This is a genomic window from Kluyvera fluvialis (genome assembly GCF_059725275.1).
In genome coordinates, this window is sequence record NZ_AP046142.1 from 4,074,338 (window position 1) to 4,132,008 (window position 57,671).

The 57,671-nt window shown below is 53.3% G+C and carries 47 protein-coding genes, 2 pseudogenes and 1 riboswitch; of the genes and pseudogenes, 28 read left to right on the forward strand and 21 right to left on the reverse strand.

The window, feature by feature from the left end; all coding sequences use genetic code 11:
• Positions 1 to 464 precede the first annotated feature (464 nt).
• From cra to leuO, 4 genes are all read right to left on the reverse strand, one after another.
• A complete protein-coding gene (gene cra, locus AC6I4B_RS19310) occupies positions 465 to 1,469 on the reverse strand; it encodes a catabolite repressor/activator (protein WP_497767473.1) in 1,005 nt (334 codons plus the stop codon).
• Between the two features lie 146 nt (positions 1,470 to 1,615).
• Positions 1,616 to 2,107, reverse strand: a complete 492-nt coding sequence (gene ilvN / locus AC6I4B_RS19315; RefSeq protein ID WP_395596471.1) for an acetolactate synthase small subunit — start codon at positions 2,105 to 2,107, stop codon at positions 1,616 to 1,618.
• A 2-nt stretch (positions 2,108 to 2,109) separates the two neighbouring features.
• The gene (gene ilvI / locus AC6I4B_RS19320) at positions 2,110 to 3,834 is read right to left on the reverse strand and encodes an acetolactate synthase 3 large subunit (RefSeq protein ID WP_497767475.1); all 1,725 of its coding nucleotides are present in this window, start codon (positions 3,832 to 3,834) and stop codon (positions 2,110 to 2,112) included.
• A gap of 386 nt (positions 3,835 to 4,220) precedes the next feature.
• On the reverse strand, positions 4,221 to 5,192 hold the full coding sequence (leuO, locus tag AC6I4B_RS19325; protein WP_497767476.1) for a transcriptional regulator LeuO: 972 nt from the start codon (positions 5,190 to 5,192) through the stop codon (positions 4,221 to 4,223).
• A gap of 601 nt (positions 5,193 to 5,793) precedes the next feature.
• Between leuO and leuL the strand changes: the two genes are divergently transcribed.
• The 9 genes from leuL to AC6I4B_RS19370 all read left to right on the forward strand — a co-directional run bounded on the left by leuL (position 5,794) and on the right by AC6I4B_RS19370 (position 16,512).
• Positions 5,794 to 5,880, forward strand: a complete 87-nt coding sequence (gene leuL, locus AC6I4B_RS19330; protein WP_497772253.1) for a leu operon leader peptide — start codon at positions 5,794 to 5,796, stop codon at positions 5,878 to 5,880.
• A gap of 89 nt (positions 5,881 to 5,969) precedes the next feature.
• Positions 5,970 to 7,541: a 2-isopropylmalate synthase gene (leuA, locus tag AC6I4B_RS19335; protein ID WP_497767478.1), complete on the forward strand. Its 1,572-nt coding sequence runs from the start codon at positions 5,970 to 5,972 to the stop codon at positions 7,539 to 7,541.
• Positions 7,541 to 8,632 carry a 3-isopropylmalate dehydrogenase gene (gene leuB, locus AC6I4B_RS19340; RefSeq protein ID WP_497767479.1) on the forward strand — a complete coding sequence of 364 codons (1,092 nt, stop codon included), beginning with the start codon at positions 7,541 to 7,543 and terminating at the stop codon, positions 8,630 to 8,632. The genes leuA and leuB overlap by 1 nt, the downstream gene beginning before the upstream one ends.
• A 2-nt stretch (positions 8,633 to 8,634) precedes the next feature.
• Positions 8,635 to 10,035: a 3-isopropylmalate dehydratase large subunit gene (gene leuC / locus AC6I4B_RS19345; RefSeq protein WP_497767480.1), complete on the forward strand. Its 1,401-nt coding sequence runs from the start codon at positions 8,635 to 8,637 to the stop codon at positions 10,033 to 10,035.
• 10 nt (positions 10,036 to 10,045) lie between these two features.
• Complete coding sequence (gene leuD, locus AC6I4B_RS19350) at positions 10,046 to 10,651, forward strand: 3-isopropylmalate dehydratase small subunit (RefSeq protein WP_497767482.1); 606 nt, start codon at positions 10,046 to 10,048, stop codon at positions 10,649 to 10,651.
• Between the two features lie 216 nt (positions 10,652 to 10,867).
• Positions 10,868 to 11,878: a LacI family DNA-binding transcriptional regulator gene (locus tag AC6I4B_RS19355; RefSeq protein WP_497767483.1), complete on the forward strand. Its 1,011-nt coding sequence runs from the start codon at positions 10,868 to 10,870 to the stop codon at positions 11,876 to 11,878.
• A 141-nt stretch (positions 11,879 to 12,019) separates the two neighbouring features.
• Entirely contained in the window at positions 12,020 to 13,441 is a 1,422-nt protein-coding gene (locus tag AC6I4B_RS19360; RefSeq protein ID WP_497767485.1) for a glycoside-pentoside-hexuronide (GPH):cation symporter, read from the forward strand.
• Positions 13,422 to 15,113: a glycoside hydrolase family 32 protein gene (locus AC6I4B_RS19365; RefSeq protein WP_497767486.1), complete on the forward strand. Its 1,692-nt coding sequence runs from the start codon at positions 13,422 to 13,424 to the stop codon at positions 15,111 to 15,113. Before AC6I4B_RS19360 ends, AC6I4B_RS19365 begins: the two co-directional genes overlap by 20 nt.
• Positions 15,114 to 15,138: 25 nt before the next feature.
• Positions 15,139 to 16,512 carry a NosD domain-containing protein gene (locus AC6I4B_RS19370; protein WP_497767488.1) on the forward strand — a complete coding sequence of 458 codons (1,374 nt, stop codon included), beginning with the start codon at positions 15,139 to 15,141 and terminating at the stop codon, positions 16,510 to 16,512.
• Positions 16,513 to 16,611: 99 nt separating this feature from the next.
• On the opposite strand, the pseudogene AC6I4B_RS19375 reads toward AC6I4B_RS19370, so the two are convergent.
• Together AC6I4B_RS19375 and sgrT are read right to left on the reverse strand one after the other, a co-directional pair.
• Positions 16,612 to 17,702, reverse strand: a pseudogene (locus AC6I4B_RS19375) (MFS transporter).
• 86 nt (positions 17,703 to 17,788) lie between these two features.
• Complete coding sequence (gene sgrT / locus AC6I4B_RS19380; protein ID WP_497772254.1) at positions 17,789 to 17,926, reverse strand: glucose uptake inhibitor SgrT; 138 nt, start codon at positions 17,924 to 17,926, stop codon at positions 17,789 to 17,791.
• Positions 17,927 to 18,113: 187 nt separating this feature from the next.
• Here sgrT and sgrR point away from each other — a divergent pair, with 187 nt between their 5' ends.
• From sgrR to thiQ, 4 genes are all read left to right on the forward strand, one after another.
• Positions 18,114 to 19,769 (forward strand): HTH-type transcriptional regulator SgrR, encoded by a 1,656-nt coding sequence (gene sgrR, locus AC6I4B_RS19385; RefSeq protein ID WP_497767490.1) that lies wholly within the window; start codon positions 18,114 to 18,116, stop codon positions 19,767 to 19,769.
• 36 nt (positions 19,770 to 19,805) lie between these two features.
• Positions 19,806 to 19,939: riboswitch (TPP riboswitch) on the forward strand.
• Positions 19,940 to 19,969: 30 nt separating this feature from the next.
• Positions 19,970 to 20,953, forward strand: a complete 984-nt coding sequence (gene thiB / locus AC6I4B_RS19390) for a thiamine ABC transporter substrate binding subunit (protein ID WP_497767491.1) — start codon at positions 19,970 to 19,972, stop codon at positions 20,951 to 20,953.
• Complete coding sequence (gene thiP, locus AC6I4B_RS19395; protein ID WP_497767493.1) at positions 20,929 to 22,539, forward strand: thiamine/thiamine pyrophosphate ABC transporter permease ThiP; 1,611 nt, start codon at positions 20,929 to 20,931, stop codon at positions 22,537 to 22,539. The genes thiB and thiP overlap by 25 nt, the downstream gene beginning before the upstream one ends.
• Entirely contained in the window at positions 22,523 to 23,221 is a 699-nt protein-coding gene (gene thiQ, locus AC6I4B_RS19400; protein WP_497767494.1) for a thiamine ABC transporter ATP-binding protein ThiQ, read from the forward strand. Before thiP ends, thiQ begins: the two co-directional genes overlap by 17 nt.
• A 153-nt stretch (positions 23,222 to 23,374) precedes the next feature.
• Here the strand turns inward: thiQ and AC6I4B_RS19405 are convergent, their stop codons facing one another.
• From AC6I4B_RS19405 to araC, 3 genes are all read right to left on the reverse strand, one after another.
• Positions 23,375 to 23,866 (reverse strand): REP-associated tyrosine transposase, encoded by a 492-nt coding sequence (locus tag AC6I4B_RS19405; protein WP_497767496.1) that lies wholly within the window; start codon positions 23,864 to 23,866, stop codon positions 23,375 to 23,377.
• 235 nt (positions 23,867 to 24,101) lie between these two features.
• A complete protein-coding gene (locus tag AC6I4B_RS19410) occupies positions 24,102 to 24,869 on the reverse strand; it encodes a DedA family protein (RefSeq protein ID WP_497767497.1) in 768 nt (255 codons plus the stop codon).
• A gap of 129 nt (positions 24,870 to 24,998) precedes the next feature.
• Positions 24,999 to 25,844, reverse strand: coding sequence for an arabinose operon transcriptional regulator AraC (gene araC, locus AC6I4B_RS19415; protein ID WP_497767499.1), 846 nt, complete (start codon positions 25,842 to 25,844; stop codon positions 24,999 to 25,001).
• Positions 25,845 to 26,182: 338 nt separating this feature from the next.
• Here araC and araB point away from each other — a divergent pair, with 338 nt between their 5' ends.
• The 3 genes from araB (at position 26,183) to araD (ending at position 30,175) form a co-directional block, all read left to right on the forward strand.
• Complete coding sequence (gene araB / locus AC6I4B_RS19420; RefSeq protein ID WP_497767500.1) at positions 26,183 to 27,868, forward strand: ribulokinase; 1,686 nt, start codon at positions 26,183 to 26,185, stop codon at positions 27,866 to 27,868.
• A gap of 11 nt (positions 27,869 to 27,879) precedes the next feature.
• Entirely contained in the window at positions 27,880 to 29,382 is a 1,503-nt protein-coding gene (gene araA / locus AC6I4B_RS19425; RefSeq protein ID WP_497767502.1) for an L-arabinose isomerase, read from the forward strand.
• Between the two features lie 97 nt (positions 29,383 to 29,479).
• On the forward strand, positions 29,480 to 30,175 hold the full coding sequence (gene araD / locus AC6I4B_RS19430; RefSeq protein ID WP_497767503.1) for an L-ribulose-5-phosphate 4-epimerase: 696 nt from the start codon (positions 29,480 to 29,482) through the stop codon (positions 30,173 to 30,175).
• A gap of 45 nt (positions 30,176 to 30,220) precedes the next feature.
• On the opposite strand, the gene chbG is transcribed toward araD, so the two are convergent.
• From chbG to chbC, 4 genes are all read right to left on the reverse strand, one after another.
• Positions 30,221 to 30,985, reverse strand: coding sequence for a chitin disaccharide deacetylase (gene chbG, locus AC6I4B_RS19435; RefSeq protein ID WP_497767504.1), 765 nt, complete (start codon positions 30,983 to 30,985; stop codon positions 30,221 to 30,223).
• Between the two features lie 16 nt (positions 30,986 to 31,001).
• Positions 31,002 to 32,351 carry a 6-phospho-beta-glucosidase gene (locus AC6I4B_RS19440; RefSeq protein ID WP_497767506.1) on the reverse strand — a complete coding sequence of 450 codons (1,350 nt, stop codon included), beginning with the start codon at positions 32,349 to 32,351 and terminating at the stop codon, positions 31,002 to 31,004.
• A 76-nt stretch (positions 32,352 to 32,427) separates the two neighbouring features.
• On the reverse strand, positions 32,428 to 33,243 hold the full coding sequence (gene chbR, locus AC6I4B_RS19445; protein ID WP_497767507.1) for a transcriptional regulator ChbR: 816 nt from the start codon (positions 33,241 to 33,243) through the stop codon (positions 32,428 to 32,430).
• A gap of 70 nt (positions 33,244 to 33,313) precedes the next feature.
• On the reverse strand, positions 33,314 to 34,672 hold the full coding sequence (gene chbC / locus AC6I4B_RS19450; RefSeq protein ID WP_497767509.1) for a PTS N,N'-diacetylchitobiose transporter subunit IIC: 1,359 nt from the start codon (positions 34,670 to 34,672) through the stop codon (positions 33,314 to 33,316).
• Positions 34,673 to 35,127: 455 nt separating this feature from the next.
• Between chbC and polB the strand changes: the two genes are divergently transcribed.
• From polB to rluA, 3 genes are all read left to right on the forward strand, one after another.
• On the forward strand, positions 35,128 to 37,485 hold the full coding sequence (polB, locus tag AC6I4B_RS19455) for a DNA polymerase II (RefSeq protein WP_497767511.1): 2,358 nt from the start codon (positions 35,128 to 35,130) through the stop codon (positions 37,483 to 37,485).
• Between the two features lie 130 nt (positions 37,486 to 37,615).
• Positions 37,616 to 40,522 carry an RNA polymerase-associated protein RapA gene (rapA, locus tag AC6I4B_RS19460; RefSeq protein WP_497767512.1) on the forward strand — a complete coding sequence of 969 codons (2,907 nt, stop codon included), beginning with the start codon at positions 37,616 to 37,618 and terminating at the stop codon, positions 40,520 to 40,522.
• 11 nt (positions 40,523 to 40,533) lie between these two features.
• Entirely contained in the window at positions 40,534 to 41,193 is a 660-nt protein-coding gene (gene rluA, locus AC6I4B_RS19465; protein ID WP_497767514.1) for a bifunctional tRNA pseudouridine(32) synthase/23S rRNA pseudouridine(746) synthase RluA, read from the forward strand.
• Positions 41,194 to 41,330: 137 nt separating this feature from the next.
• Here rluA and djlA read toward each other — a convergent pair whose 3' ends face one another.
• Complete coding sequence (djlA, locus tag AC6I4B_RS19470) at positions 41,331 to 42,146, reverse strand: co-chaperone DjlA (protein ID WP_497767516.1); 816 nt, start codon at positions 42,144 to 42,146, stop codon at positions 41,331 to 41,333.
• 183 nt (positions 42,147 to 42,329) lie between these two features.
• Here djlA and lptD point away from each other — a divergent pair, with 183 nt between their 5' ends.
• From lptD to apaH, 6 genes are read left to right on the forward strand one after another with little or no spacing between them, the layout of a single operon-like run.
• A complete protein-coding gene (gene lptD, locus AC6I4B_RS19475; protein ID WP_497767518.1) occupies positions 42,330 to 44,687 on the forward strand; it encodes an LPS assembly protein LptD in 2,358 nt (785 codons plus the stop codon).
• Positions 44,688 to 44,740: 53 nt separating this feature from the next.
• Positions 44,741 to 46,027: a peptidylprolyl isomerase SurA gene (gene surA, locus AC6I4B_RS19480; protein WP_497767519.1), complete on the forward strand. Its 1,287-nt coding sequence runs from the start codon at positions 44,741 to 44,743 to the stop codon at positions 46,025 to 46,027.
• Positions 46,027 to 47,019 (forward strand): 4-hydroxythreonine-4-phosphate dehydrogenase PdxA, encoded by a 993-nt coding sequence (gene pdxA, locus AC6I4B_RS19485; RefSeq protein ID WP_497767521.1) that lies wholly within the window; start codon positions 46,027 to 46,029, stop codon positions 47,017 to 47,019. The genes surA and pdxA overlap by 1 nt, the downstream gene beginning before the upstream one ends.
• On the forward strand, positions 47,012 to 47,833 hold the full coding sequence (gene rsmA, locus AC6I4B_RS19490; RefSeq protein WP_497767523.1) for a 16S rRNA (adenine(1518)-N(6)/adenine(1519)-N(6))-dimethyltransferase RsmA: 822 nt from the start codon (positions 47,012 to 47,014) through the stop codon (positions 47,831 to 47,833). Before pdxA ends, rsmA begins: the two co-directional genes overlap by 8 nt.
• Positions 47,834 to 47,836: 3 nt before the next feature.
• The gene (gene apaG / locus AC6I4B_RS19495; RefSeq protein ID WP_497767524.1) at positions 47,837 to 48,214 is read left to right on the forward strand and encodes a Co2+/Mg2+ efflux facilitator ApaG/CorD; all 378 of its coding nucleotides are present in this window, start codon (positions 47,837 to 47,839) and stop codon (positions 48,212 to 48,214) included.
• A gap of 2 nt (positions 48,215 to 48,216) precedes the next feature.
• Positions 48,217 to 49,065: a bis(5'-nucleosyl)-tetraphosphatase (symmetrical) ApaH gene (gene apaH, locus AC6I4B_RS19500; RefSeq protein ID WP_497767526.1), complete on the forward strand. Its 849-nt coding sequence runs from the start codon at positions 48,217 to 48,219 to the stop codon at positions 49,063 to 49,065.
• 84 nt (positions 49,066 to 49,149) lie between these two features.
• Here apaH and folA read toward each other — a convergent pair whose 3' ends face one another.
• The 6 genes and pseudogenes from folA to AC6I4B_RS19530 form a co-directional block, all read right to left on the reverse strand.
• Complete coding sequence (folA, locus tag AC6I4B_RS19505) at positions 49,150 to 49,629, reverse strand: type 3 dihydrofolate reductase (RefSeq protein ID WP_497767527.1); 480 nt, start codon at positions 49,627 to 49,629, stop codon at positions 49,150 to 49,152.
• Positions 49,630 to 49,785: 156 nt separating this feature from the next.
• Positions 49,786 to 51,175, reverse strand: a pseudogene (locus tag AC6I4B_RS19510) (cation:proton antiporter domain-containing protein).
• Complete coding sequence (gene kefF / locus AC6I4B_RS19515) at positions 51,168 to 51,701, reverse strand: glutathione-regulated potassium-efflux system oxidoreductase KefF (protein ID WP_497767529.1); 534 nt, start codon at positions 51,699 to 51,701, stop codon at positions 51,168 to 51,170. Before kefF ends, AC6I4B_RS19510 begins: the two are co-directional and overlap by 8 nt.
• A 119-nt stretch (positions 51,702 to 51,820) precedes the next feature.
• Complete coding sequence (locus tag AC6I4B_RS19520; RefSeq protein ID WP_497767531.1) at positions 51,821 to 53,131, reverse strand: MFS transporter; 1,311 nt, start codon at positions 53,129 to 53,131, stop codon at positions 51,821 to 51,823.
• Between the two features lie 58 nt (positions 53,132 to 53,189).
• A complete protein-coding gene (locus tag AC6I4B_RS19525) occupies positions 53,190 to 54,140 on the reverse strand; it encodes a 2-hydroxyacid dehydrogenase (RefSeq protein ID WP_497767532.1) in 951 nt (316 codons plus the stop codon).
• 176 nt (positions 54,141 to 54,316) lie between these two features.
• The gene (locus tag AC6I4B_RS19530) at positions 54,317 to 55,309 is read right to left on the reverse strand and encodes a LacI family DNA-binding transcriptional regulator (protein WP_497767534.1); all 993 of its coding nucleotides are present in this window, start codon (positions 55,307 to 55,309) and stop codon (positions 54,317 to 54,319) included.
• Positions 55,310 to 55,565: 256 nt separating this feature from the next.
• Between AC6I4B_RS19530 and idnO the strand changes: the two genes are divergently transcribed.
• The 3 genes from idnO to AC6I4B_RS19545 are packed head-to-tail and all read left to right on the forward strand — an operon-like array spanning position 55,566 to position 57,340.
• Positions 55,566 to 56,330 carry a gluconate 5-dehydrogenase gene (idnO, locus tag AC6I4B_RS19535; RefSeq protein WP_497767535.1) on the forward strand — a complete coding sequence of 255 codons (765 nt, stop codon included), beginning with the start codon at positions 55,566 to 55,568 and terminating at the stop codon, positions 56,328 to 56,330.
• A 15-nt stretch (positions 56,331 to 56,345) separates the two neighbouring features.
• Positions 56,346 to 56,876, forward strand: a complete 531-nt coding sequence (locus AC6I4B_RS19540) for a gluconokinase (RefSeq protein WP_497767537.1) — start codon at positions 56,346 to 56,348, stop codon at positions 56,874 to 56,876.
• Positions 56,873 to 57,340 (forward strand): NanQ anomerase/TabA/YiaL family protein, encoded by a 468-nt coding sequence (locus AC6I4B_RS19545; RefSeq protein WP_497767539.1) that lies wholly within the window; start codon positions 56,873 to 56,875, stop codon positions 57,338 to 57,340. Before AC6I4B_RS19540 ends, AC6I4B_RS19545 begins: the two co-directional genes overlap by 4 nt.
• A 42-nt stretch (positions 57,341 to 57,382) precedes the next feature.
• Here the strand turns inward: AC6I4B_RS19545 and AC6I4B_RS19550 are convergent, their stop codons facing one another.
• The gene (locus AC6I4B_RS19550; RefSeq protein ID WP_497767540.1) at positions 57,383 to 57,616 is read right to left on the reverse strand and encodes a YgdI/YgdR family lipoprotein; all 234 of its coding nucleotides are present in this window, start codon (positions 57,614 to 57,616) and stop codon (positions 57,383 to 57,385) included.
• Positions 57,617 to 57,671 lie beyond the last annotated feature (55 nt).

Genomic DNA, 57,671 nt, shown 5'->3' on the forward strand with positions numbered 1-57,671 from the left:
GCCTTGATTAATATTTATCCAACAGACGAGGCAAAATAACGTCATGAATATCTGTGAGAAAAAGACAAACAGATTCACATCACGTTAACGCGACTAAATATCATCGAAAGAATTAATAAAGTGTCAGTTTGCGACGCGAGCGGCATTTTAGGACATTCTGCTGTCCGTTAACAGCCCCTGTGGCGCGCGCTTGCGAGGAATTCCAGCGCGACGGCTAACCCATTCTGGTAGGTCAGTTGATGAAGTGTCTGTTATTTCGGCAATCGATCGGCAGAGTGTAACAAAATAATACACAAATAATATTATTTTACTTAGCGTTCACAATATTGAACATCATGCCGAGGCAACGAAAGAGGAATTAAATAGAAGGCTAATCAAAATAAGGAATTATCTTATACGGGGAAAATTAAACTTATTTTGCGCGATGAAGACGACGCTATGCCGACTTCATCGCGAAAGGGTTTTTATCGGCGGCAGAGGCTGCCACGGCGATAAAGATTACGTCGAATACGGCTTAGCCCCGGTTTTGGTTTGCGTGGCTCATCCAGGCTTGCCAGCACAATTTCCAGCACTCGCTCAGCCACATCGCGGTGACGCTGGGCAACCGCCAGCACCGGGCATTGCAGGAAATCGAGCAGCTCGTTGTCACCGAATGTGGCAATTGCCAGGTCGGTTGGCAGCTTGCCTTCACGGCGCAACGTCACATCCATCACCCCTTGCAGCAACGCAAATGAGGTGGTGAACAAGGCCTGCGGCATCGGATGTGTTTCCAGCCATTTCTCGAACAACTGCGCAGCAGCGTCGCGTTCATAGCTGTTGGCATACAAATAGTGAACTTCGCGTGGGTCGTCTTTCCAGGCAGTACGGAAGCCCTGCTCACGCAGATAGCTAACCGACAGCTCTGGCAGCGCACCAAGATAAAGCACTGTTTCGGCAGGAAATGTGCGCAACTCGGCAGCCAACATTTCCGCATCGTCTTGATCCGCCCCTACAACGCTGGTGAAGTGCTCTCGGTCAAGCGCACGGTCAAGCGCGACAATCGGGAAGGTGTCATTAGCCCAGCGTTGGTAGAAAGGATGTTCCGGCGGCAGCGAGGTTGAGACGATAATCGCATCCACCTGACGTTGCAGCAGGTGTTCAATGCAGCGCATTTCGTTATCCGGCTGATCTTCCGAACAGGCGATTAACAGCTGATACCCACGCTGGCGTGCCTGGCGTTCGAGGTAGTTCGCAATGCGCGTATAGCTGGTGTTTTCCAGGTCAGGGATCACTAACCCAATTGACCGTGTGCGTCCTGCACGCAGCCCAGCAGCTACCGCGTTAGGATGGTAGTTGTGCTCACGCACCACGGCCATCACTTTTTCGACAGTCTTGTCGCTTACGCGGTACTGCTTCGCTTTACCGTTAATCACATAGCTGGCGGTGGTTCGGGAAACACCGGCAAGCCGGGCGATCTCATCCAGTTTCACAATTGCCCCTTGCTTTATAAGTATAATCTGTAACATCTAAACGCAGAATGATCTCATCGGCAATAGCTTTTCTTCGCACTTCATGCTGGGTTCGCAAAAAAAAGCCCGACGTCTTGCCGGGCTACGATAAAGCGATGAGACTTCAGCTAACGCATTATCTTATCACCGCGCGACAGCCCGACCACACCGGATCGCGCGACTTCGACAATTCTGGCGACATCACGCAAAGAGGCGAGGAATGCATCCAGCTTGTCACTGGTACCTGCCAACTGCACGGTATAGAGCGAGGGAGTGACGTCAATAATCTGCCCACGGAAGATCTCGGTGTTGCGTTTGACCTCGTCACGCCCATAACCGCTGGCCTGTACCTTCACCAGCATGATTTCACGCTCGACGTGCGCCCCCTGCCCTAGCTCGTTAACCCGCAGCACATCCACCAGTTTGTGCAGCTGCTTTTCAATTTGCTCAATGGCCTTTTCATCGCCAACCGTTTGAATGGTCATACGCGAGAGCGTTGGGTCTTCGGTGGGCGCGACTGTCAGGCTTTCAATGTTGTAACCGCGTTGTGAGAACAGCCCAATCACGCGTGACAGCGCCCCAGACTCGTTTTCCAGTAATACTGATAGTATCCGGCGCATAATCAGGTTCTCTCCGTTTTGCTCAGCCACATCTCGTCCATTCCGCCGCCGCGAATTTGCATCGGATAGACGTGCTCGCTACCGTCAACGCACACATCGACGAATACCAGGCGGTTATTGCGCACCTGCTCCAGCGCCTCCGCCAACTTACTTTCAAGCTCATCAGGGCGCGTAATGCGAATCCCTACGTGACCGTAAGCCTCTGCCAGGCGGACAAAATCCGGTAGCGACTGCATGTAAGACTGCGAATGGCGGCCTGAATAAATCATGTCCTGCCACTGCTTCACCATGCCCAAATAGCCATTGTTCAAGTTGAGCACCAGTACAGGTAGTTCGTACTGCAACGCTGTTGATAATTCCTGGATATTCATCTGGATACTGCCATCGCCGGTTACACAGACCACGGTTTCATCCGGCAGCGCCATTTTCACGCCCAGCGCCGCAGGCAGGCCAAAGCCCATCGTGCCTAATCCACCGGAGTTTATCCAACGGCGAGGTTTGTCGAACGGATAGTACAGCGCAGCAAACATCTGGTGCTGGCCGACGTCAGAGGTGACATAAGCATCACCGTGGGTTAATTTCCAGATAGTTTCGACCACCGCCTGCGGTTTGATCTGCTCACTTTGATAGTCGTACTTCAGGCACTGGCGGCTACGCCACTGCTCAATTTGCTGCCACCAATCGCGAATGTCATCCAGCGGTTGGGCTGCAAGCTCTTGATCCACCAGCTCCAGCATTTGATCCAGCACGAGTCTGGCATCGCCGACGATCGGAATATCTGCCGGTACGGTTTTAGAGATCGACGTCGGATCAATATCAATATGTAGCACCGTGGCATCCGGGCAGTATTTCGCCAGATTATTGGTGGTGCGATCGTCAAAGCGCACCCCGACGGCGAAGATAACGTCAGCGTGATGCATCGCCATATTGGCTTCATAAGTGCCGTGCATCCCTAACATCCCCAGCGCCTGGCGATGGGTCGCCGGAAAGCCGCCTAACCCCATGAGTGAAGAGGCCACCGGCAAATTCAGTTTTTCAATTAGGCTGCGCAGTTGCTCATGACACTCAGCGTTCACCACGCCGCCGCCAACGTAGACCACCGGTTTTTTCGCCGCGATAAGCGTTTGCAACGCGCGCTTAATTTGCCCTTTATGGCCGGTGGTTGTCGGGTTGTAAGAACGCATACTGACGGTATCCGGCCAGACATACGGCAGTTTTTTCGCAGGGCTAAGGATATCTTTCGGCAAATCTACCACCACCGGCCCCGGGCGACCACTGGCGGCAAGCCAGAACGCTTTTTTCAACACACTGGGGATGTCTTCCGTTTGCTTAACCAGAAAGCTGTGCTTCACTACCGGGCGCGAAACCCCCACCATGTCGCACTCCTGGAAGGCATCGTAGCCAATTAGCGATGTCGCCACCTGCCCTGAAAGCACCACCAGAGGAATGGAGTCCATATACGCCGTGGCAATTCCGGTAATGGCATTTGTCGCACCAGGGCCAGAGGTTACCAGCACCACGCCCACTTCACCGGTCGCGCGCGCCAGGCCATCGGCCATATGCACCGCCGCCTGTTCATGACGTACCAGCACATGGTCAATCCCCCCTACCGTATGCAGCGCATCATAAATATCGAGCACCGCACCGCCAGGATAGCCAAACACCTGCTTCACGCCCTGATCGATTAACGATCGGACGACCATCTCGGCTCCAGACAACATCTCCATGACTTGCCTCCAGGCTGTATCTTGATGACCGAGAAACTCATTTTCCTGCGGTCATGTGCCGGGGACGTAATATTCATCTCCGGCGCTAAAGTATCGATAACGACTTAACATAACCCGCTCACTGCAAAGCAAGCAATTCGCACATTTCACATAGCAGGACGAGTAAAAAGAGGAAAAATAAGGAGAAAAGGAAAAATGATGGATAATTACTTCAACGATAAGAAAATGAGAGCGTAATTACTCGGACGAACCGCATCATTACAGCAAAACATCTATTTTTTGCTTTATCGCCGGGCGACCCGGCGATAAATAACAGAATAAAATTCTTTATTCCTGCGACATTTCAAAACAAATGGAAAACGTAATCACGCGCCTGAGAATTAGGATTACTGTTGACGGCAAGCACTAATCAGCAACTCTTCCATCCACTGATGGCCTTTATCGCGCCCTGCGGCTTCATGCCAGGAAAGATAACAGGTACGGCTATTTAGCTTCATTGGCAGCGGTAAAACATTCAGGCCCAGTTGCTCAGAAAACTCTTCTGCTAAACGACGCGGCGCGACTGCGACTAAGTGCGTTTGCGAAACCACGTTCAGCACGCTAATCAGCGCCATCCCTTGATATGCAACGCGGCTCAGTTTATCGACGGTGTCGTACCACGGCTGGCTAAAAGAGGCATAACGGTCTAAAGAAACCACCGCATGTTCTTCCTGGTAAAAATCGCTTTCAGAGATAGGGCCAGTAATACGCGGGTGTTTATTACTTGCGACTAAAACCATTTCATCATTAAACAGCGGTACACAAGCAAACTCCGGTCGGCGGAACTCTTCGTAACCTAAAACGAACTCAATTTCCTGATAACGCAACTGATGTTCGGTATTTTGATTTAACGATGATTTAAACACCATGTGAATATGAGGCGCGACTTCATTCACCTTATTGAGGATTACAGAGGTTAAATAGTTATCCAGCGGGCTACATACACAAAGATTAAATACGCGCTCACTGCTCAGCGGTTCAAAACCCGAGCCTGGTAATTCATTTTGCACCAGTTGCAGCGCCTGGCGTACAGAACCAAAAAGCTGAAATGCGCGCGCGGTAGGCTGGATGCCGCGACCATAACGCACAAACAACTCATCATTAAACATCACTTTCAGTCGTGCGACCGCATTACTGACCGCAGGCTGCGACATCCCCAGCATATGGGCAGCACGAGTAATATTCTGCTCCTGCATTACGGCATCAAAAACGGTTAATAGATTTAAATCAACCATTCGAAGCTGTGGTTTGTTTCCCTCATTTCCCGATAAACGTTGCTGCTCTGGGGCATTAATTACGCTTTCAGATTCCACTGTCATACAAAACTCCCTTTGCAAAATCGCAGAAATACATTAAGGGTATATGATTTACCATGCATATAAGATCCAAAAAAGGAAAATTGATAAAAATAGGAATATATAAAGATTTAGACAAATTGCGGTTACGATAAAATAATCGCGCTTATTTATATCCTCAAGATAATGATAAGCAGTTTACTCATAGATCATACGAATACACAACACACCAAAAAATTAATAATCTATTAAGTTTTATTAAAATGTTTTTTTTCTTACATAGAAAAATCAACACAAACGCATCATCAATAGCTGTTTAAAATTCACAACACATCGTGAATACAAAACAAACCCTTAATTATCAAAATGATATAAAAATTACCTCATGATTACAGAATAGTGACAATCTACGAGCAATTATGTAGATGTGCGACAAAGTATTAAAATCGTGAATTAACAAAAGAAACTATATACTAGAAAGTGAGATATTAATCAGCACAATTAGCTAATGCCTTGACCCATTTTCTCCTCAACAGCTTGCCCGATTTCGGATTGTAGGGTTGACATCAGAAAGCATATCCAGTACCACTAAAAGCATATCGAATTCATTTGGAGAATGATGACAATGTTCCGCACCGCTCGCTTTATCGGTCTACTACTACTAAACGCCTCTTCTGTGCGCGGTAGACTGGTGTGCGACGTTCAACGTTAAGTCATCATCAGTAACACTAAAACCCGCGCCGTTGCGCGGGTTTTTTTATGCTCGTAGCAAAGCGCCCAAGTTAACCAAGGACCTAAACCATGAGCCAGCAAGTTATTATTTTCGATACCACCTTACGTGACGGTGAACAGGCATTACAGGCAAGCCTGAGCGTGAAAGAGAAGCTGCAAATCGCTTTTGCCCTTGAGCGTATGGGTGTTGACGTCATGGAAGTCGGGTTTCCGGTCTCTTCTCCGGGCGATTTTGAATCGGTACAGACCATTGCGCGCAACATTAAAAATAGCCGTGTCTGTGGTCTGGCGCGCTGCGTTGAGCAAGACATTGATGTTGCGGCAGAGTCGTTGAAAGTGGCGGAAGCCTTCCGTATCCATACCTTTATCGCCACCTCGCCGATGCATATCGCCACCAAGCTGCGCAGTACGCTGGATGACGTCATCGAACGGGCGGTATATATGGTGAAACGGGCGCGCAACTACACCGACGACGTGGAGTTCTCCTGTGAAGATGCAGGCCGCACGCCGATTGATCAGTTGGCTCGCGTTGTCGAAGCCGCGATTAACGCCGGTGCAACTACGATTAATATCCCAGACACCGTCGGCTACACCCTGCCATTCGAGTTTTCCAACATCATCACCGGCCTGTATGAGCGCGTGCCAAATATCGACAAAGCGATTATCTCCGTCCACACCCATGACGACTTAGGCATGGCGGTGGGGAACTCTCTGGCAGCCGTCCACGCAGGCGCTCGCCAGGTTGAAGGCGCGATGAACGGTATCGGCGAACGTGCGGGAAACTGTTCGCTGGAAGAGGTGATCATGGCGATTAAAGTGCGCAAAGACATTATGAAAGTGCACACCAATATCAACCACAATGAAATCTGGCGCACCAGCCAGACCGTTAGCCAGATCTGCAACATGCCTATCCCGGCAAACAAAGCCATTGTCGGTACTGGCGCGTTCGCGCACTCCTCCGGTATTCACCAGGATGGCGTGCTGAAAAACCGCGAAAACTACGAAATCATGACCCCGGAATCCATCGGTTTTAATCAGGTGCAGTTAAACCTGACCTCCCGTTCTGGCCGTGCGGCGGTGAAACATCGCATGGAAGAGATGGGCTACAAAGAAACCGACTACAACATGGATCACCTGTACGACGCGTTCCTGAAGCTGGCAGACAAAAAAGGTCAGGTCTTCGATTACGACCTGGAAGCGCTGGCGTTCATCAACAAACAACAAGAAGAGCCGGAGCATTTCCGCCTGGATTACTTCAGCGTGCAATCCGGCTCCAGCGATATCGCCACCGCCTCGGTCAAACTGGCCTGCGGCGATGAAATTAAAGCCGAAGCCGCCAACGGTAACGGGCCGGTCGATGCGATTTATCACGCTATTAACCGCGTCACCCACTATGACATTGAGCTGGTCAAATACGACCTGAGCGCCAAAGGCCACGGCAAAGACGCGCTGGGCCAGGTGGATATCGTCGTCAACTATAACGGCCGTCGTTTCCACGGTGTCGGTCTGGCGACAGACATCGTCGAATCTTCCGCGAAAGCGATGGTGCATGTGCTGAACAACATCTGGCGCGCCGCCGAAGTTGAAAAAGAATTGCAACGCAAAATTAAGAATAACGAGAACAACAAGGAAACCGTGTAATGTCGAAGAATTACCATATTGCTGTATTGCCAGGTGACGGTATTGGCCCGGAAGTCATGGCACAGGCGTTGAAAGTACTGGAAGCTGTGCGTCAGCGTTTTGCGATGAGTATTACCACCAGCCACTATGATGTGGGCGGTATTGCCATCGACCGTCACGGAGAGCCATTGCCACAGGCGACCGTGGAAGGTTGCGAACAGGCAGACGCCATTCTGTTTGGCTCGGTTGGCGGCCCCAAATGGGAACACCTGCCGCCCAACGCGCAGCCAGAGCGCGGCGCGCTGCTGCCGCTGCGTAAGCATTTCAAGCTGTTCAGCAACCTGCGTCCAGCCAAGCTGTATCAAGGCTTAGAAGAGTTTTGCCCGCTGCGCGCTGATATCGCTGCCAACGGTTTCGATATTCTGTGCGTGCGTGAACTGACGGGCGGCATCTATTTTGGTCAACCCAAAGGCCGCGAAGGCAGCGGTCAACACGAAAAAGCGTTTGATACCGAGGTCTATCACCGTTTCGAGATTGAACGTATTGCGCGTATTGCCTTTGAGTCTGCGCGCAAGCGCCGCCGCAAAGTCACCTCAATTGATAAAGCCAACGTTTTACAGACCTCTATTCTGTGGCGTGAAATTGTCAGCGAAATCGCCAAAGAGTACGCGGACGTCGAGCTGCACCATATGTATATCGACAACGCCACAATGCAGATGATTAAAGATCCGGCACAGTTTGATGTGGTGCTGTGCTCTAACCTGTTTGGCGACATTCTCTCTGATGAATGCGCGATGATCACCGGCTCAATGGGTATGCTGCCGTCTGCCAGCCTGAACGAGCAAGGTTTCGGTCTGTACGAACCGGCGGGCGGCTCCGCGCCGGATATCGCGGGTAAAAACATCGCGAACCCGATTGCGCAAATCCTGTCGCTGGCGCTGTTGTTGCGCTACAGCCTGGAGGCCAACGACGCAGCAAGCGCGATTGAAAATGCGATTAACCGCGCGCTGGAAGAGGGCATTCGTACTGGCGATTTAGCTCGCGGCGGTGCGGCAGTCAGTACCGATGAAATGGGCGATATTATTGCCCGCTATGTAGCGCAAGGGGTGTAATCATGGCTAAAACACTGTATGAAAAATTGTTCGATGCCCATGTGGTTTATGAAGCGCAGAATGAAACGCCACTGCTGTACATCGACCGCCACCTGGTGCATGAAGTGACCTCACCGCAGGCATTTGATGGCTTGCGCGCGCACAACCGCCCGGTGCGTCAGCCTGGTAAAACCTTCGCGACTATGGATCACAACGTCTCAACGCAGACCAAAGATATCAATGCCTCTGGTGAAATGGCGCGCATTCAGATGCAGGAGCTGATTAAAAACTGTAACGAGTTTGGTGTCGAACTGTATGACCTGAATCACCCCTACCAGGGCATTGTGCACGTGATGGGGCCAGAACAAGGCGTGACGCTGCCGGGGATGACTATCGTCTGCGGCGACTCCCACACCGCCACCCACGGCGCATTTGGCGCACTGGCATTCGGGATTGGCACTTCAGAAGTCGAACACGTACTGGCGACACAAACCCTGAAACAGGGTCGCGCCAAAACCATGAAAATTGAAGTCCAGGGCAAAGCCGCGCCAGGTATCACGGCGAAAGATATCGTGCTGGCGATTATCGGTAAAACCGGTAGCGCAGGCGGAACGGGGCATGTGGTGGAGTTCTGCGGCCAGGCGATTCGTGACCTGAGCATGGAAGGCCGCATGACGCTGTGTAACATGGCGATTGAAATGGGTGCGAAAGCCGGTTTGGTTGCGCCGGATGACACCACATTCAACTATGTCAAAGGCCGTCTGCACGCGCCGAAAGGCCATGATTTCGAAGAGGCCGTCAACTACTGGAAAACGCTGCACACCGACGAAGGCGCGCAGTTCGATACCACCGTCACCTTACAGGCCGAAGATATTGCGCCGCAAGTGACCTGGGGAACCAACCCAGGCCAGGTGATTTCGGTCAATGACAGCATTCCTGATCCCGCCTCGTTTAACGACCCTGTGGAACGCGCGAGCGCCGAGAAAGCGCTGGCCTATATGGGCCTGAAGCCAGGCATCCCGCTGACCGACGTGGCGATCGACAAAGTGTTTATCGGATCTTGCACTAACTCGCGGATCGAAGATTTACGTGCAGCGGCAGAAATCGCCAAAGGGCGCAAAGTCGCACCCGGCGTTCAAGCGCTGGTGGTGCCAGGCTCTGGCCCCGTAAAAGCGCAGGCTGAAGCGGAAGGTCTGGATAAGATCTTTATCGAAGCCGGTTTTGAATGGCGTCTGCCAGGTTGCTCGATGTGTCTGGCGATGAACAACGATCGCCTGAACCCAGGGGAGCGCTGCGCATCCACCAGCAACCGTAACTTTGAAGGCCGTCAGGGCCGTGGTGGGCGCACCCATCTGGTCAGTCCGGCAATGGCCGCCGCCGCCGCCGTTAGCGGCCATTTCGCCGATATTCGCAGCATCAAATAAGGAAACCATCATGGCAGAAAAATTTACCCAACATACTGGCCTGGTGGTTCCGCTGGATGCCGCAAACATCGACACCGATGCCATCATTCCTAAACAGTTTTTGCAGAAAGTGACCCGCACTGGCTTTGGCGCGCACCTGTTTAACGACTGGCGTTTCCTTGACGACAAAGGCGAGCAGCCAAACCCAGAGTTTGTGCTCAACTTCCCAGAGTACAAAGGGGCGTCTATTTTGCTGGCGCGGGAAAACTTTGGCTGTGGTTCTTCCCGTGAACACGCGCCGTGGGCGCTGACCGACTACGGTTTCAAAGTGGTGATTGCCCCCAGTTTCGCCGATATCTTCTATGGCAATAGTTTCAACAACCAACTGCTGCCGGTGAAATTAAGCGATAAAGAGGTGGATGAGCTGTTCGACATCGTACTGGCGAATCCGGGGATTCAGTTTGAAGTAGACCTGGAAGCGCAGGTGGTGAAAGCGGACGATAAATCATACAGCTTCAAGATTGATGACTTCCGCCGCCACTGTATGCTCAACGGCCTCGACAGCATCGGCCTGACCTTACAGCATGAAGACGCCATCTCCGCTTACGAGAATCAGCAACCGGCGTTTATGCGCTAACGGTTCCACCGTCGCAATTCCCCAACCCGATCATTCGATCGGGTTTTTTATTGCCCTCTCCCTGAGCACCCCATTAAACCGACCGCTAATTAACATCAAATTTGCGAGTACAATCGGTGATTCATGTAACGCAACAACATGTGAACTGGCTTACATTCTTGAACTCCATCACACTTTATAGTGAGCGCCATCATTATCAGGAGCGGTTTAATCACCATGGCATCCCTCAAAGACGTAGCCAAAAAAGCAGGCGTATCCACCGCTACCGTGTCCAGGGTTCTCAATAATCACCCAAGTGTGATCCCTGAAACGCGTAAGGCGGTACGTGATGCGATGGATTATCTTTGCTACGTGCCAAGTAAAAGCGCCGTTCAGTTGAGCGGCAAATGCTCCGGGCTGATTGGCGTGGTGCTGCCCAATTTGGTTAATCCTCACTTTTGTGAACTGCTGGCAACCTTTGAGGAAGAGGCGCGCTATATTGGCAAATCGGTGATTGTGAAAACGCATCAGAACCAGCCATTGCAGGACAAACAACTGCTTCACACGTTAGTGGGCATGGGCGTTGATAGCTTATTGTGGGTACCAACCGAAGCGGAGCGCGAGCTTTCGGAGTGGTTAACGGTTACCAATATTCCGCTAGCCGTGGTCACGCAGGTATCGCGTTTTTTTAACTCGGTTTCTATCAACCAGAGCAAAGGCGCAGAAAGCATTGCCGAGCATTTTATCCAGACTGGGCATACCTCATTTGGTTTTATTGCCCAGGATGGCGTCGATAATCGTAAGGTCTCCTCCTACACCAAAAAGATTGCCAGTCATGGCCTGGCCGTTGCCAGCGATAACCAGTTCTGGATACCGAAAGGCGAAGGGGAAAAAATTGTCGAACATATTAATACCCTTGACGTCATCATTGAAAAACTGACCGAACAATATAAAACGTGCTCATGCCTGTTAATCTATAACGATGTCGCCGCCAATTATATTATTGACGGTCTGAAGGCAAAAGGGATTGCCGTGCCACAAGATATTGCTATTGCAAGTTTCGACAATACACTATTAGCGCAAACAAAAAAGATCACCAGCATCGCCCAACCGATTAATGAAATTGCCCATTTAGCGTTTCAAATGGTCAACCATAAAAAACAGCAAGATAATATCGAAATGTACGAAATAACCTCTCGGCTCATTATCCGCGAGAGCAGCGTTAATATTAATGTTACAACACTTTAAATCAATTCAATAATGAAAACGGTGTAATTTATTACGCCAGGTATTTCCTACAGTAAAAAATATTTTTGGCATCACCGGTCATCACGACCCGTGTCATCTATTTATCACTGCGCTAACGGCGCAATAACGAGGTGTGTACTTATGCATACTGAAATACTGGGGCGGCGAGACCCTTACGAAAAAATCAGCCTGAAAGAGAAAATTGGCTACGGCATGGGTGATGCTGGTTCAGGGATGATCTGGAGCGTACTGGCGCTCTACCTGACCTGGTTTTATACCGATGTTTACGGGCTAGATGCGGGCCTAGTGGGCACACTGTTCCTGGTCATTCGTATTTTCGATGCCTTTAGCGACCCGGCGATGGGGGCCATTTGCGACCGCACCCGCACCCGTTGGGGGAAATTCCGCCCGTGGCTGCTGTGGATGGCATTCCCGTTTGGCCTGTGTGCGGTGCTGATGTTTACCACCCCAGATTTAAGCATGAATGGCAAAATTATTTACGCCTGGGTTACGTATCTGATCATGTCATTAATCTATACCGCCATTAATATTCCCTATTGTTCAGTCGGCGGCGTTATTACGCTCAACCAAAAAGAACGGATGGGCTGTCTGTCCTGGCGTTTTTTCCTCAATGGCCTGGCGACCTTAATTATTTCCTCCTCAATTTTGCCGTTAACCGACTGGCTGGGTAATGGCGATCGCGCCTCTGGTTTTCAAATGACCATGATGATCATGGGCGGTGCGGCCACCTTAATGTTCCTGTTCTGCTTCTCCAGTATAAAAGAACGCGTGGTTTCAATTCGAGAAAATGAATCGTTATTGAAAGATCTAAAAGATATTACGAAAAACGATCAATGGTTATTAATGATTTCCATTACCTTTCTTAACGTGTTCCCCGCGTTTATTCGCGGCGGCGTCACCATTTATTACGCCACCTACGTGATGAAAGCCTCCGTTGGCTTTATTACCTTTTTTATGGCGCTCGGCGTGGCCTGCAATATGCTAGGCAGCGTGATTGCGAAACCGCTGACCGACCGTTTTGACAAACTGGTACTGTTCCGCGTTATCAATATTATTCTCGGCATTCTGTCGCTGGCGCTGTGGTTTGTTGACCCAACATCGCTGACGCCGCTGCTGGCGCTGTTTATCGTCATTAATATTCTGCACCTGATCCAGTCCGGCCCTATCCTGTGGGCGATGATGTCCGACGTTGACGACTACGGCGACTGGAAGTTCGGTAAACGCCTGACCGGCATCTCCTTCGCGGGCAACCTGTTTATGCTCAAAATGGGGCTGGCGGTTGCAGGGGCAATTGTCGCGTGGATCCTGGCCTACACCGGCTATATTGCCAACAAGCCACAGCAGAACCCAGAAACCATTAACGGCATCATCATGATGTTCTCACTGCTGCCGATGGTGAGCTACTTCATCAGCGCGTTTATGGTGCGCTACTTCAAGCTCAACAACGCCTTCCTCGAAAAAATCAAATCAGACCTCGCTAAACGTGAGCTGGAAAAAGGTCGTCAACACTCACAGGAGCTTCATGATGTCCCTGTCGTTTAATATCAAACGCGGTCAGCGCCTCGATCTGTGGCTTAAAGAGACTCAGCCGTCAGCGCAACCGCTGTTTACTGTCAACGTTAACGGTAAGACTGAGTTTAAAATTCAGCAGGCGCCGCGCTACTACCAATATTTTAGCTGGACGGCCTGGCAGGACGGCATCGCTACGCTTGCGTGGTTATCAGAGCACAGTGAAATCTCACTGTGCTACACCTGGCATCCAGACTCCTTACCCACTGATGGCGTCACGTTTATCGCCACGCAGCCGGATGACTTCCGTCTGCTGAGCGCCGCCTGTCTCGCCGACTGGTATCAGCAAGAGCCGATGCGCCCCGCGCTGCACTTCTCACCGCGCACCGGTTGGATGAACGATCCTAATGGCCTGCACTATAAGAACGGCGAATGGCATCTGTTTTACCAGTACCATCCGCATTCAACGCAATGGGGGCCGATGCACTGGAATCATGCCGTTAGCCACGATCTCTATCGCTGGCGGCACTACCCTATTTTCCTCCAGCCGGAGCAAAACCTGGCAGCGCTGGGGGCGACGGGCGGCGCATTTTCCGGCAGCGCGTATACCGATAAACAAGGGCAAACCCGCTTCTGGTATACCGAACGGCTTCCGGCCTACGACCTGTATCGCGGCTACCGCGAAATTCAGAAAATGGCCGTGCCGCAGCCAACCTACGATAAACCAGAGTTGGTGAAAACGGTGCTCACCGAGCTGCCGCCTGGTGTCGATTGTGATTTCCGTGACCCAAAAGTCTGGTATGAGGAGGCTGACGCCACCTTTTATATGATTCTTGGCGCATCGGTTGACGGCGACCCGGCGATGCTACTTTTCCACTCTCCCGACAGTGAAAGCTGGGCATTCCATCATGTGCTGTACGTCGCTCCGGCCTATTTCCGTGAAAACGGTGGTCGCAGCGTTGAATGCCCGGATTTTTACTGCCTTGATGGCGTATGGGTATTGATCCTCAGCGTCGTGGGCTACAAAGAACCCACCACTGGCCGACACAATATTCTGTTCGCGCAAACCGGTGATTTCCGCGAGGGTTATTTCACCCCATCGGCGCAACCGCTCCAGATGCTCGATTTCGGTACGGAATTCTATGCCCTGCAAACCTGGGGGGAAGAAGATAGCCGGACAGGCTTTGCCTGGCTGTTCAACTGGGCGACGCAAAAGCAGGTCGCCTCGGCCTACAGCGGTGAAATGTCTCTACCGCGCCGTTTTCATCTTAATACGCAACAGCAGGTATGCATGACGCCGGTATTGCCGCCGCCATCACTCATTGCCAGCCAGGAGATTGTGCCCGACGCCGTTCAGTGGTCGCACGCTGAAGGCTACAAAGCCTGCACAATCACCTTTGCCCCTCAAACGCCATTTTGCCTGACATTAACCGGCGACAGCGGCCAGCTACTCAGCCTGACGCACGACGGTGAAAAGCTCACGCTCAAAGAGAACGGTGTCGATGACGGGCGCTATCACGCGCAGATAACCACGATAAGCGACGTCACGCTGTGCTTTGACGCCGGCATTGTTGAAGTGTTTGCCCACGGCGGCAGCGTCTGCGGAACCCGCCGCTACTACTCATGCAGCAGCGTCACTGGCGTTCAGCTCATCGGCGCATCGGCAGAACTAACCGCATACCGTACAGCCTGGGCTGAAGAATAAGTCTATTTTTACAGGAGAGTGATTGATGGTGCGTAAGAATTATTACGATGTCACTGAGTGGCAGGTGGGTAACCCGTATCAAGATATTGGCGAGGTTCTCAATAGCATTATCGCGGATATTAAAAGCCGCCAGACACAAACGAATCTTAATGATGGCGGTAAACCCGGTGCGGCGATTTATATTCCGTCCGGTGATTATCACCTCAAAACGCAGGTCGTTATCGATATCAGCTACCTGAAAATTATGGGCTCCGGGCATGGTTTTGTTTCATCAAGCATTCGTTTTAACACGCCAGTAGAAGAATGGCCGAACTTACATGATATCTGGCCGGGTGGCAGCCGTATTCTGGTGGATCTCGCGCCCAAAGCGGGTGATGCCGAGCACGCAGGTGCGGCGTTTTATGTAAAGCGCGACGGTGCGCCGCGCATCAGTTCGGTCGAATTTGAAAACTTCTGTATTGATGGCCTGCACTTTGTCGATAATGGGCTTGGTCACAACGATCCAGAAAACACTTATACCAACGGCAAAACGGGGATTTACATTGCCAGCGCGCAGGACTCTTTCCGCATCACGGGAATGGGCTTTATTTATCTGGAGCATGGGCTGACCAGCTATAACTCCGATGCGATGGCGGTGCATAATAACTTCATCGCTGAATGCGGCAACTGCATCGAACTTCGCGGGGCCGGTCAGGCGTCAAAAATCACCGACAACCTGATGGGCGCGGGCTATAAAGGCTATTCTCTCTACGCGCAAAATTTCGGCGGGCTGTTAATTGCCACCAATAATATTTTCCCGCGTGGTGCAAGCAGCGTTCATTTATCGGGCGTTGTGCGCTCGTCGATCACCAGCAACCGCTTCCACTCTTTCTATCCCGGCATGTTGGTCTTTAGCGAAAATTGTACCGAGAATCTGGTTTCCGCTAACCACTTCTTGCGTGACCATGAACCCTGGCCACCGATGCAGAAATATGACAATGGTTTAGAAGACAGCTACGGCTTGCTGCACATTAACGGCAGCAATAACTCAATAATTTCTAACCATATTTCTGAAACTATCGATACCCAGTATCTTAAACCATTGGGAAGCAAACCGGTTATCATCCGCGTGGTTTCCGGTAAGGGAAACTATATTGCGAATAACCATATTGTCGCCACCACCGAAACGGCTCGCGCCCAGACACAGGCGTCAGAAGAAGATGCCTGTTTCGCCGCCCAGGTTGAAGCGCTCCTGACCACCGCCAGCCTGAAAGCGCTGGATGTCACCGCCGTACTGGTTGAAAAAGAGTCGCAGCAAAATACGATTCTGGATTCAGGAAGCGATGCGCAGATGGTTCTCGATAAACGGGTCAACGCACTTCGGGCAACCCCAACGCCGGGCGCAGACTACGCGCAATGAACCGGCAGCGCGCCCGCCAATGACGCCATTTCAGCGGCATCGGAGGTCAATAAACGGTTCCGCTAAAGCAAAGGCGCGAGGAAAATCCCTCGCGCCTCATCACACATTCTTTACGCGGCTGGTCACGTACAGCGCCACCAGAGAGATCCCGGCGATCGCCCAATACACCGCGAAGTGACCAAAGTTTTGCGCCAGCGCGCCCTGAATCATTCCCGCAAGAATTACGCCAGTCGAAATACTGTTCGTAAACAAAGTCGTTGCCGCCCCAGCAGCGCAGTGCGGCTGTGAAAGAAAATTAAGCCGATGTAGAACAGCACGCCCGCCGCCACCGCCGTCACCATCATGCGGCGTTTACCAAAGCGCTTAACGTAGTATCCGGCAAGGATCATCGCCGGAATTTCCAGCCCTGCCGCCGTGCCCATCAGCACACCCGCCAGGCTATCCGGCAGGCCAAGAACGCTGCTAATCCACAGCGGCATATCAATAATATACATGGTGTTGCACGTCCACATCAGCGTGGAGGCGATAAACAGCATCCGCACATTGCGGTCTTTCCAGCCACTGACCTGCGTCACGTCAACATCTGCCGCTGCCTCAATACGCGCTACCGACGGTAGCATCAGGGCAATCATCATCAGGCACAGGGCGAAGATCCCGGCGGCGATGGAAAACATCATCGTGAAGCCGTAATTCAGCGCCAGCATAAACGCCAGCGGCGGGCCAATCACCCACGCCAGCGATAGCTGGGCACGCATCACCGAGCTGAACATCACCACTTCTCGCGCCGAGCTGTCGGCATACTCGCGCGCCAGGGCAAACAGTTGCGGCATCGCGGCGTTCGCGATGGACGCCAGCAGCACACCGCAGGTAATCAGCGTCAGGTAGTGGCGGTTGAAGGCAAACAACAGCGCGTTACCGACTGCCATCAGGCAGCAGAACATAATCAGCTTTCGGCGATCCCCCTGGCTGTCGGAGCGTTTCGCCAGCCACAGGCTCACCAGAATCCCGGCAATCGCGTTCACGGTGTAAAAAAGCCCCACCCAAAACGGCTGCGCGTCAACTTCTCGGCTAAGAAACAGGCTCAAGGTCGGCGCCTGTAACGCTCCCGCGATGCCCATCATAAAAGCCACCAGCATAAAGGCGGCATAGACACCGTTAAGACGTCGTCCCATCGTCATAATCCACAGCATGTGAACTCCTGTAAGCGCGCGAGAAATAAAAAAAGCCAGCAGATGATACCTGCTGGCAAATACTCAGTCACACATGATTTGGCGATTTAATAATCAGAAGTCGGTTGTGTAACGTCCCATTGCATCAGAAAGTTCAGCACCTCAAACCGCTGTGCCGTCGCCTGGCGGGCCAGCCAGGATACATTCTTAGTGGCAGAAAAATAACGCTGGTAAAACTGATACATGGTGACCTCCTCAAATCCCCTATGGATTTCGCGTTGCAGGAAGGCTGCAAGCCTGTCAGGAGGCGCGGCCAGGAAAATTGCAATGCGAAAGACGACGGGTGGGCATCTCCTCGCTTCATCGAAAATCATTATTGGCCTAATATAGGGATTAATAAATTGCTGAGTTTTTATCAGGAGTTCCCCTTTTATGCCGTCTGGTCGATTGCAACAACAATTCATCCGTCTGTGGCAATGCTGCGACGGCAAAGCGCAGGAGACAACGCTTAACGAGCTGGCGGAACTGCTGAGCTGCTCACGCCGCCATATGCGCACGCTACTCAATACAATGGAAGCGCGCGGCTGGCTCACCTGGCAGGCCGAGGCGGGGCGCGGCAAGCGTTCGCGGTTAACCTTCCTCTACACCGGGCTGGCGCTCCAGCAACAGCGGGCAGAAGATTTACTTGAACAAGACAAAATCGAGCAGTTAGTACAACTGGTCGGCGATAAATCCACCGTTCGCCAAATGCTGGTTTCACATCTGGGGCGCAGCTTTCGCCAGGGGCGGCACATTTTGCGCGTGCTTTACTACCGCCCAATGCAAAACCTGCTGCCCGGCACGGCGATGCGCCGCTCAGAAACGCACATTGCGCGGCAGATTTTCAGCGCCCTCACCCGCATAAATGAGGAAAACGGGGAACTGGAAGCGGATATTGCGCACCATTGGCAGGAAATTTCCCCGTGTCACTGGCGTTTTTATTTACGCCCAGGTATTCATTTCCACAATGGTCGCGAGCTGGAAATGGACGATATCATCCGTTCCCTGCAACGGATTAACACGCTGCCGATGTATACCCATATTACGCGTATCGTCTCGCCCACCGCCTGGACTCTGGATATCCACCTCTCACAGCCAGACCGCTGGCTACCGTGGCTGCTGGGGCATACCTCGGCAATGATCCTGCCGCAAGAGTGGCAAACGCTGTCGAATTTTGCGCGCCAGCCTATTGGCACGGGGCCGTATGCGGTGGTTCGCAATAACCAAAACCAGCTAAAGATTCATGCGTTTGAGGAGTATTTCGGCTATCGGGCGTTAATTGATGAAGTGAATGTATGGGTATTGCCCGACGTCGCCGACGAGTTGAGCTGTGGCCTGACCTTACAAGGCACGACGGAAAGCGAGCAGGCGGTAGAAAGCCGCCTGGAAGAAGGCTGTTACTACCTGCTGTTCGACGCCCGCTCCCCGCGCGGCGCAAACCCACAGGTGCGCCAGTGGCTGAGCCATATTCTGGCTCCCGCCAACCTGCTGTACCATGCCAGCGAGCAGTATCAACAATACTGGTTCCCGGCCTACGGCCTGCTGCCGCGCTGGCATCACGCTCGTAGCAAAGCCTGTGAAAAACCGGCGGGGCTGGAGAGCGTCACCCTCGGCTTCTACCGCGACCACGTCGAGCACAAAGTGATTGCCCGCCTGATGGAACAACTGCTGGCGGAACATCAGGTCAAACTGGAAGTGAATGAAATCGACTACCAGGAATGGCACGCCGGCAACATCATCAGTGATCTGTGGCTCAACAGCGCCAACTTTACCCTGCCGCTCAACTTCTCGCTCTTTGCCCATCTGTGCGAAACGCCGTTGATCCAGAACTGTATTCCTCGTGACTGGCAGGCCGATATTAATCAGTGGCATTCCGGCGAGCTGGATCTCCCGGCATGGAGCCAGCAATTGCTGGAACAACAGGCCATTGTGCCGCTCATCCACCATTGGTTGCGCATTCAGGGGCAGCGCAGTATGCGCGGGGTGCGCATGAACACGCTGGGCTGGTTTGATTTTAAATCCGCCTGGTTTGCGCCACCCGATCCGTAACCTTTTGCGATTATTCACATAAACATTACAATAGCGGCGTTCTCAACGGGGTGCTGATTAACAGACACAACATCATGCGAATTTCACACGATGACGCGTCTGGGCTGAGAAAATACCCGTCGAACCTGATCCGGATAACGCCGGCGAAGGGATTTGAGGCTGACTCAAAATCCTTTGCCACCCATTTACTGAGGTGCAAAGTGTTCAAAAAATTACTTCCCCTGCTGCTGCTGATTGCCGCGCCAGCATTTGCAAAACCCGTCCTCACTGTCTACACCTACGACTCATTTGCCGCCGACTGGGGTCCAGGCCCAACGGTGAAAAAAGCGTTTGAAGCCGACTGCAACTGCGAACTGAAATTTGTCGCGCTGGAAGACGGCGTTTCGCTGCTCAACCGTCTGCGTATGGAAGGCAAAAACAGCAAAGCCGACGTGGTGCTGGGGCTGGATAACAACCTGCTGCAAGCGGCAACCGACACCGGGCTATTTGCCAAAAGCGGCGTACCAACCGACGCGGTGAGCATCCCCGGCGGCTGGAAAAACGAGACCTTTGTGCCGTTCGACTACGGTTATTTCGCTTTTGTGTACGACAAAAATAAACTCAAAAACCCGCCGGAAAGCCTGAAAGAACTGGTCGAGAGCGACCAAAAATGGCGCGTTATCTATCAAGACCCACGCACCAGTACCCCGGGATTAGGGCTGCTGATGTGGATGCAAAAAGTCTACGGCGATAACGCACCGCAAGCCTGGCAAAAACTGGCGGCAAAAACCGTTACCGTCACCAAAGGCTGGAGCGAAGCCTACGGCCTGTTCCTGAAAGGGGAAAGCGACCTGGTGCTGAGCTACACCACCTCTCCGGCTTATCACATCATCGACGAAAAGAAAGATAACTACGCGGCAGCGTCGTTTGCAGAAGGCCACTATTTGCAGGTAGAAGTCGCCGCGCGCACGGCGGCCAGCAAACAGCCGGAACTGGCGCAAAAATTCCTCCAGTTTATGGTTTCGCCTGCGTTCCAGAGCGCAATTCCAACCGGCAACTGGATGTATCCGGTCACTCAGGTGACACTGCCAGAAGGCTTTAACGGCCTGGTGAAACCGCAAACCGCGCTGGAATTTACCCCACAGCAAGTCGCTGCCGAACGTCAAAACTGGATTAATGCATGGCTTCGCGCCGCCAGCCGCTAATCGCCCGCTGGCTGTATCCGGGGCTGACGGCGACCACGCTGATGGTTGCCGTCGCCCTGGCGGCTTTTTTGTCGCTGTGGCTTAACGCGCCGGAAACCTCCTGGACGACGCTGCTTAGCGATAGCTATCTGTGGCATGTGGTGCGCTTCTCTTTCTGGCAGGCGTTTTTATCGGCACTGCTGTCGGTACTGCCCGCGATTTTCCTCGCCAGAGCGCTTTACCGACGGCGCTTTCCAGGCCGCCAACTGCTGCTGCGCCTGTGCGCAATGACACTGATTCTACCGGTGCTGGTTGCCGTGTTTGGCATTCTCAGTGTTTATGGTCGTCAGGGCTGGCTGGCACAACTGTGCCAATGGTTTGGCGGGCAGTGGCATTTTTCCCCCTATGGCCTGCAAGGTATTTTGCTGGCGCATGTGTTTTTCAATATGCCGATGGCAACCCGTCTGCTGCTTCAGGCGCTGGAGCAAATTCCCGGCGAGCAGCGCCAGCTTGCCGCCCAACTCGGGATGCGCGGCTATCCGTTCTTCCGCTTTGTAGAGTGGCCGTGGCTACGGCGGCAAATTCTGCCTATCGCCACGCTGATTTTTATGCTGTGCTTTGCCAGTTTCGCCACCGTGCTGTCTCTGGGCGGCGGGCCGTCTGCTACCACCATTGAGCTGGCTATCTATCAAGCGCTGAACTTTGATTACGACCCCGCGCGGGCGGCAATGCTGGCACTGATTCAGATGAGCTGCTGTCTGGCGCTGGTGTTATTAAGCCAGCGGCTTAGCCGGGCGATTGCCGTTGGCAATAGTCACGTTCAGGGCTGGCGCGATCCCGACGACCGCTGGCACAGCCGCATCGCCGATAGTCTGCTGATTTTGTTCACGCTGCTGTTATTGCTGCCGCCGCTGCTGGCGGTGGTGTTCGACGGCATCAACCCGAATATGTTGCAGGTGCTGGCACAGCCGGTGTTATGGCAAGCGCTGGGCACTTCGCTACGTATCGCGATTGCCGCCGGTTTGCTGTGCGTGCTGCTGACCATGATGCTGTTGTGGAGCAGCCGCGAGCTACGGGCGCGCAACAGGCCACTGGCCGGTCAGGCGATGGAGTTGAGCGGCATGTTAATCCTCGCGATGCCGGGTATCGTACTGGCGACCGGGTTCTTCTTGTTGCTGAATAACACCATCGGCCTGCCGGAATCGGCGGATGGCATCGTTATCTTCACCAATGCGCTGATGGCCGTGCCCTACGCGCTCAAAGTGCTGGAAACGCCGATGCGCGATATCACCGCCCGCTACAGCATTCTGTGTGAATCTTTGGGGCTTTCTGGTTTTAACCGCCTGAAAGTGGTGGAGTTACGCGCCCTGAAACGCCCGCTGGCACAGGCGTTGGCCTTTGCCTGTGTGTTGTCGATTGGTGATTTTGGCGTGGTCGCGCTGTTTGGCAACGACGATTTCCGCACGCTGCCGTTTTATCTGTACCAACAAATTGGTGCATATCGTAGCCAGGACGGCGCGGTGACCGCGCTCATTCTGCTGCTGCTCTGTTTCCTGCTGTTTACCGTTATTGAAAAGTTACCTGGACGCCATGCTAAAACTGAATGATGTCACCTGGCTGTATCAGCATTTGCCTATGCGCTTTACTGTGTCGATTGCGCAGGGCGAAAAGGTGGCGATCCTCGGCCCTAGCGGCGCGGGGAAATCCACGCTACTGAATCTGATTGCCGGTTTTCTTCCCCCCGCCAGCGGGGCGCTGCTGCTTGAAGGCCAGGATCACACCGCCACACCGCCTTCGCAGCGGCCGGTGTCGATGCTATTTCAGGAAAATAACCTTTTCAGCCACCTGACGGTGCACCAAAACATTGGTCTGGGGATGAGCACCACGCTCAAGCTCAACGCAGAGCAACAGCGTAAGTTGCTCGCGATTGCCGGGCAAATGGGCATTGAATCTATGCTCGACAGGCTGCCCGGTGAGCTTTCCGGCGGCCAGCGGCAACGTGCCGCGCTGGCGCGTTGTCTGGTGCGTGCGCAGCCAATTTTGCTGCTGGACGAACCTTTTTCCGCCCTCGACCCAGCGCTGCGTCAGGAGATGCTGCAATTGGTTGATGATGTTTGCCAGCGCCAAAATTTGACGCTGCTGATGGTGTCACACAGCGTGGAGGATGCCGCGCGCATTGCGCCACGGTCGATAGTCGTAGCTGAGGGGCGCATCGCCTGGGACGGCGAAACGCAAGCGCTATTGAGCGGACACGCCAGCGCGTCGGCGCTGTTGGGGATTCACGCATGAATACCCGTTTGTAGGTCTGATAAGCGCAGCGCCATCAGGCTTTGTGCCCGAATGCCGGATGGCGGCTTCGCCTTATCCGGCCTACGGGATCAGTGCCAGTTTGTAGGCCTGATAAGCGCAGCGCCATCAGGCATGACCACAGCCCGGAATGCTTCACCGCCGCTCTCCGGTTTCAAGATGATTGATATCACCCGCCCAATCCATCGGATAACCCCCCTGGCGAACATCACGGTGAAAAGTCGAAAATGGCCAATCGCGAACCCGCGATACCCAGCCATGTTTAAGCGGATTAATGTAAATGTAATCGATATGCCGTCGGTAATCGTCCTCACCACGAATCGCATGTTCCCAAAAACGCGGCTGCCATACGGTCTGGAGCATTAACGATTTGGTGAATCGTTTTTTAATTTCTCGCCAGCGTGACGAAAAATCGCAATCATCCTCCGGGAGCGTCCAGATGCAATGAAGGTGCTCCGGTAAAACCACGCAAGCATTAATATAAAATGGCTTTACCCTTCTCACACAGTGGATTGCTGCGCGCAGTTCTGTAATCCGGTTAATCAATAAATGGCTTTGCCGATTTTTCAGGTTAACCGTGAAAAACCACGTTCCACCGTTGATGTAATAGCGGCGATAGTCTGACATTTCGTTTGTTCCCTAAACAAAATTCAAACGTAGCGGAACAAAAACAAAGGACAGTATGAAGGGACAAATTCAGGAAGGATGATCGCAATTTATATTGTGAATTGCCGGATGGCGGCGTACAAAATCGTGGCGTACAAACCCGCGTAGGCCTGATAAGCGAAGCGCCATCAGGCTTTGTGCCCGAATGCCGGATGGCGGCGTCGCCTTATCCGGCCTACGGGATCAGTAATCCGTATCACAACCCTACGACTTTGCGCAGGATTTCAATATATACCGGCATCAGCGGATGGCGGATAACCGTCACCAGCGCCATCACTCCGACGCCAAGCATCAGCGGAGCCAGCAACAGCAAACGCTGGCGCGGTAGCAGCGTTGACAGGCGGTCTTGCGCCGCCTTACCGCTACGCCACAGCCGCCAGCACAGCCAACCGCCCAGCCACAGCAGCAACGCCGCCGCCAGCAGCAGCCATTTGAAGCTCGCGCTGTGCTCGTCAGCAGGAATATCGATAGCCGCACCGGCAAGGATCCCTGGCAGGAAATAGAGCGGCGGCCACAGCAGGCAGCCAATGATATTCGGGGTAATAAACTTGCGAATCGGCAGGTCAAGCATCCCGGCCACCATCGGCACTAGCGGGCGCGTCGGGCCAACAAAACGACCAATCAAAATCGTAAACATGCTGTGCTGATGCAGCGCATGCTCGGTTTTATCCAGCAGCGCTTTGTTTTTCTTCATAAACGACCAGCGGTGCAGCGGCTTTTTAAAACGCCAGCCCAGCCAGAAGGAGATCCAGTCACCCAGCAGGCAACCCATAATCCCTGCCAGCCACGCCTGCCAGAAATTCACTTCGCCACTGCCAATCAGCGCGCCAAGCCCCGCCATCATCACCGTGCCAGGCAGGATCAGCCCCACCAGCGCCAGCGATTCCAGAAACGCCACCAGCGCCACCGCAATCAGTGAATAGGCCGTGGACTGAGTAATAAAATGTTCCAGCAGTGCTTGCATAATGTGTCCGGTTTGAAAACGAATCGGCGATTCTCCAGAGCGTCACCAATCACGTCAAGCCTTGAATTGTCTATAGAGTTTACTGGCAAAGACAAAAGCCGACACAATGCATTTCCTTTTCTTTACTTTTTATTCACACCCAGCACGAAATTCGCTGGGGCTAGCGCCGGTGCATTTTTTAAATACTCGTGAGAAATAGAGCTGATCTTCAAAGCCGACGTTTCGTCCGACGGTGGCAATCGGCATCCGCGTGGTGCTCAACAACAGTTTTGCCTGGCTGATGCGTTGGTCTTCACGCCAGCTCAACACGCTCACGCCAAGCTGCTGGCGGAACAGGTGCGACAAGCGCGACGGCGACAGGCATACGTGCTGCGCCACGCTGGCAATATCAAAATGGCTATCCGCCAGGTGATCGCTAATGTATTGGCAGGCGTCGCGTACCCGATTGTCCATTGGCGGATGCAGCGAGGCGTTAATCGCCTCTATCCGGCGCAGCAGCAGTTGCTCCAGCAGATTAATCGCCAGCAGTTCAGAGTAACGCCCCACGCCCTGTCCGGCCTCAATAATTTGGCCGAACAGTTCGGCAATCGCGTTCTGATGCGCCTCATCCGGGCGATAAAACCCCGTTTGCGCGAAGATTGTCGGCCAGTTTAGCCACTCCAGCCAGTAAGCGCGTGGGCGAAAATAGACCCATTGGTGATACCACTCGCTGGCGTCTGGATGGCGCCCATAGTGGTGAATTTCCCCCGGTGGAAACAGCAGCACATCGCCCTGACGGCAAACAAATTGCCGCCCCTGATTTTCAATCACCCCTTCACCGCGCACCGTCAGATTCAAAATGAACCCTTTCATGCCAAGCGGCCGGTCGATGAAAAAATCCAGATACCCTCCGGCTTCAATCGGCGTCAGCCCTGCCACCAAATGGGCGTTAAACGAATAACCAGGCAGCAAGGGATCATTTTGCATTTCAGCCATTTCTGCTCGCTCTTATTGATATCTGAAGAAACCAATTATCCATATTCGGCTTTTTATCCCAGCCCTGAGCTTCCTCACAGAGCAACAGAAGCAAAGCTGCCGACAACCCTGTTATATCAAGGAATTTTGAGAATAAATGTCGGCGATATCCCTGCGTGGAGTCACAACCAAAGTGTCTATAAAGACGGCAGAAAAGTCCACATTGATTATTTGCACAGCGTCACACTTTGTAAGGTAACAGCAATATTATCCATAAGATTAGCGGTTCCAGCCTGACGGTTTTTAGCGGGGATATTTACTGTTTCACTATCACGTTTTCTTTGAGATGGAGTAACACGATGGCAATCGCAATTGGCCTTGATTTTGGCAGTGATTCGGTACGCGCACTGGCGGTGGATTGCGCCACGGGCGCAGAAATAGCTACCCATGTCGAGTGGTATCCGCGCTGGCAGGAAGGCCGTTTCTGCGATGCGCCCCATAACCGCTTCCGCCACCATCCGCGCGACTATATCGAGTCGATGGAAGCCGCGCTAAAAGGCGCGCTCGCGGCGCTTTCCGGCGAGCAACGCACGCAAGTCGTCGGGATTGGCGTCGATAGCACCGGCTCTACGCCCGCCCCTATTGATGCCGATGGCAACGTGCTGGCGCTGAAAGAGGAGTTCGCCGATAACCCCAACGCGATGTTTATCCTGTGGAAAGACCACACCGCTGTTGAAGAAGCAGAAGCGATCACCCGCCTGTGCCATCAGCCAGGTAAAGAGGACTACTCGCGCTATATTGGCGGCATTTACTCCAGCGAATGGTTTTGGGCCAAAATCCTCCATATCACCCGCGAAGATAGCGCCGTTGCTCACGCCGCCGCATCGTGGATTGAGTTGTGCGACTGGGTTCCCGCGCTACTTTCCGGCACTACGCGCCCGCAGGATATCCGTCGGGGCCGCTGTAGCGCAGGGCATAAATCACTGTGGCATGAAAGCTGGGGCGGCCTGCCTCCTGCCGCGTTTTTCGACGAACTCGACCCGATACTTAACCAGCACTTGCCCTGCCCGTTGTTTAACGAAACCTGGACTGCGGATGTGCCCGTCGGCACGTTAACCGCCGAATGGGCGCAGCGCCTCGGCCTTTCCACGCAGGTGGTGATTTCCGGCGGTGCGTTTGACTGCCACATGGGGGCAGTTGGCGCAGGCGCACAGCCGAATGCGTTGGTCAAAGTGATTGGTACTTCAACTTGCGACATTCTGATTGCCGATAAAGACAGCGTTGGCAGCCGCACGGTAAAAGGCATTTGCGGCCAGGTGAATGGCAGCGTGGTGCCAGGTTTTATCGGTATGGAGGCGGGCCAGTCGGCGTTTGGCGATATCTACGCCTGGTTTGGTCGCGTGCTCGGCTGGCCGCTGGAGCAGTTGGCGGCCCAGCATCCTGAGCTGAAAACGCAAATCGAAGAGAGCCAAAAGCGGCTGTTGCCCGCCCTGACCGAAGCCTGGGCGGCGACCCCCTCGCTGGAGCATCTGCCGGTGGTGCTCGACTGGTTTAATGGCCGCCGCACTCCGAACGCCAACCAGCGCCTGAAAGGCGTTATCAGCGATATAAACCTCGCTACCGACGCCCCAGCGCTGTTCGGTGGGCTGATTGCCGCCACCGCATTTGGCGCGCGCGCCATTATGGAATGCTTCACGAGCCAGGGAATTCCGGTCAACAACGTGATGGCGCTGGGCGGGATCGCGCGTAAAAACCACGTCATTATGCAGGCCTGCTGTGACGTGCTAAATCGCCCGCTACAAATTGTCGCCTCTGACCAATGCTGCGCGCTGGGCGCGGCAATTTTTGCCGCCGTCGCCGCCCGCGTTTACCCCGACATTCCCGACGCCCAAAAGCAGATGGCCAGCCGCGTCGAACACACCTTACAGCCGCGTCCTCCGCAAGCTCAGCGCTTTGAAGAACTATATCAGCGCTACCAGCAGTGGGCCGTCAGCGCCGAACAACACTATCTCCCTGCTGCGTCCCAGGCAGCCCAGACTCATTAAAGGATATGACTATGACCGTTTTTGATAACTATGAAGTATGGTTTGTAATTGGTAGCCAGCATCTGTATGGGCCGGAAACGCTGCGTCAGGTCACGCAAAACGCGGAGCATGTGGTCAACGCTTTAAATGCGGAAGCTAAACTGCCGTGCAAGCTGGTGCTGAAACCGCTGGGTACGCGCCCGGATGAAATCACCGCCCTGTGTCGCGACGCCAGCTACGAGCAAAAATGTGCCGGTATGATCGTTTGGCTGCACACCTTCTCACCGGCCAAAATGTGGATTAACGGCCTGACTCTCCTCAATAAACCACTGCTGCAATTCCATACGCAGTTCAATGCGGCGCTGCCGTGGGACAGCATTGATATGGACTTTATGAACCTGAACCAGACTGCGCACGGTGGCCGCGAGTTTGGCTTTATCGGCGCGCGGATGCGCCAACAGCACAGCGTGGTGACGGGTCACTGGCAGGATAAACGCGCCCAGCAGCGTATCGGCTCCTGGATGCGCCAGGCGGTATCAAAACTGGACACTCGCCAGCTAAAAGTGTGCCGCTTTGGCGACAACATGCGTGAAGTCGCCGTCACCGATGGCGATAAAGTCGCCGCGCAAATGAAGTTTGGTTTCTCCGTCAACACCTGGGCGGTGGGCGACCTGGTGCAGATGGTCAACGCAGTCAGCGACGGCGATATGAATGCGCTGGTCGATGAATACGAAAGTTGCTACCGCCTGACGCCCGCCGCGCAAATTCACGGCGACAAGCGCCAGAATGTGCGCGACGCCGCGCGCATTGAGCTGGGGATGAAACGCTTTCTCGAAGAAGGCGGCTTCCACGCGTTCACCACCACCTTTGAAGATTTGCACGGCCTGAAGCAGCTTCCGGGCCTCGCCGTGCAGCGCCTGATGCAGCAGGGTTACGGCTTTGCGGGCGAAGGCGACTGGAAAACAGCCGCCCTGCTGCGCATGATGAAAGTGATGTCCACCGGTCTTGCGGGCGGCACTTCATTTATGGAGGACTACACCTACCATTTCGATGGCGGCAATGACCTGGTGCTCGGCTCGCACATGCTTGAAGTCTGCCCGTCTATCGCGGTAGAAGAAAAACCATTGCTTGATGTTCAGCCTCTGGGCATTGGCGGCAAAGCTGACCCCGCGCGTTTAATCTTCAATACCCAAACCGGCCCTGCGATTGTCGCCAGCATGATTGATCTTGGCGACCGCTACCGCCTGCTGGTCAATACCATCGAAACGGTCAAAACCCCGCACGACCTGCCGAAACTGCCGGTGGCGAATGCCCTGTGGCAGGCGCATCCGAACCTCGAAACAGCGTCTGAAGCGTGGATTCTGGCCGGTGGCGCGCACCATACGGTGTTCAGCCATGCGCTGACGCTCGATGACATGCGCCAGTTTGCCGAGCTGCACGATATCGAAATTACCGTTATCGACAACGAGACTCGCCTGCCAGCGTTTAAAGATGTGCTGCGCTGGAACGAAATGTATTACGCCTTCAAGCGTTAATCGTCGAAACGGATTGCCCGGTGGCACGTCGTTTACCTGGCCTACAAATCATTGCAGGCCGGATAAGCAAAGCGCCATCCGGCCTTCAGGAGCCAACATGTTAGAAGATCTCAAACGCCAGGTGCTCACCGCTAATCTGGCGCTACCGCAGCACAACCTGGTGACGCTCACCTGGGGCAACGTCAGCGCCGTCGATCGCAAACGCGGGGCGCTGGTGATTAAACCCTCTGGCGTGGATTATCAGGTGATGACCGCCGACGATATGGTGGTGGTCAGCCTGGAAACCGGCGAAGTTATCGAAGGGACGAAAAAGCCCTCTTCCGATACCCCCACTCACCGTCTGCTGTACCAGGCATTTCCGGCGCTCGGCGGCATCGTCCATACGCACTCGCGCCATGCCACCATTTGGGCACAGGCCGGTCAGCCGATTCCAGCGACCGGTACGACTCACGCCGACTATTTTTATGGCTCCGTCCCCTGTACGCGGCTGATGACCGATGACGAAATTAACGGGGATTATGAGTGGCAAACTGGTGCGGTGATCGTCGAAACGTTCCGCCAAAACGGTATCGATCCTCGCCAGATGCCCGGCGTGTTAGTGCATTCCCACGGCCCGTTCGCATGGGGGGAAAACGCCGAAGATGCCGTGCATAACGCGATTGTGCTGGAGGAAATCGCCTATATGGGGATTTTCTGCCGCCAGCTAGCACCGCAGTTGCCGGATATGCAGCAAACGCTGCTGGATAAACACTATCTGCGCAAACACGGGGCGAAGGCGTATTACGGGCAGTAACGTCATTGAGCGCCTCCAGTACAGGAGGCACTCTGCTATCACCGGTTATATCAAGAGATCAGCAAACGATCCCAGGCGGTAGTTCCTTGCGGCAATTTCCTGGCGTAAAACCGCTGACGTCAGAACGCCTCCTTCCGCAAGGCGCTGGAAGCAGTAAGCACTCTGCTGTACGGTTTGATCGACAAACCCCGGATGGCACATCATCTCTACCGACATTTCCCCACGACGGTTAGACGCATCCAGCGCGCGGAGGAAAAAATCCAGCGAAACATTTTCCGCATAAAAATCACTGATAAAACCGTCACTGGTTTGTATATTCACGGGTGCAATACCATTTTGCTTGGCAACCTGCCGATCGAACCGTATCGGTAGCCCCTTGTCCTGCGCAAAACGCGAGACGATCGACCAAACTTGTGGAATAAAGTGAACATGATGGTGGCTGTCAATGTGCGTCGGTTTACGCCCAAAGAGTGAGACAAAATGCTGAAATTGCTGCTCAAGTTCATTCTCAACTTCGGTTAGAGAAAGTGTCCCTGCTTTAGCGACCTCCCACACCCATTTTCCCAGCACTCCGTTTCGTTGTAGCGATGGCATTGCCGTTAGAGGCTCGCCATAGGTCAGGACAAAGTGTAATCCAACCGCCAGCGACGGTGTTTCGGCACTCAACTGCGCCGCCAGTTCGATAGCTTCTGCCGTCATCATCGCCGTTGTGGAAGTCACAATACCGCGCCGATGCGCATCAATAATGCCGTAATTAATTCCGGGGCTTAGCCCAAAATCATCCGCATTAACAATGAGTAAACGCTCCATCTGTTTCTCCGTGTCGCTATTTATTGCTCAATGCGGCAAGCGCATCGGCAAACCGTGGTAGGTGACGCTGATGCGCCAGCAACAACTCTGTTGCCAGCATTTCCACATCATCATCAGAATCGACTAATGGGTTTAAATTTAAGGCCAGCAAGACGTCGTCTAATTTCCCACTCAACGCAGCATGAGCTGCGGCAATCTCAAACCCTTTAATGGTATGAATCAGGCCGAGCACGTTTTCATCAAACGTCGTGATCCGAGGATGCGGCGTCGCACCGTTACGGCCTAGCAGACATGTCATTTCAACCGTCCAGTCGGCAGGTATATTTTCAATCGCCCCTCGGTGTGGAATATTAATATAGTGTTCGCTTTGCTGGTCATTATAGATTGCGCTAATAACCCCACAGGCCGCGTCTGAGTAATAAGCACCGCCACGCTCATTAAGCTCCTGAGGTTTGGTATCAAGATGAGGGTCTTTATAGAGTTCGAATAGCCGTTTTTCCAGTTGCTGAACGACCTTCGCCCGCACACCACCTTTATAGAACTCACCCAATTCAATTGCCAACATCTCTTTATGCTTGAAATAATATAATAGGTAGGAACACGGCAAGAGTTTTAACCCACGAAATAAACCCGCATTGAACGGCAAACTAAATATATTTTTCACCGAACTACCGTTAATTTGCCCAGAGGTCATTCGATCCAGCACCTCAGCAAAGCGGGAAACCCCATTCACCCAAACCTCTTTTATAAAAACAAGGTGGTTCAAACCAAACAGGTCAACGGAAATATCATCCTCAGCGCCAAGAGACAAAATATCGCTGATAAACATTTTCATGCCAATCGGTACGTTACAGACACCAATAAACCGGCGGAACGAAGTATGGCGGTAAACCGCTTCAGTCACCATTCCGGCTGGATTGGTAAAGTTAATCACCCACGCCTGTGGGCATAACTCTTCAATGTCATGAATGATCTCAAAAATAACGGGGATAGTACGCAGCCCCTTAAATAGCCCGCCAGCGCCGTTAGTCTCCTGTCCCAGATAGCCATGAGACAGTGGGATCTGCTCATCCAGTTCGCGCGCTTTCAGCTGCCCAACACGAAATTGCGTGGTCACGAAATCTGCCTCGCGCAGTGCTTCCCGACGATCCAGCGTTTTGTGGATTGTCATCGGGATACCCGCTCGTTTTACCATTCGCTGGCAAAGCTGGTGGATAATATCGAGTTTCTCTTTTCCTTCCTCTATATCAACCAGCCAAAGCTCGGTAACTGGCAATTCAGCATAACGCTTAATAAATCCCTCAAGCAGTTCAGGCGTGTAGCTGCTGCCGCCGCCAATAGTCACCACCTTTAATTTTTTCATCATTATTCCTGATAAATAAAGTATTTTACTATTTATGAAGGCCAGCCCTCTTGTTATCGAGAGCCACTACCCTGGTCTTTCAAACAATATGTCTGGACTGCCGCCGATAATTTCCCGGAGTAAACGAAGTCGCTTTTTTAAAATTAGTAATAAAAAGCCCTGGGGTGTTAAAACCTGCATCAAAAGCGATATCTGCTACCGGAAAGTTAGTGGTTTCCAACTGCTTTTTACAGAAATTTATACGGATATCGTTAATGATTTGCCCGGGTGTTTTGTTGTAATAGCGTTTGGTCGCACGCGTTAAATAGGATTGTGTTTTCCCGGATAACTCAACCATATTCCGCAAGGCGAATTCACCAAACATCGATTTCTTGTGCATATCGCTGACGAGCTGTTTTAGCCAGCGCGGCGTGTCATCATCCTGTACATCCTCATGATGATGCTGCAAGTGGTTAACAATATAAAAGGTGAGTAACTTATTAAATTCATCAACCTCATTTTCATTATTATTGAGTGAGGCAACCGTGGCTTCTATAAAGGTGAGAAAATCTTGTCTGATACGATAACGCTGGGAAGCCACAAAGTAATGAGGAAATAATTGCAGATAGTGCTCACTGAAATACTGCCTGCTGACGCCCATGTTCAGGATTCGGGTTACGCCAGAATCATAAAAAGTCTGATGGTAGGAGCCAATAGGGATAAAAACAAAATCACCACGTTCCAGCGCCACTTTTTTACCGTTGATCTCCTGGCAACATCCCCCGGTCAAAACAATAGTGAATTCATAATAATCATGTCGATGTATTCCGTTAACACTTTCAGTCTTATCAAGTATGAACATGTAAAAATCATGACCATTCAGAAACTGACTCTCATGTACTGTACGGATCTCCATGATGACCTCTCACTCCTATTCGCCAACGGTGACCGTCGCTAAACGGCAAGTCTGACCTTCTTTCACAAGGCTAGAATTTCAAGGCTGCCGCAATCTCCTCTTCACTTTCAGATTTTTCAATTTCTCCCTGTGCTTTATTGGCGATAATCACAAACGGTAAATAAACAAATGTAGAAATAGCCAAATTCACCAACGCCATGATTAACGCAGCAATGCTACCGTTAGAGTTAAAAAAGGCGCCCAGGCCTGGCGGCATGGTCCACGGCGCAACATTGGTCGCCGGAGGAATAATCCCAAGTGAATAGGCCAACAAGGTGATTCCCGCTAAAAGTGGTTGGATTAAAATGAAAGGGATCATCAGCACTGGGTTCATAATGATCGGCAGGCCAAACAAAATAGGCTCGTTGATTTCAAATAACCCTGAGGGTAAGGCCAGTTTCGCCACCTGACGGTAATCCGCACGACGAGAAGCGATAAAAATAGCAATAATCAGCCCTAACGTTGCTCCTGTTCCGCCCAGATAGACATAAGATTCCATCATTGGGCTTGTCCAGAAGTGGAACGTTTTGCCTGCCGCTAACGCCGCCTCAACCGAGCCATATTGTGTATAGATTTCAACGTTCTCAATTCCCCACGGCGACAAAATACCGCTATTTAAGGCAGTCAGCGCTAAACCGCCGTGTACGCCGAAGAACCACAGCACGGCGTTGAAAACCACGTATACCCAGCCCACAACACCGCCCAGCGAGGCTAACGGCGCGGATACGCTCTGCATAATAAACTGATGGAAATTAGTGCCTACCAGTGATAATCCCCAGGAAAGAAGGCCAGAAATCAATAGAATAATAAAACCAGGGATTAACGCACTGAATGAGCGCGCAACGGACTCCGGCACGCTATCGGGTAAGGTAATCACCCAGTGTTTCTTTGTAATAAAAGCAAACATTTCGGCGACAACCAGGCCAATAATCATCCCAGAAATGATGTTCGTTCCCCCCAGCCAATTTGTGCCAACCGCCGCAATATTACCCACATTAAAAGGTGTTAGCGTCATAAAAGCGGCGATAGACAGTAAGCCTGCGGCCAGTTCATCCACCTTGCGCTCTTCAGCAAGCGCCATACCGATAAAAAATGGCGTTAACAGCGACATAATACCCAGCGTACCGTTGTATACGCTGCCGCCCATAACTTTAAAGCCATCTAACATCGTAATCGTTTCAGCGTCTAATCGAATGCCTAACGACCAGAAAAAGGAGCCTTCGCCGAAATTCAAAAAGACGTTATTAATCAAAACAAATAGCGCGCCAACCAGGGTAAGCGATAATAGACGAATAAAACCATTTTTAATGGCATTGACATGAACCTGTTTCCCTAGTTTCACGGCCAATGGTAAAATTAACTTTTCCAGTGTATTTATTGCGCTACTCATTTGAATTACCCTCAAAGGTGGCACTAATAATCATGTAATTGCTGATCGTTAAAATTGTTTTTTTAGTCACATTACACTTCCCGTTTAAATATCATCAGTCCTTATGACGCCATATTAACTAGAAACATAAAGAATATTATTTTATATGAATTACAGTTAGCTTACCGGAACCTCCGGGAAACGGGTAATCGATGAGATGCCAAAATTACGGCTTATTGACTTTTGAATATGATAGCTTTCACATTTTCACCAACATTTATGGATGCATTTATTATTTGAATACTTAATCATTAATTAAGTTAAATAATATATATTTTATAACATCGCTCATCGTGATGATCGTTTTCTGTTTCAGCGACAGAGCCGCTACTGGCTAAAATAGCTGTATAAAAAATCAGTATAATTCATTTAACCAGGCTATAATCAAGCCGGGTTTTTTATTGGTGAGAGCACGCGTGACGCAGCCAAAAGCTGGTTTTTTACTGACCCGCCATTGGCGGGATACTCCGCAGGGGACGGAGCTGGCCTTTTGGCTGGCGACCGACAGCGGCCCGCTGCGGGTGACGCTGCCGCCGCAGGAGTCGGTGGCGTTTATCCCTGAAGCGCAACGCCCCCAGGTAGAGCGCCTGCTGCAAGGCGAAAACGGCCTGCGCCTCGCGCCGCTTTCTCTCATGGATTTTCATCGCCAGCCGGTTTTTGGCCTGTATTGTCGCGCGCATCGCCAGCTTATGCGGCTGGAAAAACGGCTGCGGGAAAACGGTATTACGGTTTATGAAGCCGATATTCGCCCGCCAGAACGTTATCTGATGGAGCGCTTTATCACCGCCCCGGTGTGGGTCGAAGGCGAGCTGCGCGGCGCGACGTTGTATAACGCGCGGATGAAACCCAACCCAGATTATCGACCGCCGCTGAAATGGGTATCGCTGGATATCGAAACCAGCCGCCACGGCGAGCTGTACTGCATTGGCCTTGAAGGCTGCGGACAGCGCACCGTGTATATGCTAGGCTCTCCACCGGCACAGCCGCCGCAGGTCGATTTTCACCTCGAATACGTTGCCAGCCGCCCGCTGCTGCTGGAAAAACTCAACGCCTGGTTCGCCGAACATGACCCCGATGTGCTGATAGGCTGGAACGTGGTGCAGTTCGATTTGCGCGTGTTGCAAAAAAGCGCCGAGCGTTATCGTGTGCCGCTAATGCTGGGGCGTGGCAATAGCGAGCTGGAGTGGCGCGAGCACGGTTTCAAGAACGGCGTGTTTTTCGCGCAAGCCGCCGGACGGTTGATAATTGACGGTATTGAGGCGCTGAAATCCGCTTTCTGGAATTTCTCCTCTTTTTCGCTGGAGAATGTCGCGCGTGAACTGCTGGGCGAAGGGAAAGCGATTGATAACCCGTGGGACAGGATGGACGAAATTGACCGCCGTTTCGCCGAAGATAAGCCCGCACTCGCCACCTATAACCTGAAAGACTGCGAGCTGGTTACGCGCATTTTCCACAAAACAGAAATCATGCCATTTCTGCTGGAGCGCGCCACGGTCAACGGCCTGGCGGTTGACCGACACGGTGGCTCGGTCGCTGCCTTTGGTCATCTCTATTTTCCACGAATGCATCGCCTGGGCTATGTCGCGCCGAATCTTGGCGAAGTGCCGCCACAGGCCAGCCCCGGCGGCTATGTAATGGACTCGCGCCCTGGCCTGTACGACTCGGTGCTGGTGCTCGACTACAAAAGCCTGTATCCATCGATTATTCGCTCGTTCCTGATAGACCCGGTTGGCTTGATTGAAGGCATGGCACACCCCGAACAGCAGTACAGCACCGAAGGTTTTCTCGGCGCGTGGTTCTCGCGCGATAAACACTGCTTGCCAGGAATCGTCAGCCAAATCTGGCACGCGCGTGATGAAGCCAAACGGCATAACAACAAGCCGCTGTCGCAAGCGCTGAAAATCATCATGAACGCCTTTTACGGCGTACTGGGGACGAGCGCCTGCCGCTTTTTCGATCCTCGCCTGGCCTCGTCAATCACCATGCGCGGCCATGCGATTATGCGCCAGACCAAAGCGCTGATTGAGTCACAGGGTTATGACGTGATTTACGGCGATACCGACTCCACCTTCGTATGGCTCAAACGCGCTCACAGCGAGGAAGACGCCGCCGCAATTGGCCGCTCTCTGGTGGCTTTTGTCAACCAGTGGTGGGCCGATGAGCTGGGCAAAAGCGGCCTCACCAGCGCGCTGGAACTGGAGTTTGAAACCCATTTTTGCCGTTTCCTGATGCCAACCATTCGCGGGGCCGATACGGGCAGCAAAAAACGGTATGCCGGAATGATTCAAGACGGTAACGAGCAGCGAATGTTGTTTAAAGGCCTGGAAACCGTGCGTACCGACTGGACGCCGCTGGCGCAGCAGTTCCAACAGGCGCTCTATTTACGTATTTTTCGTAACCAACCGTATCGGGACTATATTCGCGAAACCATTGATAAACTGATGGCTGGTGAACTGGACGAGCAACTGGTTTACCGTAAACAGCTACGCCGCCCGCTGGCGGAGTATCAGCGCAATATCCCGCCGCATGTGCGTGCCGCCCGGCTGGCGGATGAACACAATGTCAAATTAGGCCGCCCGCAGCAGTATCAGCAGCGTGGTAGCATTAAATACGTCTGGACAACCAATGGCCCTGAACCACAGGCCTATCAGCAATCACCGCTCGATTATGATCACTATCTGACCAAACAATTAGCCCCCGTCGCCGAAGGAATTCTCCCCTTTGTTGACGATGATTTTGCTACAATAGTGACAGGGCAACTGGGTCTATTTTGACAGGTGACTAACGTCTCGCCATCCAGTACCATAGCGCCCTTTCCATTCCTGGACCTCATTCACTCGCCGCCTACTTTCAGGTGGTGGCTGGATATTGCCTGCAATTTATTAAAGATAGAGCCGAACACATATGCCTTTTACACTTGGTCAGCGTTGGATCAGCGATACAGAAAGCGAACTGGGACTTGGTACTGTAGTTGCAATGGATGCACGCACCGTCACTCTGCTCTTTCCGGCAACCGGAGAGAACCGTCTGTATGCCCGAAGTGACTCCCCCGTAACCCGCGTTATGTTCAATCCCGGCGACACGATTACAAGCCACGAAGGCTGGCAGTTGCACGTTGATGAAGTAAAAGAAGAAAATGGTCTGCTGGCCTACATTGGCACTCGCCTGGACACCGAAGAAGAAAACGTCGAACTGCGTGAAGTGCTGCTCGACAGCAAGCTGGTGTTCAGCAAACCGCAAGACCGCCTTTTTGCCGGGCAAATCGACCGTATGGATCGTTTTGCCCTGCGCTACCGCGCGCGTAAATATCAAAGCGAACAATATCGTATGCCGTACAGCGGCCTGCGCGGCCAGCGTACCAGCCTGATCCCACACCAGCTCAACATCGCCCATGATGTGGGTCGTCGTCACGCGCCGCGCGTCCTGCTGGCGGATGAAGTAGGCCTGGGTAAAACCATTGAAGCGGGGATGATCCTGCACCAACAGTTGCTCTCTGGTGCGGCACAGCGTGTGCTGATTGTGGTTCCTGAAACCCTGCAACACCAATGGCTGGTTGAAATGCTGCGCCGCTTCAACCTGCGCTTTGCGCTGTTTGACGATGAGCGCTACGCCGAAGCCCAGCACGACGCCTATAACCCGTTTGAAACCGAACAACTGGTTATCTGCTCGCTCGATTTCGTGCGCCGCAGTAAGCAACGCCTCGAACACCTGTGTGATGCCGAATGGGATCTGATGGTGGTCGATGAAGCGCACCACCTGGTGTGGAGCGAAGATGCGCCGAGCCGCGAATATCTGGCTATTGAACAACTGGCCGAACGTGTGCCGGGCGTACTGTTGCTGACCGCAACGCCGGAACAACTGGGAATGGAGAGCCACTTTGCGCGTCTGCGCTTGCTCGACCCGAACCGCTTCCACGATTTCGAGCAGTTTGTTGAAGAACAGAAAAACTACCGTCCGGTGGCCGATGCGGTAGCGCTGTTGCTGGCAGGCAATAAGTTAAGCAACGACGAGTTAAACATGCTCGGCGAACTGATTGGCGAGCAGGACATCGAAGCGCTGCTGCAAACCGCGAACAGCGATCGCGATGGCGCAGACGCCGCGCGTCAGGAACTGATCAGCATGTTGATGGATCGCCACGGCACTAGCCGCGTGCTGTTCCGTAACACCCGTAACGGCGTGAAAGGTTTCCCGAAACGCGAGCTGCACACCATCAAGCTGCCGCTGCCGACCCAGTATCAAACGGCGATTAAAGTGTCCGGCATTATGGGCGCGCGCAAAAGTGCGGAAGATCGCGCTCGCGACATGCTCTACCCAGAGCAGATTTATCAAGAATTTGAAGGCGATACCGGCACCTGGTGGAACTTCGACCCGCGCGTAGAATGGCTGATGGGCTACCTGACCAGCCACCGCTCGCAGAAAGTGCTGGTGATTTGCGCCAAAGCCGCCACCGCGCTCCAACTGGAGCAGGTACTGCGCGAGCGCGAAGGTATCCGCGCGGCGGTGTTCCACGAAGGGATGTCGATTATTGAACGTGACCGCGCTGCCGCGTGGTTCGGTGAAGAAGACAGCGGTGCGCAGGTGCTGCTGTGCTCGGAAATCGGTTCTGAAGGCCGTAACTTCCAGTTCGCCAGCAACATGGTGATGTTCGATCTGCCGTTCAACCCGGATCTGTTAGAACAGCGCATCGGCCGTCTGGATCGTATCGGCCAGGCGCACGATATTCAGATTCACGTCCCTTATCTGGAACGTACCGCGCAATCGGTGCTGGTGCGCTGGTTCCATGAAGGTCTGGACGCGTTCGAGCATACCTGCCCGACCGGCCGTACCATCTATGACAGTGTGCACAGCGAGCTGATTAACTATTTAGCCGCGCCAGAAAACACCGACGGCTTTGACGACCTGATCAAGAAATGCCGCGAACAACACGATGCGCTGAAAGCGCAACTGGAACAGGGCCGCGACCGTCTGCTGGAGATCCACTCCAACGGCGGCGAGAAAGCGCAGGCGCTGGCGGAAAGCATTGAAGAACAGGACGACGACACTAACCTTATCGCCTTCGCGATGAACCTGTTTGATATCGTCGGTATCAACCAGGACGATCGCGGTGAGAACCTGATTGTGCTGACGCCGTCTGACCATATGCTGGTGCCCGATTTCCCTGGCCTGCCAGAAGATGGTTGCACCGTCACCTTCGAGCGTGACGTGGCGCTGTCGCGTGAAGATGCGCAGTTCCTGACCTGGGAACACCCGCTGATTCACAACGGCCTGGATTTGATTCTCTCCGGTGATACCGGTAGCAGCACCATTTCACTGCTGAAAAACAAGGCGCTGCCGGTCGGTACTCTGCTGCTGGAGCTTATCTACGTGGTGGAAGCCAACGCGCCGAAACAGCTTCAGCTCAACCGTTTCCTGCCGCCAACGCCGGTACGTATGCTGCTGGATAAAAACGGCACTAACCTTGCCGCACAGGTTGAGTTTGAAACCTTCAACCGCCAGCTTAGCGCGGTGAACCGCCACACCGGTAGCAAACTGGTGAACGCGGTGCAGCAGGACGTTCACGCGATTCTGCAACTGGGCGAAGGTCAGATTGAGAAAGCCGCGCAGGCGTTGATTGCTGCCGCTCGCGAAGAAGCCGATGACAAACTCAGCGCAGAGCTGTCGCGCCTGGAAGCACTGAAAGCGGTGAACCCGAACATTCGCGATGATGAACTCAGCGCGATTGAAAGCAACCGCCAGCAGGTGATGGAAAGCCTGTCGCAAGCGGGCTGGCGTCTGGACGCGCTGCGTCTTATTGTCGTCACCCATCAGTAACAGGAGCCGCTATGGGCATGGAAAACTACCACCCGCCGCAGGATCCGTGGCTGGTTATTCTCTATCAGGATGAGCACATTATGGTGGTCAACAAGCCGAGCGGCTTGTTGTCCGTACCGGGCCGTCAGGAAGAGCATAAAGACAGCATTATGACGCGCGTTCAGCGTGACTATCCGCAGGCGGAGTCCGTTCATCGCCTCGATATGGCGACCAGCGGCGTGATTGTAGTGGCCCTGACCAAAGCGGCAGAACGCGAGCTTAAGCGCCAGTTCCGCGAACGCGAGCCGAAAAAGCAGTATGTGGCTCGTGTGTGGGGTCACCCGCAGCCGGAAGAAGGTTTGGTGGATTTACCGCTGATTTGCGACTGGCCGAATCGGCCTAAGCAGAAGGTGTGTTATGAAACCGGCAAGGCGGCGCAGACCGAGTATGAGGTGCTGGAGTATGCGGCGGATAATACCGCGCGCGTGAAGCTCAAGCCGATTACCGGCCGTTCGCACCAGCTACGCGTGCATATGCTGGCGCTGGGGCATCCGATTCTCGGCGATCGTTTCTACGCTCACGCCGAGGCGCTGGCGATGGCTCCGCGTTTGCAGCTACATGCCGAGACGCTGACCATTACTCATCCTGAGTTTGGCAATAGCATGACCTTTAAAGCACCGGTCGATTTCTGATAGCAATGCCGGATGGCGGCTAACGCCTTATCCGGCCTACGGGGCTTGAGCGGCGGGGTTGCCGCCTTATCGGGCCTACGGGTGGATGTTCATTGTAGGCCTGATAAGCAACGCGCCATCAGGCATCCACTGCCACTTTACTTAAACCCTTTCTGCTCTTTAATCAGCTCGTACGCTTTCTGAATTTCCTGCGCTTTTTGCTTCGCCATTTCCATCATCTCCGGCGGCAACCCTTTTGCGACCAGTTTATCCGGGTGATGCTCGCTCATCAGCTTACGGTAAGCGCGCTTGATGGTCGTGGCATCGTCAGACGTTTTCACACCAAGCACATTACACGCATCTTCAAGCGTAGGCCCACGCTGCGCCTGCTGCCAGCCGCCGCCCTGAGACTGCTGCTGATAACCGCCGCCAAACTGCGCGCCGCCCTGCATCATACGCAGGAACTGATCAAACTGAGCACGAGAAATTCCCAGCTCCTCAGCTATCACATACAGCACATCGCGTTCGTTCGGGTGCAAAGAGCCGTCGGCAAACGCCGCCTGAATCTGGATTTCAAGAAACATCCGGATCAGATCAAAACGCCCGAAGCACACGCTACGGAACTGACGCATTTTTTCGCGCAACGGGTAATTATCAGATTTACCCACGCGAAACGCCTGCTGTGCGGCGGTGCGAGACTCACCGTGCAGGTTCATGCGATCCATCAACACACTGGCAACCTGGATATCCGCTTCCGTGACACGTCCTTTCGATTTGGTCAGGTGGCCCATCACCTCAAAGGTGGTGGCAAAAAATAGCGACTGCCGCTGTTGCTGGTTCGCAAACCAGTTCATGCGACGACTTCGCGCCTTATCAAACATGTGGCCAACGAGCAGCCCGAGGACTACGCCCCAAAACCCTCCGCCCATTATTAGGGCAACGGCCACACCAATCACTTTTCCCCAATACTGCATATACTCCCCAAATCGTCATGCCAGCGGCTAAAATATGCATTATCATACCTGTCATTCAATGCCGTGCATAACACCTCTGGCGAGAACGGACAGGATAAAACTAGCGTCATCACGATGAGTACGTTAGTCTCTGACCGTTTGCAAGCCGCAATGCTATAGATGACGGAACAACAAATACAACGTATGAAAAAACGTATTCCCACTCTCCTCGCGACCATGATCGCCAGCGCCTTGTACAGCCAGCAGGGAATGGCTGCAGATCTTGCATCGCAATGTATGCTTGGCGTTCCAAGTTACGATCGCCCATTAGTCGATGGTAAAACTAATGAGCAACCTGTAACGATTACCGCCGATCACGCCGATGGTAACTATCCTGATAACGCTGTATTCAGCGGTAATGTCGATATTAATCAGGGTAACAGCCGCTTGCAGGCCGATGAAGTTCAGCTTCATCAAAAACAGCCGGAAGGCCAGCCCGCACCGGTGCGCACCGTCGATGCATTGGGTAACGTCCACTATGACGATAACCAGGTTATCCTCAAGGGGCCAAAAGCCTGGTCAAACCTGAACACCAAAGATACCAACGTCTGGAAAGGCGACTACCAAATGGTGGGTCGTCAGGGCCGAGGTACTGCGGATGTCATGAAGCAGCGCGGCGAAAACCGCTACACCATTCTGGAAAACGGCACGTTTACCTCCTGTTTGCCAGGCTCTAACACCTGGAGCGTGGTGGGTAGCGAAGTTATCCACGACCGCGAAGAACAGGTGGCAGAAATCTGGAACGCCCGCTTCAAGCTTGGCCCAGTTCCGGTGTTCTATAGCCCTTATTTACAGCTTCCAGTCGGTGATAAACGCCGCTCCGGTTTCCTTATCCCGAACGCCAAGTACGGAACCTCGAACCACTTCGAGTTTTCACTGCCGTATTACTGGAACATCGCGCCAAATATGGATGCGACGCTGACGCCGCATTATATGGATAAGCGTGGCGGTGTGATGTGGGAAAACGAATTCCGCTATCTGTCGCAGTTCGGTCAAGGCTTGTTCGAGCTGGACTATCTGCCTTCCGATAACGTCTACTCGAAAGACCATCCAAATGACGAAAATAGCCGTCGCTGGTTGTTCTACTGGCGTCATGCCGGGGTAATGGATCAAGTGTGGCGTTTCAACGCCGACTTCACCAAAGTGAGCGATCCCGATTACTTTAACGATTTCAGTTCGAAATACGGCTCCAGTACCGATGGTTACGCCACGCAGAAGCTGAGCTTCGGCTATGCGGTGCAAAACTTCGATGCCACCGTATCGACCAAACAGTTCCAGGTCTTCGACCGTGCGAACAGCAACTCTTATGCTGCTCAGCCACAGTTGGATATTAACGCCTACCAGAATGATGTCGGCCCGTTCGACACGCATCTTTATGCGCAGGCGGTGAAATTCGTCAACAGTAACGACTCCATGCCAGAAGCCACACGTGTCCACATGGAGCCGACCATCAGCCTGCCGTTAGGCAACCGCTGGGGTAGCCTCAATACCGAAGCGAAACTGCTGGCGACCCATTACGACCAGACAAACCTCGACAGCTACAATTCGAGCAATACCACCCAACTGGCAAGCTCGGTTAACCGTACAATGCCGCAGTTGAAGATTGACGGTAAGTTGATCTTTGAGCGCGATATGGTGCTGTCGCCAGGTTATACCCAAACGCTGGAACCACGTATGCAGTATCTGTACGTGCCGTACCGCGACCAGAGCAAAATCAATAACTACGACTCCACGTTCCTGCAATCTGACTATTCCGGCCTGTTCCGTGACCGTAGCTACAGCGGCCTTGACCGTATTGCATCGGCAAACCAGATAACGACCGGTGTCACATCACGTATTTATGATGACGCTGCCGTTGAACGTTTTAATGTTTCTGTTGGTCAAATCTACTATTTCACTGAGTCACGTACCGGTGATGACAACATTAACTGGGAGAAAGACAACAAAACGGGCTCACTGGTTTGGGCAGGTGATACCTACTGGCGCATCAGCGATCAATGGGGTTTACGCGGCGGTTTACAGTACGACACGCGTCTGAACAACATCGCGACCAGCAGCTCGGCTATTGAATACCGTCAGGATCAGGACCGTTTGGTTCAGTTGACCTATCGTTACGCCAGCCCGGAATATATTCAGGCAACGCTGCCGTCCTACTCTACGGCTGAGCAGTATCGCAACGGGATTTCGCAGGTGGGCGCAACGGCAAGCTGGCCGCTTGTCGATCGCTGGTCGGTGGTCGGGGCTTACTACTTTGACACCAACACCGGCAGCGCTGCTGACCAGATGCTGGGCGTGCAGTATAACTCCTGCTGCTACGCTATCCGCGTAGGCTACGAGCGTAAACTCAACGGTTGGGACTACAACGGTTCACCGACCGGACAAGCGAAATACGATAACTCCATCGGCTTCAATATTGAGCTGCGTGGTCTGAGCTCTAACTACGGTCTGGGAACCCAGCAGATGCTGCGCTCCAACATCATGCCGTACCAAAGCTCGCTGTAATGTCACTGGTTAGACACATCATCCGCATTGCGGTTAATTGAAATGGAAAAAGTATGAAGAACTGGAAAACGCTGCTTCTCGGTATCGCCTTAGTTGCGAATACCAGTTTCGCTGCCCCACAGGTTGTCGATAAAGTAGCAGCCGTCGTAAATAACGGCGTCGTGCTTGAAAGCGACGTTGATGGCTTGATGCAGTCCGTGAAGATGAACTCAGGCCAGGCCGGCCAGCAGTTACCGGACGACGCCACCCTGCGCCACCAGATCCTGGAGCGTCTGATCATGGATCAGATTATCCTGCAAATGGGGCAGAAAATGGGCGTGAAGATCTCCGACGAACAGTTGGATCAAGCGATCGCTAACATCGCCAAACAGAACAACATCACGATGGATCAGATGCGTAGCCGTCTGGCCTACGATGGGATGAACTACAACACCTATCGCAACCAGATCCGCAAAGAAATGCTGATTTCTGAAGTGCGTAACAATGAAGTGCGCCGCCGCATTACCGTGCTGCCGCAGGAAGTTGACGCGCTGGCGAACCAGATTGGCAATCAGAACGATGCCAGCACTGAGCTAAACCTCAGCCACATTCTGGTTCCGCTGCCGGAAAACCCAACCTCCGACCAGGTGAACGAAGCGCAAAGCCAGGCAGAGTCTATCGTTGACCAGGCGCGTAACGGCGCGGACTTCGGTAAACTGGCCATCACCTACTCCGCAGACCAACAGGCGCTGAAAGGCGGCCAGATGGGCTGGGGCCGTATTCAGGAACTGCCGGCAATCTTTGCCCAGGCGCTGAGCACGGCGAAAAAAGGCGATATCGTTGGGCCAATCCGCTCCGGCGTTGGCTTCCATATTCTGAAAATCAACGACATGCGCGGCCAGACTCAGAATATCTCGGTTACCGAAACGCACGCTCGTCACATCCTGCTCAAGCCGTCGCCAATCATGACTGACGATCAGGCCCGTGCCAAACTGGAACAGGTTGCGGCAGATATCCGCAGCGGCAAAACCACCTTCGAGAAAGCGGCAAAAGAGCTGTCTCAAGACCCAGGTTCTGCTAACCAGGGCGGTGATTTAGGCTGGGCGACCCCGGATATCTACGATCCATCGTTCCGCGATGCGCTGATGAAGCTGAACAAGGGCCAGATCAGTGCCCCGATTCACTCCTCTTTCGGCTGGCATTTGATTCAGTTGCTGGATACCCGCAACGTTGACCGTACCGACGCCGCACAGAAAGACAGAGCTTATCGTATGCTGATGAACCGTAAGTTCTCCGAAGAAGCGGCCACCTGGATGCAGGAACAGCGCGCCAGCGCCTATGTTAAAATTCTGAGCAACTAATGACTCAACACGCTCGTGTCGTTATCACTCCCGGCGAACCCGCCGGGATTGGTCCAGATCTCGTTATCCAACTGGCCCAGCGCGACTGGCCGCTCGAACTGGTCGTTTGCGCTGACGGTCGCCTGCTGAGTGAGCGAGCGACACTGCTCGGCCTCCCCCTCACGCTTTTACCGTATTCAGCCGAAACCCCGGCAATGCCCCAACGCGCGGGCACACTGACGCTGCTGCCTGTCGAGCTGTGTGCTGCTGTTACGCTGGGTGAACTGAACGTTGAAAATGGTCGCTATGTGGTCGAAACGCTCGCTCGCGCTTGCGATGGTTGCCTCAGCGGTGAATTTGCCGCACTCGTCACCGGGCCGGTGCACAAAGGCATCATCAACGATGCTGGCGTACCGTTTACCGGCCACACCGAGTTCTTTGAGGAACGTTCAGGCGCGCCTAAAGTGGTGATGATGCTGGCGACCGAAGAACTGCGCGTCGCACTGGCGACGACGCATCTGCCGCTCAAAGCGGTGAGTGATGCCATTACGCCTGACCTGCTGCGGGAAGTGATCACTATTCTGCATACCGATTTGCAGAACAAATTTGGCCTTGCTCATCCTCACGTACTGGTCTGCGGCCTGAACCCTCATGCGGGCGAAGGCGGGCACATGGGGACGGAAGAGATAGATACCATTATTCCGGTACTGGAAGAGATGCGGGCGAAAGGGATGAATCTGAGCGGGCCGCTGCCTGCCGATACCCTTTTTCAAGCGAAGTATCTTGACCATGCCGATGCCGTGCTGGCAATGTACCACGATCAGGGCCTACCCGTGCTAAAATACCAGGGCTTTGGCCGTGGCGTGAACATTACGCTCGGTTTACCTTTTATTCGCACTTCCGTTGACCACGGCACAGCCCTTGAACTGGCAGGCCAGGGGAAAGCGGATGTCGGCAGTTTTATTACGGCGCTTAATCTCGCCATCAAAATGATTGTTAACTCTAATGAATAATCGAGTCCATCAGGGCCACTTAGCCCGAAAACGCTTCGGGCAAAACTTTCTCAACGATCAATTCGTGATCGACAGTATTGTTTCGGCGATTAACCCGCAAAAAGGCCAGGCCATGGTTGAAATCGGCCCAGGTCTCGCCGCACTGACCGAACCGGTCGGCGAACGTCTTGACGAAATGACCGTTATCGAACTTGACCGCGATCTGGCGGCTCGTCTGAAAACCCACCCGTTCCTGGGGCCGAAGCTGACTATCTATCAGCAGGATGCCATGACCATGAACTTTGGCGAGCTGTCTCAGACACTCGGTCAGCCGCTGCGTGTGTTCGGCAACCTGCCGTACAACATCTCCACGCCGCTGATGTTCCATCTGTTTAGCTATACTAATGCCATTGCAGACATGCATTTCATGCTGCAAAAAGAGGTGGTTAACCGTCTGGTTGCCGGGCCAAACAGTAAAGCCTATGGTCGTCTGACCGTTATGGCGCAATACTATTGCAACGTGATTCCGGTTCTTGAAGTGCCGCCAAGCGCTTTCACACCACCACCAAAAGTAGATTCTGCCGTGGTACGTCTGGTTCCTCACACCACTAAGCCGTACCCGGTCAAAGATGTTCGCGTGTTGAGCCGTATTACGACCGAAGCGTTTAACCAACGTCGTAAGACCATTCGTAACAGCCTTGGCAATCTGTTCAGCGTTGAGGTGTTAACGGAGCTGGGTATTGACCCAACGATGCGAGCAGAAAATATCTCTGTTGCGCAATACTGCCAGATGGCTAACTATCTGTCAGAGAATGCGCCCTCGAAGGAGAGCTAAACCATGATCGATTCGCCACGAGTTTGCGTACAGGTACAGAGCGTCTACATTGAGACGCACTCCCAGCCGGAAGACGATCGTTATGTCTTCGCTTATACGGTCACCATTCGCAACCTCGGGCGAAGCGCGGTTCAGCTTCTGGGCCGTTATTGGATAATCACTAACGGTCACGGCCGTGAAACTGAAGTTCAGGGAGAGGGTGTGGTTGGCGTTCAGCCGCATATCGCTCCCGGTGGCGAATATCAGTACACCAGCGGTGCCGTGCTGGAAACCCCACTCGGCACTATGCAGGGCCACTATGATATGGTCGATATCGACGGCGTGCCGTTCTCCATCGACGTTCCCGTTTTCCGTCTCTCTGTTCCCACGCTGATTCACTAAACATGTCTACATACCTTATTGGCGACATTCACGGTTGCTTTGATGAGTTGATCGCCCTTTTACAACAGGTGGAGTTCACGCCTGGCGTTGATACCCTGTGGTTAACCGGTGATTTGGTTGCGCGCGGCCCCGGCTCGCTGGAAGTGCTGCGTTACGTCAAATCTCTGGGCGATAACGTTAAAATCGTGCTGGGCAACCATGACCTGCACCTGCTGGCGGTTTTTGCTGGCATTAGCCGCAACAAGCCGAAAGACAAGCTCAACCCGCTGCTCGACGCGCCAGACGCCGACGAGTTGCTCAACTGGCTACGTCGTCAGCCGCTGATGCAGGTTGATGAAGACAAAAAGCTGGTGATGACCCACGCGGGCGTCACTCCGCAATGGGATATAGAAACAGCAAAACAGTGCGCGCGCGATGTTGAAGCGGTGCTGTCCAGCGATTCCTATCCGTTCTTCCTTGATGCGATGTACGGCGATATGCCGAATAACTGGTCACCGGAGCTGAGTGGCCTGGCGCGCCTGCGTTTTATCACCAACGCATTTACCCGTATGCGCTATTGCTTCCCGAACGGTCAGTTAGATATGTACAGCAAAGAGTCGCCGGAAAACGTCTCTGCACCACTTAAGCCGTGGTTTATGCTGCCTGGGCCGATTACCGACGAGTACAACGTGGCCTTTGGTCACTGGGCATCGTTAGAAGGGAAAGGGACACCGAAGGGGATTTACGCGCTGGATACGGGCTGCTGTTGGGGTGGTGAGCTAACCTGTCTGCGCTGGGAAGACCAGCAGTACTTTACGCAGCCCTCCACTCGTCATATTACGCCGAGTCAAGGTAACGCGTCGGCATCATAATGCGATAAGGCGGGGGCGCTTCGCTTCCCGCCTTATATTTACACTCGTACAGGCGGGTAAGCGAAACTGCCATTCGGCACGCGGTTAACGACGCTCTAAAACTTCAAAGCAGTAGCTATGCGAGTTTTGCTCATCTGCGTCGTGGAATTCACTGAATACAGATTCCCACTGATCCGGGTCGTAATCCGGGAAATGGGTGTCGCCTTCCACTTCTGCATCAATATGGGTCAGGTACAGTTTTTGCGCTTTCGGCAGGAACTGCTCGTACACGCGACCACCGCCAATCACCATAATTTCTTCAGCATCGCCGCAGGCAGCAATGGCTTCATCGACAGATTTAACCCACTGTACGCGATCGTCAGTGCCTGGTTTGCTGCTAATGACGATATTCTTACGCCCAGGTAACGGGCGACCAATAGACTCCCAGGTTAGGCGGCCCATCACGACAGGTTTATTTAACGTGTTACGTTTAAACCAGGCGAGATCGGCGGGTAAATCCCACGGCATCGCGTTTTCCATGCCGATGACGCGATCTACTGCAAGCGCAGCAATCAGACTGATCATTGAGTGTGTCCCAAATACGAAAAAAATTGTCGCCACTATACGGAAAGCATAATCTTTCGTCGACAGGCGGTCAGGTAAAGAAGAATAAAATTTACAGATTTGCTGGCAAGTCCGCGCAGACAACGTGGACAGCCAGCATTACACCTCATACAGATGTCATAGCGACGGCTTTACTTCTGGCTCATCTTCTGGGTTACCGCTGTGTTTCCCCTCTTCCGTGCCCTGCCAGCCATGTCGCTGAATCACTGACAAGTGATTACGGTCTTCATTGATGATCTCCGTCAGCATCGCGCTAGTACGCTTAAACGCCGCCGCCCGCGAGGAGGCATCGTTCTCGGCCATCGTGACCATCTCCTCCATCAGTTGAATATTAAAACGACGGAACAGGTCAGCGCGCTCGCGGGCCTCGTAGGCTCCCAGCCCTAATGACTCCAGCGCCAAACGTCCGGATTTCAGCGCCGCTTCAAAGGTTTCACGCTCCGGTGCGGTGACTCCCGCCTGGCGTAGCTGAATATAGTGTTCAACATCACGGGCGCGGGCAATCACCGTCAAATGCGGGAAATGCTCTTTTGCTAATTCGGTAAGCTGAAGGCTCGCCTGCGGATCATCAATCGCGTTAATCAAAACTTCCGCTTTTTCTGCCCCGGCTGACTCCAGTAAATCGGCTCGGGTGGCATCGCCGTAAAAGACCTTCATATCGAATTTACGCAGCGTATCAACGTGGTCTGGATCATAATCAAGAATCACCATCTTAACCCCACTGGAAAGCAGTAAACGACCGGCAATCTGACCAAAACGCCCGAAGCCCGCAATAATCACTCGCGGCTGTTCTTCATCAATTTCATCGGCCTCACGAGTATTACCGGCGCTGGCCTGTTTCTCCAGGCGCGTCAGCAACACCAGCAGAATTGGCGTTGCCGCCATCGACAGTGCCACCGCCAGCGTTAGCGCTTTCGCCCACTCAGCATCCAGCACGTTAGCCATCTGCGCTGCGCCAAAGACCACAAACGCAAACTCACTCCCCTGCCCCAACAGCACCGCAAACCAACGGCGCTGCGAGCGCGGAACCTGCAAGGGTTTGGCAATCAGCCACAGCATGACCGATTTAATGACCAGGAAACCGACCAGCAGCGTGATAATACGCAGCGGGTTGTGAATCAGCGTGCCGAAGTCGATAGACATCCCCACGCCGATAAAAAACAGCCCCAACAGCAAGCCCTTAAATGGTTCGATATCGCTTTCCAGCGCGTGGCGATATTCAGAGCTTGCCAGCAGAACCCCCGCCAAACACCGAGGCGCGCAGCTTCCATAGCCGCTGCGGGTCAAGCTCCAGGCCGATGACAAACAGCATCAGCACGACGCCGATTTCCGCGAAATGCAAAATGGCTTCGGCATCGGTGACTAACCGCAGCCCCCACGGGCCGATAATGCAGCCCGCTATCAAATACCCCAGCACAGATCCCAGCCCCAGCCGTACCGCGATAGGCACAATCAGCGCCGCTGAACCCAGATAAATCAGCGCCTGTATTAGCGTATGGCTATCCATTGTTGTGCTCCTCCAGCCAGGCCAGCAGGCGCTGTTTGTAGTGCCGCGCCTGCGCCTGTAGCGTCTCTTCATCGCAGATAAACGTGCAGTGCACGGCAAACGGCGGCAACCATTTCATGCCGCAATAAATGGTGGTCGCCTCCAGCGGCTGCCCTAGCACCTCAAACCCCGGATGCGATCCAATCTCGAAATGGCTTTCGCCACCGCCGGTCGTCACCGCCCACATCACGCTCTTACCGTGCAGCGCTGTGCCACCGTGGCCATATGCCCAGCCGTGCGACAGCACTTTATCCAGCCACAGTTTGAGCAGCGGCGGCGTGCTGTACCATTGCATCGGATGCTGCAAAATAATCAGGTCAGCGCGAGACAGCGCCTCCTGCTCAGCGGCAATATCAATATTAAAGTCGGGATAAAGGTGATAGAGAGAACGGACTTCCACTTCATCGAGCGTCCTTACCTGCTCAAGCATTCGCTTATTCGCATGAGAATGATGCGGATAAGGATGCGCATAAATAATCAGAATCATGATTAGCCTGTCTTACTTTATTATTTTACCCCTGAGTTTAGACAGTTAATGATGACACTGACAGGGTCAGTTGGCGTAAGCGCAGGAAATGGGGGGCGGCAAACGCCCCCCAGTCACATTCAGGAAGGTTGGTTCGCGGGTTTATCCGCAACCGGTGGGACATCCGGCGTCACGCTCAGATCACAGGTTTTCGGCAGGAAGAAGGTAAGGGTTCCGGCGATAATCAGCGAACCGGCCAGCGCGCAGACCGCTACGTTTTGCCCATAGAAGTAGATCATAACCCCCACCAGATACGGGCCGCAGAAGCCGCCAAGATTGCCGAGGCCGTTAATCACCCCGCGCGCGCTACCCGCCACTTCGGGCATGGCGATACGCCCAGGGATCGACCAGAACGGGCTAGTCGCTGCTTTCAGGAAGAAGCCGCAAATCACCAGCGCAATATAGGCCGCTACGATGTGGTCACGCAGCACCACCGACGCCAGCAACGCCACGGCGAATCCGTACAGCGAGAATCGAACCCACAGGCGGCGTTTACCGCTACGGTCGCTAAACAGCGAGATAATATAAATCCCAGCGAGCGTGGCAATAAACGGCAGGATAGCCAGTACGCCAACGCTTGCCATATTCGCGCCGGTAAGATTTTTAAGGATGGTCGGCAGCCACAGCGTATAGCCGTAATCGCCGGTCTGATAAAAGAAGTTCAGCAGTACCAGTTTCATCAGGCCAGAATTACGAAACACCTCCCGTACCGGCGCATTACTGACCGGCGCTTGTGCGCGACGCGCTTCCCGTTCAGCATTGAGCGCGTTAAGGAGATATTCACGTTCACGGGCGGGTAGCCAGCGCGCTTCTTCCGGGCGGTCGCTTATCATCAGCCACCACACCAGCAGCACCACCAGCGACAGCAGCCCTTCAATGATAAACAGCCAGCGCCAGTCGAGCGCGGCGATAATCGCACCAGAAACCGGCGCGGTTAACATGCCGCCCAACGGGGCAAACATCATCACAAAGGCGTTGGCGCGGCCAATCTCTTTTTCCGGGAACCAGTTGCTCACCATAGTCAGCACAACGGGCAGCATCCCGCCTTCCGATATCCCCAGCACAAAACGCAGCGCCAGCAGTTGGTATTCATGAGTGACAAAAGCGGTGGCAATCGACACTATCGCCCACGCCATCAGCGACCAGGCGATAAAACGTTTGCCGCTACCGTGAACGGCAATACGCCCACCGGGTATTTGCAGGAATAAATAACCAATAAAAAATATACCGCTGGCAACACCCGCCATTTGACTGGTAATACCGAGGTCAGACTCCATACCGCCGGGCAGTGCAAAACTAATATTAACCCTGTCCATAAACGAAATAACACAAGCGATTAGAACGGGCGCAATGATGCGCAACCAGCGGGTGCCAGGTATTTTCTCATTCATAATTCACACTCTCTATCGAGGGAAGGCGCAGTAATAAAATGGTGTGCGAAGCTGGGTGTTAATCAATGGCATTCGGTAATGGCGCGGCGTTAAAAAAGGCGGCGACATTATTAAACACCACGTCACTCATACGCTGGCGGGTTTCATGAGTGGCACTGGCAACGTGCGGCTGTAGCACCACGTTATCCATCGCGATAAGTTCGGCAGGCACATTCGGCTCATCTTCATAAACATCCAGCCCCGCCCCGGCGATAACACCGTTTTGTAACGCCTGAATCAGCGCACGTTCATCCACCAATGTGCCGCGCGCGATATTAATCAGCCACGCCTGTTTCGGCATCACGTTAAAGACGCTGGCGTCAATCAGCCCACGGTTCGCCGCGCCGCCAGAGGCAGCAATCACCAGAAAATCACTCTCATGCGCCAGAGTATGAAGGTCAGCGCACCAGTGATAATCAAGGTGGTTGAGTTTTTTGCGGTCGGTATAGCGGATTTCCATATCAAACCCGCTGGCGCGGCGAGCAATGCCCTGGCCGATATTACCCATACCGAAAATCCCTATTCGCTTGCCGCTCACCTGAGTTGCCAGCGCCGGAGCCTGCGCCAGCCATTTGCCTTCGCGCACAAATTTATCGCCCTGACACAACTGGCGAGCGCCCGCGAGCAGCAGCCCCATTGCCAAATCGGCGACATCGTTGGTCAGCACGCCAGAGGTGATGGTCACCGCAATATCATGAGCGCGGGTATAGTCGAGATCGACCGCATCCGTGCCCACGCCAAACACCGCCACCAGCCCAACGTTCGGCAGTTGTTCCAGCACGGCGCGGGTAACGCCGATATCGCCACGCGTGACCACCGCCTGAACCTTACCGCCCATCTGCTGAAGAAACGCCTGCGGGTCGACCTGTTCATACAGGCGATAAACCTGAAAAGCGGTGGAGAGTTTATCCAGCAAGCCGTCAATAACCGGAGCCATCAACAACACAGTATGCGGGTTTGCAGTATTCATCGTTTTACCTGTTTGAGAGTTCGGAAATTCGTTACGCCCTATCAAACGGGTTTTTACCGCTGCGTTTTGCGATCCACATCACGCGGGATCGTGTTAGAAATCTGTGTTACGGATGACGTGATCGTGGAAGCAAAAGTCGCGCGGGTCGCCAACAATCGCGCCGCTTTCGCAGAATGTTAGAGGGTTTCACCCATCGACAAACGGTAGTGGAGGTCAACTTTCTCAATAGTGGGTAAGCCTTTTATCTTCTTGATGAGGATTTCAGTCGCCACTTTGCCCATTTCGAAGCGCGGCGTCAGTACGCTGGCGAGGCGCGGGCTGACTATCTGCCCAATCTCCAGGCCGTGGAAACCGGCAATGGCTATCTCCTGCGGCACGGCAATGCCCGAAGCGATGCACTCCTGTAACACGCCTACCGCCAGATCGTCGTTGGTACAGAGAATACCGTCCATCTGTTGATACATCTGCCGCGCCAGGGTCATCATGCCAGTGCCTATCGATACCGATGAGACTTTATTGGGCGCGATACGCCCCACCGCCAGCCCCGCCTCCGCCATCGCTTTACAGTAGCCTGCGTAACGCTGTTCATCACGAATATCCGACATGGATCCAAAATAGATAATCTGGCGTTTGCCGCTCGCCAGCAGCATATTTGTCATATCGAACCCCGCGCGATAATTATCAAAGCCGACGTTAATACGCCCCGCGTTATCCGATAACCCCATCACTTCCGCGACAGGTATTTTAGTTGCCTTGAGGTATTTCTCGGCGCGAAGCGTATGCACGGACTCAGTTAACAGCAGCGCTTTAACATTCAGCGCCAGCACGGTGGCAATTTGTTCCTCTTCTCGCTGGCTGTCGTAATCATAATTAACGACTAACGTTTGATAACCGTAGGCGGTCGTTACGGATTCAATCCCCGCTAAAAGGTCAGCGAATATTTGGTTATTAAAGGAGGGAATAAGTACCCCAATACGCGGCACGGCCTGGCTGCCAATTGCTGGGTTATCGCTATCGGGCTGATAACCTACTTCTTCAATTACGCTGGCAATACGTTGTGCCGTTTCCGTTTTTACTTTTTCCGGTGTGCGCAAATAACGGCTGACGGTCATTTTCGTTACGCCCGCCAGCGCGGCGATATCATCTAGCGTTATCCGTTGTACTTTCATTCATATTGCCTGTTATTGCCGAAACCGTGTCCCGATATTATGCCTGTTGGCGACCGAAAAGAGAATGCGCTGACTCCCGTCTCAGGCCGCGTGTGACGCGGTTTTCCCCGTCTATTCTCGCCCTGGATCACATATGTTGTAACCCCTTTTCGTAACATCGTTGAGAGTGATCTCCATCACGGTTTAGCCCCGACAAAAACCGTCAGATAGAAAGCACTTTTTCAGGTGCATTCCCGCCGTGATACAGGAAACAGTAATGAACAATCTCTTCAGCTTACAAGGCAAACGTATTTTAATTACCGGCTCCGGGCAGGGGATCGGCTACGTCATGGCGCAGGGTTTGGCGCAATATGGCGCAGAAATTATCATCAATGATATTTCCGCCGAACGGGCGGAACAGGCGGCGATGAAATTACGCGACGAGGGCGCAACCGCCCATACCGCAGTATTTAACGTAACCGACGCGGAATCGGTCGAAAACGCCATCGCCCATATCGAAGAAAATATCGGCGCAATCGACGTACTGTTTAATAACGCCGGTATTCAGCGCCGTCACCCGTTTACCGAATTTCCCGTTCAGGAGTGGAACGACGTTATCGCCGTCAACCAAACCGCCGTATTCCTGGTTTCGCAGGCGGTCGCCAAACGCATGGTGGCGCGTAACGCCGGTAAAATCGTCAATATTTGCTCAATGCAAAGCGAGCTTGGTCGCGACACCATTACCCCCTACGCCGCCGCGAAAGGCGCGGTCAAAATGCTCACACGCGGCATGTGCGTGGAGCTAGCGCGGCACAATATTCAGGTGAACGGCATTGCGCCGGGCTACTTTAAAACCGCCATGACGCAGGCGCTGGTCGATGATAAAGCCTTTACCGACTGGCTGTGCAAGCGCACGCCCGCCGCCCGCTGGGGCGATCCGCAGGAGCTGGTTGGCGCGGCGGTGTTTTTATCGTCTAAAGCATCCGATTTTGTTAACGGGCATCTGCTGTTTGTCGATGGCGGCATGTTGGTTGCCGTCTGAAGAAAGGAGCACGCAATGGCAGAGCAATGCATTATTTTAATGGGCGTCTCCGGTACGGGGAAAACCACCGTCGGGCAGGCGCTGGCACAAGCGCTGGGCGCCAAGTTTATCGACGGCGATGACCTTCATCCCCGCCACAACATCCTCAAGATGGCTTCAGGTCAACCGCTGGAAGATAGTGACCGCCAGCCGTGGCTCGAACGTATCAGCGATGTCATTTTCAGTCTTGGGCAGAAAAATGAGTCCGGCGTGTTGGTCTGTTCAGCGCTGAAAAAGCGCTATCGCGACCAGTTACGTCAGGACAACCGCCACCTGTGTTTTCTGTGGCTTACCGGCGATTACGACTGCATTTTGCAGCGAATGCAGCAGCGCAAAGGCCACTTTATGCCAGAAGCCCTGTTACGTAGCCAGTTTGCGGCGTTAGAGGCGCCGGATGACAGCGAGCCAGATATTCAGCCAATCGATATTTCAACGGATGTCAGCAGCATTGTTGCCCGCGCCCTCACCCTTTTACCTTCGCAACCCGTACAGGGAATTCCAGCATGATTATCGATACCCTTTTCAACGCAGAAAAAAACGCGTTTTATCCGCCGGTTATCCGCAAGGCGTTGCGCGCGGTTATCCAGCAGGAACCGCACAGCCTGCCGCCGGGCAAATATACCGTTGATGGCGATAACCTGTTTTTTAACGTCGTTGAAGGTGACACCCGACCGCTTGCCGAGCAGCGCCCTGAGTTTCATCGCCAATATATTGATATTCATATCTTACTGGCGGGAGAGGAGGTAATCGGAGCTGGAAATAAGGGGCTGGCAATCACACCAGACGGTGAGTTTAATTCGGCGCATGATATCGGTTTTTGTACCCAAATCAGCAGCGAAACGCTGATTCATCTGCACTCAGAAGAGATTGCGATTCTCTTTCCAGGCGAACTGCATCGCCCGATGGGCAGCACTGGCGCGGGCGCGCCGCTGCGTAAAATCATCGTCAAAATTGATAACGCGCTGCTGTAAGCGTTGCGCGCTGGCCCCGAATCACGGGGCCACGGATAACAGTTAGTTATCCAGCTCGTTCATTTCGCGAACCTGGTCGCGGTTAATCTGCTCGGTTTTGCCGGTTTCCGCATTTTTGTACGATACCAGGCCGGTATCTTTATCAACCTGCGGCTTACCGTCGGTGACAATAGATTTGCCGTCTGTGGTCTTTAACGTTTGGTTGGATGAACAACCGGCGACGGTAAAGAGAGCGGCTGCAGCAAAAATTGAGGTAGCCAGAAGTTTATTTCGCATGGTGTTCTCCCTGCTTTTCAGTTGAATTTCATTATCGACCTAACCATTTTAGGCT

Coding starts and splice junctions, on each gene's coding strand:
- chbC (WP_497767509.1), bottom strand. CDS start 34,672: ATGAGTAGCGCAATAAATACACTGGAAAAGTTAATTTTACCATTGGCC.
- pdxA (WP_497767521.1), top strand. CDS start 46,027: ATGACTCAACACGCTCGTGTCGTTATCACTCCCGGCGAACCCGCCGGG.
- AC6I4B_RS19370 (WP_497767488.1), top strand. CDS start 15,139: ATGGTGCGTAAGAATTATTACGATGTCACTGAGTGGCAGGTGGGTAAC.
- leuL (WP_497772253.1), top strand. CDS start 5,794: ATGTTCCGCACCGCTCGCTTTATCGGTCTACTACTACTAAACGCCTCT.
- lptD (WP_497767518.1), top strand. CDS start 42,330: ATGAAAAAACGTATTCCCACTCTCCTCGCGACCATGATCGCCAGCGCC.
- araB (WP_497767500.1), top strand. CDS start 26,183: ATGGCAATCGCAATTGGCCTTGATTTTGGCAGTGATTCGGTACGCGCA.
- djlA (WP_497767516.1), bottom strand. CDS start 42,146: ATGCAGTATTGGGGAAAAGTGATTGGTGTGGCCGTTGCCCTAATAATG.
- thiP (WP_497767493.1), top strand. CDS start 20,929: ATGGCTTCGCGCCGCCAGCCGCTAATCGCCCGCTGGCTGTATCCGGGG.
- leuO (WP_497767476.1), bottom strand. CDS start 5,192: ATGACAGTGGAATCTGAAAGCGTAATTAATGCCCCAGAGCAGCAACGT.
- rapA (WP_497767512.1), top strand. CDS start 37,616: ATGCCTTTTACACTTGGTCAGCGTTGGATCAGCGATACAGAAAGCGAA.
- apaH (WP_497767526.1), top strand. CDS start 48,217: ATGTCTACATACCTTATTGGCGACATTCACGGTTGCTTTGATGAGTTG.
- leuA (WP_497767478.1), top strand. CDS start 5,970: ATGAGCCAGCAAGTTATTATTTTCGATACCACCTTACGTGACGGTGAA.
- araC (WP_497767499.1), bottom strand. CDS start 25,844: ATGGCTGAAATGCAAAATGATCCCTTGCTGCCTGGTTATTCGTTTAAC.
- araD (WP_497767503.1), top strand. CDS start 29,480: ATGTTAGAAGATCTCAAACGCCAGGTGCTCACCGCTAATCTGGCGCTA.
- AC6I4B_RS19545 (WP_497767539.1), top strand. CDS start 56,873: ATGATTATCGATACCCTTTTCAACGCAGAAAAAAACGCGTTTTATCCG.
- leuC (WP_497767480.1), top strand. CDS start 8,635: ATGGCTAAAACACTGTATGAAAAATTGTTCGATGCCCATGTGGTTTAT.
- AC6I4B_RS19520 (WP_497767531.1), bottom strand. CDS start 53,131: ATGAATGAGAAAATACCTGGCACCCGCTGGTTGCGCATCATTGCGCCC.
- idnO (WP_497767535.1), top strand. CDS start 55,566: ATGAACAATCTCTTCAGCTTACAAGGCAAACGTATTTTAATTACCGGC.
- AC6I4B_RS19405 (WP_497767496.1), bottom strand. CDS start 23,866: ATGTCAGACTATCGCCGCTATTACATCAACGGTGGAACGTGGTTTTTC.
- AC6I4B_RS19525 (WP_497767532.1), bottom strand. CDS start 54,140: ATGAATACTGCAAACCCGCATACTGTGTTGTTGATGGCTCCGGTTATT.
- surA (WP_497767519.1), top strand. CDS start 44,741: ATGAAGAACTGGAAAACGCTGCTTCTCGGTATCGCCTTAGTTGCGAAT.
- chbR (WP_497767507.1), bottom strand. CDS start 33,243: ATGGAGATCCGTACAGTACATGAGAGTCAGTTTCTGAATGGTCATGAT.
- AC6I4B_RS19530 (WP_497767534.1), bottom strand. CDS start 55,309: ATGAAAGTACAACGGATAACGCTAGATGATATCGCCGCGCTGGCGGGC.
- AC6I4B_RS19365 (WP_497767486.1), top strand. CDS start 13,422: ATGATGTCCCTGTCGTTTAATATCAAACGCGGTCAGCGCCTCGATCTG.
- AC6I4B_RS19360 (WP_497767485.1), top strand. CDS start 12,020: ATGCATACTGAAATACTGGGGCGGCGAGACCCTTACGAAAAAATCAGC.
- ilvN (WP_395596471.1), bottom strand. CDS start 2,107: ATGCGCCGGATACTATCAGTATTACTGGAAAACGAGTCTGGGGCGCTG.
- sgrT (WP_497772254.1), bottom strand. CDS start 17,926: ATGTATCAGTTTTACCAGCGTTATTTTTCTGCCACTAAGAATGTATCC.
- AC6I4B_RS19355 (WP_497767483.1), top strand. CDS start 10,868: ATGGCATCCCTCAAAGACGTAGCCAAAAAAGCAGGCGTATCCACCGCT.
- folA (WP_497767527.1), bottom strand. CDS start 49,629: ATGATCAGTCTGATTGCTGCGCTTGCAGTAGATCGCGTCATCGGCATG.
- AC6I4B_RS19440 (WP_497767506.1), bottom strand. CDS start 32,351: ATGATGAAAAAATTAAAGGTGGTGACTATTGGCGGCGGCAGCAGCTAC.
- AC6I4B_RS19550 (WP_497767540.1), bottom strand. CDS start 57,616: ATGCGAAATAAACTTCTGGCTACCTCAATTTTTGCTGCAGCCGCTCTC.
- sgrR (WP_497767490.1), top strand. CDS start 18,114: ATGCCGTCTGGTCGATTGCAACAACAATTCATCCGTCTGTGGCAATGC.
- apaG (WP_497767524.1), top strand. CDS start 47,837: ATGATCGATTCGCCACGAGTTTGCGTACAGGTACAGAGCGTCTACATT.
- ilvI (WP_497767475.1), bottom strand. CDS start 3,834: ATGGAGATGTTGTCTGGAGCCGAGATGGTCGTCCGATCGTTAATCGAT.
- thiQ (WP_497767494.1), top strand. CDS start 22,523: ATGCTAAAACTGAATGATGTCACCTGGCTGTATCAGCATTTGCCTATG.
- chbG (WP_497767504.1), bottom strand. CDS start 30,985: ATGGAGCGTTTACTCATTGTTAATGCGGATGATTTTGGGCTAAGCCCC.
- leuD (WP_497767482.1), top strand. CDS start 10,046: ATGGCAGAAAAATTTACCCAACATACTGGCCTGGTGGTTCCGCTGGAT.
- rluA (WP_497767514.1), top strand. CDS start 40,534: ATGGGCATGGAAAACTACCACCCGCCGCAGGATCCGTGGCTGGTTATT.
- rsmA (WP_497767523.1), top strand. CDS start 47,012: ATGAATAATCGAGTCCATCAGGGCCACTTAGCCCGAAAACGCTTCGGG.
- AC6I4B_RS19410 (WP_497767497.1), bottom strand. CDS start 24,869: ATGCAAGCACTGCTGGAACATTTTATTACTCAGTCCACGGCCTATTCA.
- AC6I4B_RS19540 (WP_497767537.1), top strand. CDS start 56,346: ATGGCAGAGCAATGCATTATTTTAATGGGCGTCTCCGGTACGGGGAAA.
- leuB (WP_497767479.1), top strand. CDS start 7,541: ATGTCGAAGAATTACCATATTGCTGTATTGCCAGGTGACGGTATTGGC.
- kefF (WP_497767529.1), bottom strand. CDS start 51,701: ATGATTCTGATTATTTATGCGCATCCTTATCCGCATCATTCTCATGCG.
- araA (WP_497767502.1), top strand. CDS start 27,880: ATGACCGTTTTTGATAACTATGAAGTATGGTTTGTAATTGGTAGCCAG.